Origin of the sequence: Pseudomonas sp. R9.37, from assembly GCF_963878885.1 — a bacterium.
Lineage (GTDB): Bacteria > Pseudomonadota > Gammaproteobacteria > Pseudomonadales > Pseudomonadaceae > Aquipseudomonas.
In genome coordinates this window covers 567,470-624,027 of record NZ_CAWNZA010000011.1, presented here as the reverse complement: position 1 = coordinate 624,027, position 56,558 = coordinate 567,470, and the positions used below count along the sequence as shown (strand labels likewise).

Genomic DNA, 56,558 nt, shown 5'->3' with positions numbered 1-56,558 from the left:
GATCAAAAGGCTGCCGAATAACCACTGCTGCAGGCGCTGCGCCGAGCGATTGCTGGCCAGCCAGCGGCCGATGCGCGCGCCGGCCAGGGCGTAGCAACAGTCAAACGCGAAGCCCACCGTCACCAGCATCACCCCCAGCCATGCAAACTGCGCCGCCACCGGGCCGGCCTGCGGGTTGACGAATTGCGGCAGCAGCACCGAGCAGAACAGCAGGGCCTTTGGGTTGAGCAGGTTCGTCAGCAGTCCGCGTTGAAAAGCCACGCGCCAGGCATGGGCGGGTGGTGCGCCGTGAGAGGCGTCGAGCGATGGCAGCCTGTTGGCACGCAGGCATTGCACGCCCAGCCATAGCAGGTAGGCCGCACCGCCCAGGCGCACCACGTCGAAGGTCCAGGGCGCCACTTTGAACAACGTCGCCAGCCCCATGCCCGCCAACACCACATGGCATGCCCGGGCGAGGCCCAGGCCGATTGCCGTGGTCAGCGCCAGCGCTTTGCCCTGGCGCGCGCCGGTTTGCAGCAACAGGATCATGTCCGGCCCCGGCAGCAGAAACGCCACCGAAAGTGCCATCAGAAATAACCACAGCTCTGTCATGTTCCACCCCCTTGATGTGTCGGCTAATTCTAGGAGTGAAGGGCAGGGCAGGTGCTTGCGTAGTCAGCTTATAAAGCGTCTATTCTTGGCACTGTCTGCCATTGATTAAGCTAACGGCCATTCATTTATGCCAAATCTGAAACTTGATGCCTTTGACCGCAAGATTCTTGAAGCCCTGCAACGTGATGGGCGCCTGAGTAACGTGCAGCTGGCGGATGAGATCGGCCTGTCTGCCTCACCCTGTTTGCGCCGTGTGAGGCTGCTGGAAGAAGCCGGGGTGATTCGCGGCTATCAAGCCACCCTGGACCGCGATGAAGTGGGCCTGGGCATGATGGTGTTCGTCGGCGTGAAGGTGGAGCGGCACAACGACACCGAGGCCAATGCCTTTCGCGAGGCGGTGACCGCACTGCCCGAGGTGATCTCGGCATTTCTGGTGTCGGGTGAGTCGGATTTTCTGTTGCAGGTGGTGGTGCCGGATTTGCGTGGGTACGAGCGGTTCGTCACCGGCAGCCTGTTGAAGCTGCCGGGGGTGCGGGACATCCGCAGCAACTTTGCGATCCAGACCGTGAAAACCCCAGGCGCCTTGCCATTGGGGCACCTGCCAGGCTGAACACTTGAAAACACCGAAAAACCGCTGTGGGAGCAGGCAAGCCAGCTCCCACAGTTGATCCGCGTTGAGCTTGAGGTGGTATTTCTCAGGTCCACCAGTAGCGAACAAGGTGAAAGAAAATCGGCGCCGCAAAACACACTGAATCCAGCCGGTCCAGCATCCCGCCGTGCCCTTCGATCATATGGCCCCAATCTTTCACGCCTCGGTCGCGCTTGATCGCCGACATCACAATACCGCCGGCAAAGCCGAGCAGGTTGATCAGCAGTGCGATCAAAAACGACTGCCATGGATTAAAGGGCGTGGTCCACCACAGCGCAGCGCCGATCAGGGATGACAGCAGAATCCCGCCGACGAAACCTTCGACGGTTTTGGACGGCGACAGGTTGGGCGCGATCTTGTGTTTGCCGAACAGCTTGCCACACACGTATTGCAGCACGTCCGACAGCTGCACCACGATCACCAGGTAGGCGATCAGCAACAGGTTGCGACCTTCGTAGCCTGGAATGTCGAGGGTCAGCAAGGCCGGGACGAAGGACACGCAGAACACGGCAATCATCAGGCCCCATTGCACCTTCGACGCGCGCTCCAGGAAGTGCGTGCTGTCGCCACCCAGTGAAGCGAGGATCGGCAGCAGCAGGAACACGTACACCGGGATGAAGATCGAGAACAGCCCGTACCAGTCGGAATAGATCAGCAGGTATTGCAGCGGCAGGGCCAGGTAGAACGCGGCCACCAGCGCCGGGTAGTCACTGCGGCGGGTCGGGGTAAGGGTGAGGAATTCGCGCAGGGCGTAGAACGACACTGCGTAGAACAGCAGGATCACCGCACCGGTGCCCAGCCAGAAGGCGATGCCGATCACCACGACCATCACCCACCAGGCGTTGATACGGGCGTTGAGATTGTCGACGACCGCATTTGGCGTACCGCGGGTGCGCAACTTGAGGATCAGGCCGATCAACGAGGCGAGCACCAGGATGGCGCCGATCCCGCCGAACAACATCAGGGTTTGGCTATCCATGTCAGGCATGCTCCGGGGCAAGGGCAAGCAGGGCGTCGCGGGTGCGGGCGAGGAAGGCGGCTTTGTCTTCGTTATCTTCCAGTTGCAGTGGCGCACCGAAGCTGGTGGTGCACAGCAATGGCAGCGGCAGCACGCGCCCCTTGGGCATGACCCGGTTGAGGTTGGCGATCCACACCGGGATCAATTCGGCCTGTGGGTAACTTTTTGCCAGGTGGTACAGGCCGCTTTTGAAGGGCAGCAAGCCGTCCTCGAGATTGCGCGTGCCTTCGGGGAAGATGATCAGCGAGTCGCCACCTTCCAAAGCGGCGAGCATGGGTTGCAGAGGGTTATCCACAGGGTCTTTGCGCTCACGATCGATCAGCACGCCATTAAACACGCGGTTGATGATGTAACGGCGCAGGGCGCTTTTGTTCCAGTAGTCGCTGCCGGCCACCGGACGCGTGAACTTACGCAGGTTTTGCGGCAAGGACGCCCACACCAGCACGAAGTCGCCGTGGCTGCTGTGATTGGCGAAATAGATGCGCTGCACCGGCACCGGCGCGCAACCCAGCCACAGGCTGCGGGCGCCGGTTACGGTGCGGGCCATTGAGGTAATCAGGGTGGCAACCACAGGTTCGAACATGGGGATTCCTTATCCGGCGAAAGGTAGCCAAGGGCTGGCGAGGATCACGGCCAGGGTCAGCAGCATTTGTGCGCCCAGCAGCCAGGCCTGCTTGCGCAGCAGTTTGAGGGCGCCGCGACGGCGTTCGGTCCAGGGCCGGCCGACCCGCTTGGCCGATTGCAGGCCAAGGGTTTGCAGGACCTGGTCGAGGTCGGGGGTGCGCTCGGTGTCGCGAGCGAGCAGGGCGAACAAGTCGGCATCGAAGGCTACGCGCAGTGCCCAGTACTTTTGCAGCAGCCCGAGAACAATCATCCACAGACTGAGCAGCAGGCAGATTGGCGCGACACTCGCCATCAGCAGTTGGGCCAGGCCGAAAAGCACGCCAAGCAGCGTCAGGCCTGTGGATAACTGATCCAGTGAGCGACCACGACGCAGCAGGCTGGCGACCACCTGGAGTTCCATATCAGCGGGCATGGGCTAAACCCTCCAAAGCTTCGCGGTGAGCGGGGTGCAGGACCACTTGGGCCCGCGCTGTACGAATAATAGCCAGGGTCTCGTCCACTGTTGTAGCGCGCCCACTGTGCAGCAGCCAGGCTGCAATCGCGGTGGCGCTGCGTGAGTAACCGAGGGCGCAACACACCAGTAATGGCCCGCTTGCGCGCAGGCGCTCAATGGCTTGAGCAGCTTGCAGGCATTCGGCGGGTGTCGGCGCAATCAGGTCCAGCACGGGGACGCATGCATAAGCGCGGCCCTGTATATTAATCGGCAATTCGGCGCACAGATCGACGATTGCCTTGAATGAACCTTGCTCGCGTGTGGCGGGTATTCGACCGAGCCAAACGTTATCCACAATCAGGTCAGGCTGTGGATGCTTGCGTGTCCACAGGCGTGAGTTGAGCCACGCGGCTGCCAGGTAGGGCGCATACAGCCAGCGCGCGGCAGGCGTCAGCGTGCCGTCGAGCCGTTTTTGAAAGCCCGGTGCGCCGAGTACGAAGTAATTGGCCTTGATCAACCCCAGGGAAACCGCCGGCCATAGCAGCCACAGCCACCAGCCTCCGAGCGTTAACGCAAGAATCACCAATGCCAGGGCGCCCAGGCCATAGCGCGCCCCTAGCCCCCAGCGTTTTCGATCCCGCGTAAGCCGCGCATTCAACAGCGGGCTCGGGTGCTCCAGCGGCCACAGCCACACGCATAACCAGCCGGCGAGGGCGCCTGTGGGTAAGTCGATAAAGTGATGTTGATAAGTGGTCAGCACCGAAATACCGATCAACGCGAACCACCCGTGCACCACCCAGCGCCAAAAGCCCTGGCTGTGGCGCTGGTACATGATCCACAGAATCACCAGCAGCGCGATGTGCAGCGACGGTGCCTGATTGAACGGCTTGTCGAAGCCTGCCAGCACGGCAAACAGCCAGCCAAATACGCCATCCAGCGCCGGCCGTTCAAAGGTGAACCGCAGTGGCCAGATCAGGAAGCAGCTCACGGCAATCACCTGGGCGGTGAGCAGGCGCAACGCGTGTTGTTTCAGTTCATGGCGGCTAGTGGGCAGCAGCAGCGAAAAGCCGTAGAGCAGGTCGATGGACCAGTAGGGCACGATGGTCCAGGCCCAGAACGGCATATGGGTTTCCCAGCCGAACACCAGCGTGCCGACATCGCTGCGCTGGCTGGTGACCCAGGTGGCGAAGCCGTAGGTGCTGAAAAACAGCGGCGCCAACAGCAGCAACCACAGGACCGCAGGTTTTAGTAAACCGGGTTCGCGCATGCTCAGATCTTCTGTGCCAGAGACACAGTGAAAATGCCCCATTCGTCCACACGCTGAGTGATCTTGCGAAAGCCTGCGGCCTCGACGAGTTGGTCCATTTCCGCCTGGCTGCGACGGCGCATCACCCAGGCCTGGCCCTGGCGATGGCTGGTCAGCGCGCGGGCGATCAGTTCCAGCTGCGGGTGCCATGGCTGGCCGGTGTACACCAGATAACCGCCGGGCTCCACGGCTTCAGCAAGGCCGGCCAGCGAACCGCCGACCATGGCGTTATCGGCAAACAATTCGTACAGCCCGGACACCACCGCCAAGGTCGGCTTGGGGTCGAGCGCCGCCAGGTCCGCGCGATCAAACGCATCGCCTTTGACGAACTGCGCGATATCCCCCAGGCCTTTTTCGCGAATCAGCGCGCCACCGTCGCGCACGTTGATATCGCTGTAGTCGCGCAGCAGGATCGACTCCGGCAGCGGCGATACGCCCTGCAAGGCTTCGAGAATGTAGCGGCCGTGGCCCGCAGCGATGTCGACAATGCGCACTTGGCGATCATCGCTGCGCAACTTGGCCATGGCCAGGCGCAGCAGCTCTTCGACATTCAGCTTGCGCTGGCGGATGCCACGCCAGCCGATGGAGTTGAGGTAGTTGGTGTCGATCATCCGCCCCAGCCCGCCTTTGCCGGTGGGCTTGTTGCGGTACACGTAATCCAGTGTGCTGCCGGAATCGAAGCCGGTATCAAAGCCCAGTTTCACCCCGTCCGAGAGGTTCTTGCCCAGGCTCATGCTGGCGCGGGTCATGCGCCAGTACAGGTCGCGCATAGAGTTGCGCGGCAGTGGCGCGGCCAGGGATTCGGACTCGGCGCAGGTGGCGCCCAGCTTGTCGGCGTCGAGCAACGAGGCGCGGTCCAGCGGGTGCGCAAAGTTTTGCAGGATAAAGCGCCTGGCGCTGCTCACGGCCACGGCACGGTCGCGTTCACCGAGGGTGTCGTGGAAGAAGCCGGGCAGGATGTGCAGTTCTTTTTTCAGGCTGCCCAGGCGGTCGAAAAATTGCTGCTGAGGTTTGCGGTGCACCACAAAGTCGGAGCCGGAGATCAGCAGCTGGGTCGGCACCTGGATCGCCTGGGCATCGGCCACCACGCGGTCGGCAGCTTCGTACAGGCCGAGCAGCACATTCACCGAGATCGCCTTGGTGATCAGCGGGTCGCTGTCGTAGGACGCGACACGCTCCGGGTCATGGCTGAGGAACTTGGCCTTGACGTAGCTGTTAACGAAAAAGTTGCCGCGAAATGTGCGCATCAGCGCCAGGCCTGGCCGCGCGAACGGCACGTAGAGCTTGACCTTGAACGCCGGGGAGGCGAGCACCAGTGCGCGGATTTTCGGCGCGTAATCGTGCACCCAGGTGGCCGCGATCACTGCGCCGACGCTTTGAGCGATCACCGCGCAATTGTCTTCTTCGATGCCGTAAGTGGCACCGATGTGGTCACGAAAGGTTTGCACGTCGCGGGCACTGGTGGCGAAGCTTGGGCTGTCGCCGCGCGCGCCGGGCGACTGGCCGTGGCCACGGGCGTCCCAGGCAAAGAAGTCGAAGTGCGGCAGGTCCAGTTCATCGACCAAGTGGGCAATGCGCCCCGAATGCTCGTGGCCGCGATGGAACAGCAGGATCGCCTTGCGCGGCTCATCGCCAAGCGGCGCGGTGGCCGGCCAGTGCCGGTAGAAAAGCTCGACGCCATCGTGGGTACTGAAGCTGTGCTCTTGCTGTTCGCGCATCGCAAATTCCTTATGCAGAAGGGGACGTCGTTTCTTTGAGACCCTGGCGCACGCGGTTGACCAAGGTGTAGGCGAGCAGCGCCGCCACCAGCCACATCACCGCGTTGACCCAACCCGCGCCCAGCCAGCCGAGCGCCACGCCGGTGGCCAGCACACCCAGTACAAATGCGCGATCACTCTTGCCCATTGGGCCGTCGTAGCGCCGCGACGCACCGACCATGGGCCCGAGCACACCGGCGTATTCGCTGAACACCGCCAGCAACGTGACCAGCAGCACTGGCGCCAGGCTCACGCCGGGGATCAGCGCAAAGGGCAGGATCAGCGCGCTGTCGGCGATCACGTCGCACAGTTCATTGAGGTACGCGCCCAGGCGTGACTGCTGGCCGAATTCCCGAGCGAGCATGCCGTCGATGGCATTGAGGGCCATGCGCAGGATCATCCACAACGGGATCAGGGCAAACAGCCAGAGGTGTGGGGCAAAGCCTGCAATGAGCAGGCCGACCAGCAAAGACACCACGCCGGCCAGCACGGTGATCTGGTTGGCCGTGGTGCCGTTGTCGTAGAGGCGCTGCACGAGTGGGCGCAGTAAGTTTTGAAAACGCGGCTTGAGCTGATAGATCGAAATCATGGGAGGTGACGCTTCCTTGTCCGTTTACCCGCGAAAAACTGTTTTGGAGTGTGCCGATTAATCGGCGGCTGCACCAGTGATGGCTCGTGTTTATGGGGGGTTAGTCACGCTCTTGCAGGCGCTGGAGAGTCAATGTGGGAGCGAGCTTGCTCGTGAATGCGGTGGGTCAGTGACAAATGAGCTGGCTGAACCACCGCATTCGCGAGCAAGCCCGCTCCCACAGGGGTTTTGTGTTGTTTTCGAACAAAAATTTCACGCTGCGTGTTATATCGTAACGAATTGTGTACAAACGGGCGTGAGTGGATGCAAGTGGATCTAGAAGCTGACGGCGCTTTGGTTGAAGGCTTGCCGCGTTTTCAGCAGGGGCTGTTTCATGCCCGTCGATTGCGCCAGGCCGGCATCAGCCTGACGGCCCTGGCCGTTTGCGCTTGGGTGCTGGCGTTGTTTGTCGCCCTGTTTGCACCGCTGTCGATCTGGCCGGTGGTGCTGATCAACTGCGCGTCGGCCTTGTTGGTGTTGGTGGCCGGGTTGCAATCGGCGTGGTGGGTCGCCGATTGGCGGGCGCAGGCGCTGGAAGCGCCAACGGTGGAATTGATCGAGCCGCAGCTTGAAGGCACGGGCGGTTACGCGCGGTTTGTCGGACGTTTCGGCAGCAGCCTGCTGGCGCAGATGGGCGCGCCGGTGCTGTGGTTGAGTGGCTGGTCGTTGCTGGCATTGCTGAGCATTGTCGAATTCTGGAACCTGGCACTGCCCGCTGCAGCCGTGGGGCAATCGGCAAGCATTGGCGCCGCGCTGGGGCTGGCGTTGGCCTTTGGTTTGCTGGTGTTCGAGCGTCGTCTGGCGCAGGAAACGGCTGCGCAATGGCCGGAAGCCTCACAGCTGGCGCAGTTAAGCCGGGTGGCGATTGCGTGCCTGGTGGTCAGCGCGATCTGCCTGCTGTTTGCCGGCGCGCAATCTGTATGGCCCTTGCGCCTGGCCGTGTTGATCGGCCTGCTGCCGGGGCTGGTCGCCGTGGAGTTTTTGCTCAGGGCCGTACTGTCGCTGTTCAGCCCACGCCAGCCGCGTCTCGAACCACGGTTGATGGCGCAAAGCTTTATTGCCGGTTTGCTGCGTTGGCCGCCACAACCCTTGCAGGCGCTGCAGCATGAGTTGCACAACCGCTTCGGTATCGATTTGCGCCAGATCTGGGCGTTTACCTACATGCGCCGGGCATTCCTGCCGGTGCTGCTGGTGGTATTGGCCGTAGGCTGGGCGCTGACCGGCGTGCACGAAGTGCCCCTGCAAGGCCGTGGGATTTATGAGCGCTTCGGCAAACCGGTGGCGGTGTTCGGCCCTGGCCTGCATGCCGGATTGCCGTGGCCGTTGGGCCGCGTCATCACTGTCGAAAATGGCGTGGTGCATGAACTCGCTACCAGCGTCAGCGAGGCTGCCACACCGGAGCTGGCCGCCGCCGAAGGCCCGGCGCCGTCGATCGCCAACCGGTTGTGGGACGCCAGCCATGTGAATGACAAATCCCAAGTGATCGCCAGCAGCAGCGGCGACAAACAGAGCTTCCAGATCGTCAATATGGACGTGCGGTTCGTCTACCGCATTGGCCTGACCGATCAGGCAGCGCTGGCCGCCACCTATAACAGCGCCGATGTGCCGACGCTGATTCGCAGCACCGCCAGCCGCATTCTGGTGCACGACTTCGCCTCGCGCACGCTCGACGAATTGCTCGGTGAGCAACGCACCCAACTGGCCGACGAAATCGGCCGCTCGGTGCAGGCGGACTTGCAGAAGCTCAACAGCGGCGTGGAGATTCTGGCCACGGTGGTCGAAGCGATTCACCCGCCTGCCGGCGCTGCCAACGCCTACCACGCCGTGCAGGCTGCGCAGATCGGCGCCCAGGCGCTGATCTCCCGCGAACGCGGCGCCGCCAGCGAACAGACCAACCAGGCCTTGCTGCAAGCCAGCACCGCGCGAGATCAGGCCTTGGCCACCGCGCGCGAAGTGAATGCTGGCGCGCAAGCGGCCGACCTGCGGTTCAGCGCCGAACAAAAGGCCTACGCCACCGCCGGCCAGGCATTCGTGCTGGAACAGTACCTGGGCCAACTCAGCCAAGGCTTGGCCCACGCCAAGCTGCTTATTCTGGATCACCGCCTGGGCGCCGATGGCGCACCGACGATTGATCTGCGTTCTTTTACTTTGCCGGCCGACCCTATGGCGCCGCGTAAAGCCGTTCAATAAGGAGTCTGTCTGTTGAGCGCTCATTCTCACGATCATGGTCATCATCATCACGGCCACCACCATCACCATCACGGTGATGAGCAAGCCGCTGGCCCGTTTCCTTGGCGGCGCATGGCCTGGGCGGTGTTGCTGGTGCTGTTTGCGGTGGCGGCCGCCAGCCTGGTGCAGGTGCGTTCCGGCGAAGCCACGGTGATTACGCGGTTCGGTAACCCGTCGCGGGTGCTGCTGGAGCCTGGCCTGGGCTGGCGCTGGCCGGCGCCGTTCGAAGCGGCGATCCCGGTAGACCTGCGCTTGCGCACCACCTCCAGCGGTTTGCAGGACGTGGGCACCCGCGATGGCTTGCGGATTATCGTGCAGGCCTATGTGGCGTGGCAGGTGCAGGGCGATGCCGACAATGTGCAGCGCTTTATGCGCGCGGTGCAGAACCAGCCGGATGAAGCGGCGCGGCAGATTCGCACCTTCGTCGGCTCGGCGCTGGAGACCACTGCGGCCAGCTTTGACCTGTCCAGCCTGGTCAACACCGACGCCAGCCAAGTGCGCATCGCCGATTTTGAGGCACAGTTGCGCCAGCAGATTGATCAACAATTGCTCACCACTTACGGCGTGCGCGTGGCGCAAGTCGGTGTCGAGCGTCTGACCTTGCCGTCGGTCACCCTCACCGCCACCGTTGACCGCATGCGCGCCGAGCGCGAGACCATCGCCACCGAACGCACCGCCGTGGGCAAACGTGAAGCGGCGCAGATTCGCTCCGCCGCCGAACGCGATGCGCGCATCGTGCAGGCCGATGCCACGGTGAAGGCCGCCGATATCGAGGCGCAGTCGCGGGTCGAAGCGGCGCAGATCTATGGCCGTGCCTACGCCGGTAATCCGCAGCTGTACAACCTGCTGCGCTCGCTGGACACCTTGGGCACAGTCGTGACACCGGGCACCAAAATCATCCTGCGCACTGACGCCGCGCCGTTCCGCGCACTGGTGGACGGGCCGAAGGATGTTCAGCCATGAGTGAGCGTGACAGCCCGGACAGCCCATGGATCCAGGCCGGGCGCCTGACCTTCCTGGCGCTGTACGCGGTGACGGTGTTGGCGGCGTTGGCCTGGGCGTTTTCCAATGTGCGCCAGATCGACCCGCAGAACCGCGCCGTGGTGTTGCACTTTGGCGCGCTGGACCGTATTCAAAATGCCGGTCTGTTATTGGCGTGGCCGCAGCCGTTTGAGCAAGTAGTGCTGTTGCCAGCAGCCGACCGTGTGATTGAGCGTCGGGTGGAAAACCTGCTGCGCTCCGACGCGGCGACCCAGGCCGACCGCGTGGCCACGTTTGCCGCGCCGTTGAGCGACGCGCTGGCAGGCTCCGGTTACTTGCTGACCGGCGACGCCGGTGTGGTGCAGCTGGATGTGCGGGTGTTTTACAAGGTCACCGAACCCTACGCGTTCGTGCTGCAGGGCGAGCATGTGCTGCCGGCGCTGGATCGCCTGGTGACGCGCAGCGCCGTGGCGCTGGCGGCGGCGCGCGACCTGGACACCATTCTGGTAGCGCGCCCGGAATTGATCGGCAGCGATAACGGCGCCGCCGAACGCCGTGAGCGGCTGCGCGGCGATCTGGTGCAAGGCATCAATAAACGCTTGGCGGACTTGGCCTCCACCGGTTTGGGGTTGGGCATCGAAGTGACGCGTGTCGACGTGCAATCAAGCCTGCCGGGCCCGGCGGTGAATGCCTTCAACGCAGTGCTGACGGCCAGCCAACAAGCCGATAAAGCCGTGGCCAATGCGCGCACCGACGCGGAAAAACTCACCCAAGCCGCCAATCAGGAGGCCGACCGTGTCGTACAAGTGGCCCACGCCCAAGCCAGCGAGCGCCTGGCCAATGCCCAAGCGCAAACGGCCACCGTCGCCAGCCTGTCCCAGGTCAAAGACCCAGGCCTCATGCTGCGTCTGTACCGCGAGCGCTTGCCGAAGATTCTCGGCCAGGCCGGTTCTGTGACCACGGTCGATCCCAAAGACGACTCCCGCTTGATCATCCAGGGAGCCGAACAATGAGCGCGCCTATGTTGACGTCCGCCGAGCAGCGCAGTGCTGCCCGGCAATTGACCCTGGCCATGTTGGCCCTGGGCTTATTGGTATTGGGGTTGGTGTGGCGCTGGCTGGCGCCGGACCAGAACGGTGTCAGCCAACTGTTGCTCGGCGTCGCCTCTTTGCTGGTGGCCGTGCCGGTGATGCGTTCGGCCTGGTACAGCCTGCGTTACCCGAGCCTGCATGGCATCACCGACCAATTGATCGCCCTGGCGATGATGGGCGCGTGGGCCACGGGCGACTTGCTGACGGCTGCATTGCTGCCGATCATCATGATTTTCGGCCACGTGCTGGAAGAGCGCAGTGTGATTGGCTCCCAGGAAGCGATTCATGTCCTGGGCAAACTGACCCGCAGCCATGCGCGGTTGGTGCAGGCCGATGGCAGCATTGTGGAAGTGGATAACGGCACGCTGAACACCGGCGATATTGTCGAAGTGCGTGCCGGTGATCGCGTGCCGGCCGATGGTGTGGTGCTGTCGGGCCAGGCGAGCTTGGACACGGCGCCGATCACCGGTGAGTCGGTGCCGCTGGAAGCCAGCGTGGGCGTGCAGGTGTTTGGTGGCGCGATCAACCTCGACGGCTTGCTGCGCCTGGAAGTGACGCGCACCGGTAACGAATCGACCCTGGGCAAAGTCATTGCGCTGATGCAGAACGCCGAACGCTCCAAGCCGCCGATCACGCGGCTGCTGGAGCGTTACGCCGGCAGCTATATGGTGCTGGTGTTGCTGCTGGCGGCGGTGACCTGGTTTGTGACCAATGACGCCCAGGCAATGTTGGCCGTGCTGGTAGCGGCGTGCCCGTGTGCCTTGGTGCTGTCGGCACCGGCCACGGCGATTGCCGGGATTGCAGTGGCGGCGCGGCACGGGATTTTGATTCGCAGCTCGGCATTTCTTGAGGAGTTGGCGGACCTGACCTCGCTGGTGGTGGATAAGACCGGCACGCTGACGTTTGGCACTCTGCGTTTGCAGTCCATCGACACCACGGCGCCGGATCGGCAGGTGTTGTTGAATCTTGCCGCCAGCCTGGGCTCGGCCAGCAGCCACCCGGTCAGCCGTGCGTTGGCGGGGCTGGCAACGCAGGAACAAATGCTGGGGCTGACGGATATTCGCGAACGCCAGGGCCTGGGCGTGGTGGCGCAGACCGAGCAGGGCGAAGCAGCCTTGGGGCGCCCGGAGTTGTTCGATCAGCTGGGCATTGTGACCACTCAGGTGCCGAACCACGATGGCCCGATCGCCGGTCTGGCGCTGAACGGCCAGTTCCTCGCCTGGCTGTTGCTCGCCGACAGCGTCAAGCCGGAAGCGCGCCAGGCCCTGCAGGAGCTACGCGACTTGGGCCTGGGCCGCCAGCTGCTGCTGACGGGGGACCGTCAAAGCGTGGCCGACAGCCTGGCGCTGGATGTCGGTATCAGCGACGTCGAAGCCCAGGCACTGCCGGAAGACAAGCTCAACCGCGTGCTTGGGGAAATCGGCAGTGGCTTCCGGCCAATGGTCGTCGGTGATGGCATCAATGACTCGCTGGCGCTCAAGGCGGGCGTGGTGGGTGTGGCAATGGGCGCGGGCGGTGCGGACATCGCGCTGGCGTCGGCGGATGTGGTGTTGATCGGCAGCGACCTGCGGCGCCTGGGCACGTGTGTGCGCTTGAGCCGCCAGTGCCGCCACACGTTGCAGGTCAACGTGATCATCGGGTTGGGCTGGACGCTGGCTATCGTGGTGTTTGCCGCGTTTGGCTGGCTGGGCGCGGCCGGCGCCATGATTGCGGCGGTGTTGCATAACCTCAGCACCCTGCTGGTACTGGGCAACGCCGGGCGTTTGCTGCGGTTTCAGGAGCCACTTTCGAAGCTTGAAGAATAAATTCAGAAATATCTGCATACAGCTGTAACGCCGATAAGGGTCCTCACTCTAGTGGTATGTCGAGACTGAACACTCCGTTCAGACCGGCGCCCCTTCCGATCATGAGGACTCTAAAAATGAACTTCAAATCCGCTGCTGCTGGTGCCGCCCTTGCGATGGCCGCCGCTACCCTGTTTGCTGGTGTTGTGACTCAGGCTCAAGCCGCTGACACGGCTGTGCACTGCTACGGTATCAACGCCTGCAAAGGCCAGAACGACTGCAAAACCAAGGACCATGCTTGCAAAGGTCAGGGTTCTTGCAAAGGCCAGGGTTTCCTCGCCAAGCCCTCCGCTGATGCCTGCATGAAGGCTGGCGGCACCGTCGGCGAGTAACCGGCACCGAGTGCACCCGCAGCGGACGCCCCCCACCGCTGCGGACACTTTGCCTTGGAGCGAATCATGTCCGCGTCCCTTCCAAGTCTGGGTTACGGCCTGGGTTTACGCAGTGAGTACTACCAGCAGATCCTTGAACAATCGCCGGCCGTGGATTGGTTTGAAGTGATCTCCGAGAATTATCTGGTCCAGGGCGGTAAAGCCTTGTACTACCTGGATGCGATAGCCGAGCGCTATCCTTTGGTGATGCACGGTGTGTCCCTGTCCATCGGCGGGCCGCATGCCCTCGATACCGATTACCTGAAACACATCAAACAGCTCGCCGAGCGCATTCAGCCGGCGTGGGTTTCCGATCACCTGTGCTGGAGTCGCGGCAACGCGCATCAGTTGCATGACCTGCTGCCGCTGCCCTACACCGAAGAAAGCCTCTACCACGTGGCCGGCCGCGTGCGCCAAGTGCAAGACGCATTGCAGCGTCCGCTGGTGCTGGAAAACGTTTCCAGCTATGTGCGTTCCAAGGCCGACGAGTTCACCGAGTGGGAATTCCTCAAGGCCCTGGCCCACCTTACCGGCTGCCAGCTGTTGTTGGACGTGAACAATGTGTATGTCAGCTCGCGTAATCACGGCTTCGACGCCTGGACGTTTATCCGCAGCCTGCCGCCTGAAAGCATCCGCCAACTGCACTTGGCCGGGCATATGGATTACGGCGACTACGTGGTCGATACCCATGATCACCCGGTGTGCGATCCGGTGTGGGCGCTGTATCAACAGACGCTGGAGCTGTTGGGGCCGGTGTCGACATTGCTGGAGCGCGATGACCATTTCCCGCCGTTCGAAGAGTTGCTCGCCGAGTTGAGCAAGGCCCGTGAACTGGGCGCCAGCGCGCTGGCCAGGAGGGCGTTATGCGCCTGATCGACTGGCAGTTGGCGTTTGAGCAGCATCTGTTATCCGAAAGCGCGGAAGCCAACAGTGGGTTTGCCGCGACCTTGCTGGGTGGGCCGACTCTGGATGTGGACACGGGCCTGGCGATTTACCACAACGCCTATGTGTCGCGGCTTCAGGAGGTGTTGCGGCATGACTTCGGCGCCATCCGGTATTGGCTGGGGGACGATGAGTTTGCAGTGCTGACAGACGCCTATGTGCGCCGCTATCCGTCGGCCCATTACAGCCTGCGTTGGCTGGGCGAGCGGTTCCCGGCGTTTCTCGTCGAGCATCTGGTAGAGGAGCACAGTGCGCCGCTGGCCGATTTGGCGCGGTTGGAGTGGGCGTTTACCTTGGCATTCGATGCGCCGCCGGGTGAGCCGCTGGGCCTGAATGACATGGCGCAGCTGCCCCCTGAAAACTGGCCGGGTTTGCAGGTAAGCCTGGCGCCTTCGGTGCAACAGGTGCTGTGCCATTTCAATAGCGTGGCGATTTGGCGCGCCTGCAAGGATGAGTCGGATTTCCCTGACAGCCAGGCGCTGGAAGGGGCGCAGATGTGCCTGGTGTGGCGTCACCAGAATGTGTGCCATTACCGCAGCCTTGAGCCGGCTGAAGCCTGCGCACTGGCGGGAATGGTGACCACCGGCTGGAATTTTTCAGAACTGTGTACAGGGTTGGCAGTCACTTATGGAGAGGGTGCGCCACTGCAAGCGGTGACGTGGCTGAAACAGTGGATCCAGGACGGTTTGCTCGAGCATCGAGCCTCATAGTTTAGTGCTATCAATTCGATAGCCTCCTACTTTGTCTTCGGATGGTCTACCCTCACTCCAGACGTCTGAAACAAGGGGGGACTACTCATGCTCGCGCAACTTCCACCGGCCTTACAGAATCTCAAGCTACCGCTGCGTCTTCGACTCTGGGACGGCCACGAATTTAACTTGGGCCCCGAGCCCAGTGTGACGATCGTGGTGAAGGACCCCACAGTCGTTTCCAGCCTGACCCATCCAACGCTGGACTCATTGGGCGAAGCCTTCGTCGAGGGCAGACTGGAGCTGGAAGGCTCCATCAGCGAGGTGATCCGGGTATGTGACGAGCTGAGTCACGCCCTGATTGATGACGACGAGGGGAGTCGTCCGGTGCGCTCGATCCACGACAAGGCCACTGATGCTGCGGCCATTTCCTACCATTACGACCTGTCCAACGAGTTCTACCAGCTGTGGCTGGACCAGGACATGGCGTACTCCTGCGGTTATTTCGAAACCGGCAGCGAATCCATCGATCAGGCCCAACAAGACAAATTTCGCCACCTGTGCCGCAAGTTGCGGCTGCAGCCAGGCGAGTATTTGCTCGACGTCGGCTGTGGGTGGGGTGGGTTGGCGCGTTTTGCGGCGCGCGAGTTCGGCGTCAAAGTGTTTGGGATCACGCTGAGCAAAGAGCAGCTGGCGCTGGCCCGTGAACGGGTCAAGGCCGAGGGGCTGGAAGACCAGGTAGACCTGCAACTGCTCGACTACCGCGACCTGCCGCAGGACGGTCGTTTCGACAAAGTGGTGAGCGTGGGCATGTTTGAGCACGTTGGCCACGCCAACCTGGCGGAGTACTGCAAGGTGCTGTTTGGCGCCGTGCGCGAAGGCGGCCTGGTGATGAACCACGGCATCACCGCCAAGCACACCGACGGTCGCCCCGTGGGCCGTGGCGCCGGCGATTTTATCGAGCGTTATGTGTTCCCCAACGGCGAGTTGCCACACCTGGCGATGATGACGGCGGAAATCAGCGAGGTCGGGCTGGAAGTGGTCGACGTCGAAAGCCTGCGCCTGCATTACGCGCGCACGCTGGACCATTGGAGTGAACGCCTGGAAGACAACTTGGAGGCGGCAGCCAAGATGGTGCCGGAGCAAGCGTTGCGGATCTGGCGGCTGTACCTGGCCGGTTGCGCGTATGCGTTTGCGCGGGGCTGGATCAACCTGCACCAGATATTGGCAGTGAAGCCTCACGCTGATGGCAGCCATGAACTGCCGTGGACGCGGGAAGATATCTACCGCTGAAACTCGGTTATGAAACGCTGAAGATGTAAATGTGGGAGCGGGCTTGCTCGCGAATGCGGTGGTTCAGCCAATTTATTTGGTCCTGATACACCGCATTCGCGAGCAAGCCCGCTCCCACATTTGTTTCTGTGTTGTTTGTTAGAGAATCGGTGAGATCAAACGCGCCACTCGCATGCCCAGCTGTTGCAGGCGACGGGTCTCGCGGCTTTCTTCCTGGCTGACTTCATGCGCCTGTGCGAAGTCGTCCAGCAGCATCTGCTCCACTTGGCTGGCAAACGCTTCATCGACCGTCAGCAACATCACTTCGAAATTCAGCCGGAACGAACGGTTGTCCATGTTCGCACTGCCGATTGCACTGATTTCGCTGTCCACCAGCACCACCTTCTGGTGCAGGAAGCCCGGCTTGTAGCGGAACACGCGCACGCCAGCGCGTACGGCTTCGATGGCGTAGAGGCTGGAGGCGGCGTAGACGATACGGTGATCAGGCCGCGACGGCAGCAGCAGGCGCACATCGACCCCGCGCAAAACCGCCAGGCGCAGGGCGGCGAACACCGCTTCATCGGGCACGAAATACGGGCTGGTGATCCACACGCGCTCGGTCGCCGCATGGATAGCTTCGACGAAAAACAGCGAGCAGGTTTCATACGGATCGGCCGGGCCGCTGGCGAGCAGTTGGCAGAGCACGCCGTCTTCAGGGTATGTATCAGGCAGGATCAGCGGCGGCAGCTCGCGCGCGGCCCAGAACCAGTCTTCGGCGAACGACTCCTGCAGGCACGCCACCACCGGGCCGGTGACCTGCACATGGGTGTCGCGCCACGGCGCCAGTGGCGGCTTTTTGCCCAAGTATTCGTCGCCGACGTTATGCCCGCCGACAAACCCGGTGAGGCCGTCGACCACCACGATTTTGCGGTGGTTGCGGAAGTTGACCTGGAACCGATTGAGCCAGCCGCTGCGGGTGGCGAACGCTTTGACTTTGACCCCGGCGTCGCGCAGCGACTGCACATAACTGTGGGGCAGGGCATGGCTACCGATGCGGTCGTAGAGCACGTGAATATCTAAGCCTTCGGCAGCTTTTTCCTTCAGCAGGGCGTGCAACTGCCTGCCAAGATCGTCGTCATGAATGATAAAAAACTGGAACAGCACCGCCGTCTTAGCCTGGCGAATCGCCGCGAAAATCGCGCTGAACGTGGCATCGCCATTAATCAGCAAGCGCACGTCATTGTTGGCCAGGCACGGCATGCGGCCCAATTTGGGCATGGCGCGCAAAGACGCATAGGCGCTGGAGTTACGCGCCGCCAAGGCTTCTTCGACCCACGGGCGCCAGTTCAGCGCGGTGATGGCGGTGTGCATTTCCTGGTTGGCCTGGCGACGCGCCTGGATGTATGCGTCAAAGGTGCTGCGGCCGAAGATGAGGTAGGGAATCAGCGTCAGGTAAGGCATGAACATCAGCGACAAGGCCCAGGCGATCGAGCCTTGGGCGGTCCTGACAGTCAGCACCGCGTGGATCGCGGCGAGCGTCCCGAGAAAATGCAGCGTGGCAATGAAGTAGGCGAGCAGGTGCGGGCCAAAAAAATCCATGAACGACATCACTCCAGGCAATCAAGTGCCTAACAGACCATGTTCGACGACGAATGTCGCTATTTTATTTGCCGTGCAACACTGGCGCCTTTGCAGCGTCTAACGCCCACAATTACCCAGGAGTTACCCGATGAATGCTCGTCTGCTTGGTTTGGCCATGGTTGTTGGATTGACGCTGCCCGTGGCGGCTCAGGCGCAGATGCTGGCGCCGGGCTTGTGGGAATTGACCACCAGCAATATGAAAGTCGATAACCAGGACTTGCCCGACCTGTCGCTGATCCTCGGTCAGCTCAAGCAACAGATGACGCCCGAACAGCGCGCCATGCTCGAAAAACAGGGCATCACCATGGCCGGCAAAGGCGTGCAGGTTTGCCTGACGCCTGCCCAGGTCGCGTCTGATTCCATTCCCCTGACCGACCCGCAATCGGGCTGCAAACAGCAATTGACCGACAAAACCGGCAACCAGTGGAAATTTCGTTTCAGCTGCCCGAAAGCCCAGGGCACTGGTGTTGCAACCTTCCAGAGCCAGCAGGAATTCACCACCACCGTCAACGGTACGTTCAATGCCACCGGCGTTCAGCAGAAGGGCAGCCTGGACACTCATGCCCAATGGCTGGGCAACGATTGCGGTACGGTCAAACCCCGCGCTTAACGCAGAAAGTGCAGGGGCAGCCCCTGGCAACTGTCGACCACCTGGCCGTTGTGCCACGCCAGGTGGCCGGACACCAGGGTGGTGCTGACGCTGTGGCGAAAGCTGCGCTCGGCGAAGGGCGTCCAGCCGCAGCGCGCGAGAATCGGCTGGCTGCTGACGGGTTTGCCTTCGGGCTCAGGTTTGATCAGCACCAGATCGGCCCAATAGCCCTCGCGTAGATAGCCTCGGTCCGGGATAGCGAACAGGTCGGCCACACGGTGACTGGTCTTTGCCACCAGTGTGGTCAGTGGCAAATGCCCGTCAATCACCAGCTCCAACAACGCCGGCAGCGCGTGCTGCACCAGTGGCAGGCCTGACGGCGCTTGGCGATAGCCCAACTGTTTTTGCGCCCAGGTATGCGGCGCATGATCACTGCCGATCACATCCAGACGATGACTCAGCAAGGCCAGGCGCAGCGCGTCGCGGTCGGCACGGGTCTTGATCGCCGGGTTGCATTTGATCTGGTGGCCGAGGCGATGATAGTCGCGGTCATCGAACAGCAGATGGTGCAGGCAGACCTCGGCGGTGATGCGCTTCTCGGCCAACGGCTTGTCTTCGAACAGGGCCAACTCGCGAGCGCTGGTCAGGTGCAGCACGTGCAGGCGCGTGCCGTGTCGCCGGGCCAGTTCCACCGCAAAAGACGAGGAGCGAAAACAGGCTTCGGCATCCCGGATAAGGGGGTGGGCGACGGCGGGAATGTGCTCGCCGAAGCGTTCACGCAGGCGCTGCTCATTCGCCAGGATGCTCGGCGTGTGCTCGCAGTGGGCGAGGAGGATAGTCGGTACTTCGGCGAACAGCCGCTCGAGAATCCGCGGGTCGTCTACCAGCATATTGCCGGTAGAGGCGCCCATGAACACTTTGACCCCGGCCACTTCACGCGGATCGAGGGCGGCGACGGTGTCGAGGTTGTCGTTGCTTACGCCAAAGTGAAAACCGTAGTTGGCCACCGAGTGCAACGCGGCGCGGCGCTTCTTATCCGCCAGGGCTTCCAGGTTCAGGGTGGCAGGGTGGGTGTTAGGCATGTCCATGAAGCTGGTGATTCCACCGGCCACCGCCGCACGGGATTCGCTGTAGAAACTGCCTTTGTCGGGCGCGCCAGGATCGCGAAAGTGCACCTGGTCGTCGATCATGCCTGGCAGCAGCCATTGACCCTGGGCGTCAATTTCCACCGGCTCGTTATAGCCTTCGAGGCTGGCGGCAATCTTCTCGATGCGGCCATTGGCGACCAGTACATCGGCATCGAACTCCCGGCCCTCATTCACCAGGCGGGCATTGCGAATCAGCAGGCGGCTCATGGTTCAGAACTCGTTTTGCAGGGCTTTGTAACCACGCACCAGGTCGACGTTGGTGCGCGCCACGTCTTCAGAAAACTCCGAGGCGCTGACACTCACCGGCGGGAATTGCGACAAATCGGTGTTCGGGCCGATGCGGGTGGTGGAGGGCACATAGAACGCGGCGGGCAAGTCGCGGCCGTCGACCACCGAGTTGTGGCGCACCACGCAGCCATCGCCGACAGCGCAGTTGAACAGCACGCTGTTGAAGCCGATAAACACGCGGTCGCCGACGGTGCAGGGGCCATGGACGATGGAGCGATGCGCGATGGAGGTAAATTCTCCAATGGTCACCGCCGCGCCGGATTTGGAATGAATGACCACGCCGTCCTGAATGTTCGAATTGGCGCCGATGGTGATCGGGTCCATGTCGCCGGTGGCGTCGACTTCGTCAGCGCGGATCACGGCGTAAGGGCCGACGAAGACGTTCTCGCCGATGATGACCTTGCCGCAGATGATCGCGGTTTTATCCACGTAGGCCGATTCGGCAATCACCGGCAGATCGCCGGAAGGGTTCTTGCGGATCATGCAGAGGGCTCCGTAATGACATGAACGTAGGCGCCGTCGATGGCGTTGTAGAAGCAGGTGGGCCGGCCGGTGTGGCAGGCCGGGCCTTGTTGGTCGACGATCAGCAGCACTGCGTCGCCGTCGCAATCCAGCCGGGCCTCGACCAGTTGTTGCCAGTGGCCGGAGCTTTCACCTTTGCGCCACAGCTGCCCGCGCGAGCGCGACCAATAGCAGACTTGCCCGGTGGCCAGGGTTTCGGTGAGGGCCTGGCGGTTCATCCAGGCCAGCATCAACACCTCGCCGCTGCCGTGTTGCTGGGCGACGGCGGCAATCAGGCCATCGCTGTTCCACGCCACGGCATCGAGCATGGTTTCGAGTGGAAAGCGGCTGCCCATGGCAGCCTCTTCCAGGTCGAGCATGCTCAAGGTCATGGCTTGCTCAGGGCTGCGCACAGGGTGTTGAGGTTGTATTCGAACAGCCCGGTGAAGGTGCTGGCCGGGCCTTGGGCGGCGAGGGCGTCGGAGTACAACGTGCCGCCGATCTGCGCGCCGCTTTCGTCAGCAATCTGCTTGAGCAGGCGTGAGTCTTTGATGTTTTCCATGAACACGGCTTTGACCTTGTCTTTGCGGATCTGGGTGATCAGCGCAGCGACCTCGGCGGCAGACGGTTCGCGTTCAGTCGACAGACCCTGGGGCGCGAGGAACTGAATGCCGTAAGCCTGGCCCAGGTAACCGAAGGCGTCATGCGAGGTGACGATGCGGCGGTTGCCCGGTGGCAGCGCGCCGAACTTGGTCTTGGCCTCGGCCAGCAAGCGGTAGATTTCTTTCAGGTAGGTTTGGCTGTTGCGCTGGTAATCGGCTTTGTTGGCCGGGTCGGCGGCAATCAACGCCTTGGTGATGTTGTTCACATAGATTTCGGCGTTGGCCAGGTTATGCCAGGCGTGCGGGTCGGGGATGGTTTCACCGTCTTCTTCCATGGTGTGAGAGATCACGCCTTTGCTGGCCGTCACGACCGTGGCTTTTGTTTCGGTGCTGGTCACCAGGCGGTCCAGCCAGGGTTCAAAGCCAAGGCCATTCTTGATGATGACCCGGGCCTTGAGCAGCGCCTTGGCGTCTTCCGGCGTGGGTTCGTAGGTATGGGCGTCGGCGTCCGGGCCGACCATGTTGCTGATCTGGATGTGATCGCCACCGATCTGGTGGGTGATGTCATCCAGAATACTGAAGCTGGTAACCACTTGAAGTTTGTCGGCGGCCTGAGCCATCGACAAGGGCAGCAGAAGGCTGAACACCACGAGTAAAGCGCGCATCGGGAAACACCTCATTGGGATGTAAGCAAGGGCGGGCGGCGCAGCAAGCCGTGCACCGGGCCGAAGACCACGGACAGCAAATACCCGCCGCCTGCCACCAGCACGATGGCCGGGCCGCTGGGCAGTGAGTAGTAGAACGACAGCAACAAACCGAACCACACCGACAGGCATCCCAGCACCGCCGATACTGCAATCAACACCGGCAGGCGCCGGCTCCAGAACCGTGAAGCAATCGCCGGCAACATCATCAACCCCACCACCATCAACGCGCCGATGGCCTGGAAACCGATCACCAGGTTCAGCACCACCAAGGTCAGAAATAACCCATGAGCGAGCGGGCCGAGGCGGCTGACGGTTTGCAGGAAGAGCGGGTCTAGGGTGTCCAGCAACAGCGGTTTGTAGATCAGTGCCATGGCGATCAGGCTGAAACCGGAGACCCAGAGCATCCCGGTGAGGGTGGTTTCATCCACGGCCAATGCGGACCCGAACAGCAGGTGCAGCAGGTCCAGGCGTTTGCCTGCGATGCCGAGGATCAGCACGCCGGCGGCGAGGGAGATCGGGTAGATGGCGGCGAGGCTGGCGTCTTCACGCAGGCCCGTGCGGCGGGTGATCCACGCGGATAAACCGGCCATGCTCAGGCCGGCGCCAAGACCGCCGATGGTCAGCGCGGGCAGGCTCAGCCCGGCAAACCAGAAGCCAAGCGCGGCGCCGGGCAGGATGCCGTGAGCCACGGCGTCGCCGATCAGGCTCATCCGTCGCAGGATCAGAAACACACCCAGCGGCGCGGTGCTGCAGGCGAGCACCAGCCCGCCGATGAGTGCGCGGCGCATGAACACGAAGTCGAAGAAAGGCATCCACAGGTGGGCGGCAAAATGCATCAGGCCACCTGCATGTGAGGTTGCGGGCGGATCAGCTCTTTGCTGGGGCCGAACACGCAGCCGGTGCTTTTGATCTGCACCACATGCTGGGTGTGGTGGCGCACGGAGGCCAGGTCGTGACAGACGACGATGATCGTGCGGCCTTGGTCGTGCCAGGCGTGAATGTGTTTCCAGCACAGCGCCTGTCCGTCTTCATCGAGGGCAGCATGGGGTTCGTCGAGCAACAACACCGGCGCTTCGGCGAGGCTCATGCGGGCGAGCAGGGCGCGTTGCAGTTCGCCGCCGGACAAGGCCATCAGCGGGCGATGTTCCAGCCCACTGAGGCACCAGTCCTCCAGGACTGCCTGCAGACGTTCGTTGCGCTGGGGTGGCGTGAGCTGGGTGCCCCAGAAGCCGGCGGCGACCAGCTCTTGCAAACTGATGGGGAACTGGCGATCCAAGTGCTGCTGCTGAGGCAGGAACGAAAGGCCACCACGGCGCGGAACCTCCACACTGACCTTGCCCGCCAGCGGTTTTTGCAAGCCGGCGATCACTTTGAGCAGGCTGCTTTTTCCGGTGCCGTTGGCGCCGATGATGCCGGTGAGGCTGCCTTTTTCCAGGGTCAAATCCAGCGCTGGGGTGAGCGGTTGCCCAGGTGCACCCCAGCGCAAAGCGTTACAGGTGATCATGCAGAGTCTCTCGTCCAGCGGCTTTCAGCCACGGCATCGTGCGCGTGCAGGCTTTCGGCGTGGATCACTTTCAGGTGGAAGGCTTTGACGGCATCCGAGCGTTTCAAGGCGAGGTTGAGGCGGCGTGCGGCGTCTTCACAGAACATCAGGTTCTGCCCGTTGGCCAAGGCGAAGGCTTGTTCGTCCGCACGTTTCACCGCGGTTTGCACGGCGGTGCCGAGCGCAGCTTCGACGTCATCGATCAGCTCGGTGAGCGGCAAGGTGGACTGATTGGCGTCCAACTCAATAGAGAGCTGGGCGCTGCTGCGTTGGCTGTGGGGCGTGGCGACGATGCCGTTAGCGCTGCCGAGCCAGGTGAGTACGTCTTCGTGTTGCAGCGGCGTGCCGGCGAAATCTTGAAGAAATTGCTGTTGAATCAATTGCCTGGCGAGCGCAGCGGAGCAGGGGCAGGTCGAGGAATAAGTAACGTCAATTTTTAGTTCCACGTGGAACATCTGATTTTCCAGACGGGCCTCAATGCACACCGGGTAGCCTTTCCAGCCGGCCAATGGGCTGACCAACGCCGGGCGTTTAAGCAGCAAATCCGTGTGAATTCGTAGGTAGGCGTTCTTAGATAATCCTTCATGACTCTGTAGAAAGCGCTGCAGTACATTACGCAGAAGTGCAGGCGTAATAAGCTGTTGGTCGAGCATTTCCAGGGCCAGGTACAGGCGCGACATATGAATGCCGCGTGCCTCGCCGTCGTCCAGGCTGACGCCGGCATCGGCGGAGGCAGTCAGGCGTTGGCCGTCGATAAGAATGGGCAAGGCGATGCCGCACATGCCTACCCAATCGAGCGGCAAGGCTTGGCGTGAAGCCTGCGCGGCGATATCCGGCAGAGTCAGCGCATTCATGAGCAGGTCCATCGTTGGAAATAAAAAGACATGTTATATTATAACTATTCAGTCGGCGATGATTTTTCTGCTCCAGCCTTTCTTCAGTCATGTCGAGCAGGGACGCTCCTCTATTCGCGGTATATGTCATGCACAGACGTCAGCTTCTCAACCTGCTGCTGGTCAGCCCGCTGTTCACCTTTCCATTGGGGGCTTTTGCCACGCAGATTCGTAATGCGCGCCTGTGGCGCTCCGACGACAAACTGCGGCTGGTGTTCGACCTCAGCGGCCCGGTGCAATACAAGACCTTTTCCCTGACCTCACCGGAGCGCGTGATCATCGACCTGAGCGGCGCCGGGCTCAGCGGTGATTTCTCGCAGTTGGCCTTGAAGAACTGCGGAATCACTTCGATCCGCTCCGGGCATTTTGGAAAAGCCGATACGCGCATCGTGCTGGACCTGGCCGCACCGATGCAGCTCAACAGCTTCTTGTTGCCGCCGCAGGATGGCCAAGGTCATCGCCTGGTACTCGACCTGACCGGCGCCACCCACGCGCCGCGCCAGATCGCCGCGCAGCCGCAGCCTCTGGTGGCGCCGGTGGACAAGGCGCATCCCAAGCGCGACATCATCGTAGTAGTCGATCCCGGCCACGGCGGCAAAGACCCTGGCGCAATCGGTTCCAAGGGCCAGCGCGAAAAGGACGTGGTGCTGTCCATCGCCCAATTGCTGGCCAAACGCTTGAAGCGTGAGAAAGGCTTTGACGTGAAACTGGTGCGCAACGACGACTTCTTCGTACCGCTGCGCAAGCGCGTGGACATCGCCCGTCAGCACAAGGCGGATATGTTCATCTCGGTGCACGCCGACGCCGCGCCACGGCTCACGGCCTCCGGGGCATCGGTGTATGCGTTGTCTGAAGGCGGCGCCACCTCCGCCACGGCGCGCTTCATGGCGCAGCGTGAAAATGGCGCAGACCTGCTGGGCGCCACCACCTTGCTCAATCTCAAGGACAAGGACCCGATGCTGGCCGGGGTGATTCTCGACATGTCGATGAACGCCACCATCGCCTCCAGCCTGCAGCTGGGCAGCTCGGTGCTCGGCAGCCTGCAAAACATCACCACGCTGCACCAGAAGCGCGTGGAGCAGGCAGGGTTTGCGGTGCTCAAGTCACCGGATGTGCCGTCGATCCTGGTCGAGACCGGGTTCATTTCCAACACCCAGGACGCCCAGCGGCTGGTCACCGCGCGCCATCAACAGGCGGTGGCGGATGGGCTTTTCGAAGGCCTGAAAAAGTACTTCGAGAAGAACCCACCGGTGAACAGCTACATGGCGTGGGTTCAGGAGCAGAAGAGCGGCCAGGTCTAACAGCCGGTAATGCGGCTGCACGTGAACTTCGCGCTGGTGCCGCCTGAACTGGAAAACCGGTTGATGGTGGTCCAGCCCACGCGGCGCGTGTAGCCGACCCACGCCTCACCGTCGGACGCCAACCCGGTAAAGAACGTCAACTGCCCGTAGCGGCTGTTGGTCTGTGCCCAGTAGCGTTTTCCGATCACCTCGAAACCGCGCAAATACGTGGTGCCGCCGGCAGTCGCCACGCTGTAGGCATTCCCCAGCGGATCCACGCAAGCCAGCAGGTTGGCGCTGCGCACGCAGGTAGCCGACAGGCTCGGCGTTTGTGCGCAGGCCGGGCCTGCCACTGCCAACAACAGGGCGCACACCAGGTATCTCATAAAGTTTCTCGGGGACCGGAACGGGCTCAAGCATTGCGCCCTTCGTCGTGACGAGCAAGGGGGATTGGCTTAATTGTATTGTTATACTATAACATGTAAACACAGCCTGACCCGTGAACCGCTCTCCATGACTGAACAAGACCTTCTTGCCCTATCGCCCAACGATTACATGAATGAAGCCCAGCAAGGTTTCTTCCGCGAGCTGCTGCTGGGCCAGCGTTCTGAACTGCAAGCACGCATCGACGCTGAGTTCCTGATGCTGCGTGAGCAGGAAGCCAACAGCGACCCCGCCGATGTGGGCAGCGCCGAAGAACAGCGCCAATGGCAACTGCGCCTGCTGGAACGCGAAAAAAAGCTGCTGGACAAGATCGACGACGCTCTTGAACTGCTGGCCCGTGGTGAATACGGCTGGTGCCGTGAAACCGGCGACCCCATTGGCCTGAAACGCCTGCTGCTGCGCCCCACAGCGACCCTGAGTATCGAAGCCAAAGAACGTGAAGAGCTGCGCGAACGCCATCAACGGGCGATTTGACCGGCCAACCCTGATGAGGAACACCTGATGCCCAATCGTCTCCCCGTTACCGTGTTATCCGGCTTTCTCGGCGCCGGTAAAAGCACGCTGCTCAACTACGTCCTGCGCAACCGCGACAACCTGCGGGTGGCGGTGATCGTCAACGACATGAGCGAAATCAACATCGACGGCAGCGAGGTGCAGCGCGACGTCACCCTCAACCGCTCCGAAGAAAAACTGGTGGAGATGAGCAACGGCTGCATCTGCTGCACCTTGCGTGAAGACTTGCTGGAAGAAGTCGGAAAACTCGCCAAGGAAGGTCGGTTCGATTACCTGTTGATCGAATCCACCGGCATTTCCGAACCGTTACCCGTGGCCGAAACCTTCACCTTCCGCGACGAAAACGAGCAAAGCCTGGCCGATATTGCGCGTCTGGACACTATGGTCACCGTGGTCGACGGCATGAATTTCCTGCTCGACTACCAGGCTGCCGAAAGCCTGGCCTCACGTGGTGAAACCCTGGGAGAGGAGGACGAACGCTCAATCACCGACCTGCTGATCGAGCAGATCGAATTCGCTGACGTAATCCTGATCAGCAAGATCGACCTGATCAGCAGCCGTGAGCGCGAGGAACTGATGGCGATTCTCGAACGCCTCAACGCTCAGGCCGAAATTATCCCGATGGTCATGGGCGAAGTGCCGCTGAACAAAATCCTCAACACCGGTCGCTTCGACTTCGAGCGCGCCGCCCAAGCGCCAGGTTGGTTACAGGAACTGCGCGGTGAACATGTGCCGGAAACCGAAGAGTATGGCATCGCCTCCACGGCTTATCGCGCGCGCCGGCCGTTTCATCCTCAGCGTTTTTTCGACTTTATCGACCGCCCGTGGGTGAACGGCAAACTGCTGCGCTCCAAAGGCTTTTTCTGGCTGGCCAGCAAGCATCAGGATGCAGGCAGTTGGTCCCAGGCTGGCGGGCTGATGCGCCATGGTTTTGCCGGGCGCTGGTGGCGTTTTGTGCCGAAAAGCCAATGGCCGCAGGATGAAGAAAGCGTAGCGGCGATCATGACCAACTGGCAGCTGAGTACCGGTGATTGCCGTCAGGAATTAGTGTTCATCGGGCAAAATATCGACTTCAACCAGATGCGCGCCGAACTGGACGCCTGCCTGCTCACCGATGAAGAAATGGCCGCTGGCGTCGAAGGTTGGCGCCTGCTGGCTGATCCTTTTGGCCCCTGGTTCGAGCAGGTAGCCTGATGCTGGCCCCGGTTATTCCATTGCGCCCCGTGATCCGCCAAACGTGCGGTGAAACGCCGCTGGCGCTGGCTGACATCCTGGAAGACGGGGTGAACCTGGCGGTTTGGCAACGCCAGTTGCCTCTGCACATCGCTGAGTTTGGAGCCTTGCTGGTTGCGCTGAACGAGCCGCTGGCCGACTCCTTTGTCATCGAGCTCAATGCCGAAGACGCGGTGCCGAACTTGCAGGGTTTGGCGTCCGGTTACCGAGATCTTGAAGGCTACGAGGGCTTTATTGCTGATGTGTCTTGGTTGGTCAGCGCGTTTGCCTGCTTGCTGGGCGCCAAGCGCATTGGCGTGCGCTTGCGGCTGCTGGACAAGGCCATGTGCCCGCGTTTTCACGTTGACCATGTGCCGGTGCGACTGATCACCACCTACGCCGGCATTGGTAGCCAGTGGTTGCGCGAAGGCGTTATGGACCGCCGCAAACTGGCCCAGTCGGACGCGGAACCCACCGAGCGCATCGAGCAGATCCTCTGTGGCGAAGTCGCCATGCTCAAGGGCACTCAATGGCATGGCAACGAAGCTCACGGCTTGATTCATCGCTCGCCTGCACTCAAGGCTGATGAGCGGCGGTTGATCCTGACGCTGGATTGGCTCGCATAACCGGGTAGGATCAAGCTCTCTACACGGTCTGAATGATGCTACTGATGCTGCAGAATATTCCCACGCACGTGATTGCCGGGCCGTTGGGCGCCGGCAAGACCAGCCTGATCAAATACCTGCTCGCCCAACGCCCGGCCAACGAGCGCTGGGCCGTGTTGATCAACGAGTTCGGGCAGATCGGTCTGGACGCTGCCTTGCTCACTCAGGATGACGACGGCATTGCTTTGGGCGAGGTGGCAGGCGGCTGCCTGTGTTGTGTGAATGGTGCACCGTTCCAGGTAGGCCTGGGCCGCCTGCTGCGTAAGGCCAAGCCTGATCGGCTGTTTATCGAGCCCTCCGGGCTGGGCCATCCGGCGCAGCTACTCAAACAACTGCGCCAGGCGCCGTGGCAACAGGTGCTCGCCGTTCAGCCGTGCGTGCTGGTGCTGGATGCCCAGGCGCTGGCGGCGGGTAAACCCTTGCCTGATGCGCAACGCGAGACGCTGGCCAGTGCCGGGCTGTTGGTGTTGAACAAGGATGAGGCGCTGGATGCCGCGCAGCGCCAGGCCATTGAACAGCAATTACCCGATTGCCCGCTTTACTGGACGCGCCAGGCGCACGTGCCGCTCGACCTGTTGCCCGGCTTGGATGCGAAAGGCCGCACTGCTGTGGATAACGTCGAAGTGCCCCAAGGCTTGGCGCAGATACCGGCGATCTGGACCGATCCGACGCTGCCAATCTGCCTCAGCCAGGCTCAAGAAGACGGCTGGAGCATCGGCTGGCGCTGGCATCCTGGCCAGCGCTTGGACACCGTGCGCTTGCACGGCTGGCTGACAAATCTGGTGTGGCGGCGCGCCAAACTGGTTATCCACAGCCCTGAAGGATGGCTCAGCGCCAACGCTGTGGATAACGGCGCACTTCTCTGGCAACCGAGCGAATGGCGCCGTGACTCACGTATTGAATTGATCTTCAGCCAGCCACAGGACGTGGCCGCATTGCAGGACGCTTTAGCCGCCTGCCGTCAGTGACGGTTCTTGCTGGCGTGGTCCTGGCGCCATTGGCTCAGCTCGATCACTTCAGCGCTGGGCAGCGGCGTTTTGATCTCGAACGGGTAGGGCGCCAGTTCGATCTGCGCGCTGTGAGCGCCAAACTGAGTGATCGTCCCGGGATGGCGGGCTTCGCCGGTTACGGTGAACTCAAAGTTATAGATGCGCGCCAGACGCCGCCGGCCCTTGGCATCCTTCACAAAACCGATGCGTTTCAACGCCACCGCGCCATCGAGCAGCTCGATATCGAGCTTGGCGCAATGCTGCTTGACCCGCTCCAGCGCCCGCTCGCGCAGGCCGTGGTTGTGCCAGACCCAGGCGGCGCCGGTCGCCAGCAGCATCAACACAAAGATGTTTCCCAGGGTCAGCATGCGATGAACTCCAACAAAGTGAGAGCAGCTTAACTGTGTCTCTGGTCTGTCGTACAGGCCGTGTTTAGTCGCATACTGCGCGGCCAGAATTTCAATGGCTTTACGGAAATCTCCCGCATGAAACGCACACCTCATCTGCTTGCGATCCAGTCTCATGTGGTTTTTGGCCACGCCGGAAACAGCGCCGCCGTGTTCCCCATGCAGCGGGTCGGGGTGAATGTCTGGCCGCTCAACACGGTGCAGTTCTCCAATCACACTCAGTATGGACAGTGGGCGGGCGAAGTGTTGGCGCCGCAGCAAATTCCGGCGCTGGTGGAAGGGATTGCCGCAATCGGCGAGTTGGGTAACTGCGATGCCGTGCTGTCTGGCTACCTCGGCAGTGCGGCCCAGGGCCGTGCGATTTTGACGGGCGTGGCGCGCATCAAGGCCATCAACCCCAAGGCCTTGTACTTGTGCGACCCGGTAATGGGCCACCCGGAAAAGGGTTGCATCGTGCCCCAGGAAGTCAGCGATTTCCTGTTGGACGAAGCGGCAGCGATGGCGGACTTCCTTTGCCCCAACCAACTGGAGCTGGACAGCTTTGCCGGGCGCAAGCCGCAATCGCTATTCGATTGCCTGGGCATGGCCAAGGCGCTGCTGGCGCGCGGGCCCAAGGCCGTGCTGGTCAAGCACCTGGATTATCCGGGCAAGCTGCCGGATGGTTTTGAGATGCTGTTGGTGACTGCCGATGGCAGCTGGCACTTGCGTCGGCCACTGCTGGCGTTCCCGCGTCAGCCGGTGGGCGTGGGCGACCTGACGTCGGGGCTGTTCCTGGCGCGAGTGCTGCTCGGTGACAGCCTGTTGGCAGCCTTCGAATTCACGGCCGCCGCGGTGCATGAAGTGCTGCTGGAAACCCAGGCCTGCGCCAGCTACGAGCTGGAACTGGTCCGCGCCCAAGACCGCATCGCCCATCCTCGCGTGCGCTTCGAAGCCACCCCGATCGGTCTGTAACCCAACAAAACCCCACGTGGCAGCGGGCTTGCCCGCGATAGCGGTGGGTCAGCCAGTACATGCACTACTGACAGAGCGCTATCGCGGGCAAGCGCGTTCCCACATTTTGGTCGGGTTTACAGCTGGGGTCTTACGGCCCGTCTGCCTTGATTTCCTGATAGCGCTTTTCCAGCTCCTGGCGAATCTGCCGGCGCTGCTGCGCCTGCACGAACCGGCGCTTGTCTTCGCTGTTGTGCGGCTGCAGTGGCGGCACGGCGGCGGGTTTGCGCTGGTCGTCCACGGCCACCATGGTGAAGAAGCAGCTGTTGGTATGGCGCACCGAGCGCTCGCGGATGTTCTCGGTCACCACCTTGATGCCCACTTCCATCGACGTATTGCCGGTGTAGTTGACCGAGGCGAGAAAGGTCACCAGCTCGCCGACATGGATCGGTTCGCGAAAAATCACCTGGTCCACCGACAAGGTCACTACATAGCGACCGGCATAACGGCTCGCACAGGCGTAGGCCACTTCGTCGAGGTACTTGAGCAGGGTGCCGCCGTGAACATTGCCTGAGAAGTTGGCCATGTCAGGGGTCATCAGTACCGTCATCGACAGCTGGGCGTTTCCGGGTTCCATAGCACACTCACGGGTTGTAGGCATCGGTTGGGGTGGCACCTCTGCGGGTGCTGAAATCTTTGCAGCGCCATCCCTAACGGGACGCCGGTGGGCGGCTTGCCGTCACGCCTGCACCGATCTGTTTCCATATATTGCACCGGCTTTCTGCCGGAAGTCGCGGTGTTAACCTTCAAAAGCCCGTCTCAGGGCATTTCTTACGATTAAGGCCGACTTTTCCTTCCGCATATTGCGACCGTTCATAGGTGCCGGTGGAAGTGGGAAAAGCGCCAGTACCCTCAAGGAGCCCCTCGCCATGCACGCCATCAGTTTTATCCAGGATCTGGCTGTGATCATGCTGGTGGCAGGGGTTGTCACCATCCTGTTTCACCGCCTCAAGCAACCGGTGGTGCTGGGGTATATCGTCGCCGGATTCATCATCGGCCCTCACACGCCACCGTTTGGCCTGATCCACGACGAAGACACCATCAAGACCCTCGCCGAGCTGGGGGTGATCTTCCTGATGTTCTGCCTGGGCCTGGAGTTCAGCCTGCGCAAGCTGTTCAAGGTCGGCGCCACGGCGTTTATCGCCGCATTCCTCGAAATCATCCTGATGATCTGGATCGGCTACGAAATCGGCCGCTGGTTCGATTGGAACACCATGGACTCGCTGTTCCTCGGCGCCATCCTGGCGATCTCCTCGACCACCATCATCGTCAAGGCACTCAACGACCTGAAGATGAAAAACCAGCGCTTTGCCCAGCTGATTTTCGGCGTGCTGATCGTGGAAGACATCCTCGGTATCGGCATCATTGCCTTGCTGTCGAGCATCGCGGTCAGCGGCACGGTCAGCTCCGGCGAGGTGTTTTCCACCGTCGGCAAACTCTCGCTGTTCATGATCGTCGCGCTGGTCATCGGCATACTGCTGGTGCCGCGCCTGCTGGCCTATGTGGCCAAGTTCGACAGTAACGAGATGCTGCTGATCACTGTGCTCGGCCTGTGTTTCGGCTTCTGCCTGCTGGTGGTGAAGCTCGAATACAGCATGGTGCTGGGCGCGTTCCTGATCGGCGCGATCATGGCCGAGTCCCGTCAGTTGATTAAGATCGAACGCCTGATCGAGCCGGTTCGCGACATGTTCAGCGCGATCTTCTTTGTCGCGATTGGCTTGATGATCGACCCACAAATCCTGCTGCAATACGCTTGGCCCATCGCGGTAATCACCGTGGCGGTGGTGCTGGGCAAAATGTTGTCCTGCGGCCTGGGGGCGTTTATCGCCGGCAATGACGGCCGCACCTCACTGCGCGTGGGCATGGGGCTGTCACAGATTGGGGAGTTTTCCTTCATCATCGCCGCATTGGGGATGACCTTGCAGGTGACCAGCGACTTCCTCTACCCGGTGGCCGTGGCGGTGTCGGCGATTACCACGCTGCTCACGCCGTACCTGATTCGCGGCGCCGACCCGTTATCGTTGAAGATTGCGGCGGTGATGCCCAAGCGCATGAGCCGGGTGTTCGGTATGTATGGCGAATGGTTGCGCAGCATCCAGCCTCAGGGCGAGGGCGCAATGCTGGCGTCGATGATTCGCAAGATCATCCTGCAAGTGGGGGTAAACCTGGCGTTGGTGGTGGCGATCTTCTTCGCCGGCGGCTTTTTTGCGGCGCGCATCGGTGGGTATCTGGAAGGCTGGATCAGTGATCCAAGCTGGGAAAAGGCGTTGATCTGGGGCGGGGCGTTGTTGTTGTCGCTGCCGTTTTTGATTGCGGCGTATCGCAAGCTCAAGGCGCTGTCGATGTTGCTGGCAGAGATGAGCGTCAAGCCGGAAATGGCCGGAAGGCATACCCAGCGCGTACGACGAGTGATCGCTGAATTGATCCCCATCCTGTCGCTGCTGGTGATTTTCCTGCTGCTGGCAGCCTTGTCGGCCAGTATCTTGCCAACCAACAAGTTGCTGGTGCTGATCGCCGTGGTGGCAGCAGCGGTGGCGGCGGTGCTGTGGCGGTGGTTCATCCGCGTGCATACGCGGATGCAGGTTGCCTTGCTGGAGACCCTGGATAACCACAAGGACACGCCGGAGCACTAAGCCGAGCGGCGCATTCTTGTGGCGAGCGAGCCTGCTCGCGCTAGGCTGCGCAGCCGCCCTGAAAACAGTCACCTCGCCATCTGGAAAGCGCATCACCCTGGTTGGGGCTACTGCGCAGCCCAACGGGAGCAAGCGCCCTCGCCACAAAAGCTTTGTGGAATCAGCTTTCCAGCCAGACGTCCCGCGCCCAGTGCCACACCGATTCCCAAGTTTCTTCGGTAACCAGTTCTTCTTCGCCGGACCACAGCACCACGGTGCCGTCTTCTTCGACGCAGTAGTAGTCGTCGCCGTCCTGGCAGATCGGGATCATGCTGCGGTCAACACCGGCATCCCAGGCGTTGGCGGCCACGTCCGGCAGGTAGGTGTGGGACTGCGGATCGGTAACCGTCACCGGCTCCAGGCTGCCATACACCACGTCGCTGACGGTGAGCAGGAATTCGCGGAAGACAAACGGGATGTCGATGAACAGTTGTTCTTCGATTTCTACAATTTGGTCTTCGTCAGGCAGTTCCAGAGGAACCGGGACCGGTTCGTTGGCTTCACGCAATTGTTCGATGATTTCTTCCACGGCCGGGATCCTCTTGCTAGTTGGCGCGGTTAATAGGGCGTTTTATACAGTAGCTCGCTATAAGTGCAACCGCGAAATAGAAAACCCCGGAACATGTCCGGGGTTTTTATTACCAAGTGCTCAAGCGTGCGGTTATCAGCCGTTCTGGCGGATACCGGCGACCAGCCAAGGCTGGTTGTCGCCTTGGGCGCGCTCCATGTTCCAGCTTTCGCTGAACACTTCGCCCTGGTCGAAACGCGAGGTCTTCGACACGCCGCTGAAGGTCAGGGTGGCGATGGTCTTGTCGGCGCGATCATCCACACCTTCCAGTTGTACGCGCAGGTCGTCGATGTAGGTCGACTGGAAACCGTCGCCCAGGTCGGCACGTTCGCGCTTGAGGAACTCCAGCAGTTGTGGGGTCACGAACTCGGAGATCTTGTCCATTTCGTTGGCGTCCCAGTGCTGTTGCAGGGACTGGAAGTGGCTGCGGGCCGCTTCGACGAAACGCTCTTCGTTGAACCAGGCCGGTGCATTGATCACCGGACGAGCGGTGGCAGGCGCTGGCGAACCACCAAAGATCGAACCTGTGGTTGGTTTTTGCTCGAAGACTTCACGCTGCATCGGCGCGCCGGCTGGAGCCATGTGCTCCTGCTGCTTGCGGCGACGGGCGGCGATGAAGCGGAAGATCAAGAAGGCGATAACCGCCATGATCAGGATGTCGAAGATCTGCATGCCCTGGAAGCCGCCGCCCATGAACATGGATGCGAGCAGGCCACCGGCGGCGATACCGGCCAGAGGGCCTAACCAGCGCGAAGCACCGCCGGCCTTGGCAGCCGCGCCAGCAGCACCGGCTGCACCGGCGGTTGCTGCAGCACCGCCGGCACCGGCGGAAGGAGCCATTTGGCTGGTCTGGTGAGTCGGTGCCGAGCCCATGCTTTTGCCGCCACCGAAGCGCTTGGCGTTGGCGTCGAGGCTCATCGTCAGGCCGATGCACAACGCCATGGCGATGCTAAGAAAACGTTTCATAAAGGGAATTCCCATTTGTGGATTGCACGCGCGCCATGTTGCACAGGTGTCGTGACAGTGGCTAGCGGCATAATGTTTCGGGCTTTTACGTAAGACCAATTCCGAAGGGTCTGTAGGACTAGTTACAGATATTGGCCCGAGCAGGCGAAAAACAAGGGAGGGGCATGATTCTTCACATTGCAGGCGCCCGGCCAGCCGGGCGCCTAACAGGGAGCATGCAGTGTTTCAGATCGCTTCGAGCTTGGCGTAGCCCATCATCAGCCACTTGCTGCCTTCGGCGAAATTCACCTGCACCCGTGCCTGGGCGCCAGCGCCTTCGAAGTTGAGGATCACGCCTTCGCCGAACACCGAATGCCTGACCTGCTGGCCAAGGCTGAACTGGGTTTCCGGAATCTCGGAACCGGCAAACAGGGTGCTGGAGCTCTGCTGCTGGCCGCCGCCGAACGGGCGGCTGACGCTGTTGGACAGGCGCACTTCCTGGATCAGTCCCTTCGGCACTTCACGTACGAAACGCGACACCTTGTTGTAGGTCTCGCTGCCGTACAGGCGTCGGGTTTCGGCGTAGGTCATCACCAGGTTCTGCATGGCACGGGTGATGCCCACGTAAGCCAGGCGGCGTTCTTCCTCAAGCCGGCCGGGCTCTTCCAGGCTCATCTTGTGCGGGAACAGGCCTTCTTCCATGCCCACCAGGAACACATACGGGAATTCCAGGCCCTTGGCGCTGTGCAAGGTCATCAGCTGGATGCTGTCTTCATGCTCATCGGCCTGGGTATCACCGGCTTCCAGCGACGCATGCCCGAGGAAGGCGGCAAGCGGCGTCAGCTCTTCATCTTCATCAGTGTTTTCAAACGCGCGGGCGGCGCTGACCAGTTCTTCAAGGTTTTCTACCCGCGCCTGGCCCTTCTCGCCTTTTTCCGCTTCGTGATAGGCGATCAGGCCCGATTGCTCAATCACGGTCTGGGTCATCAAATGCAGCGGCATTTCCGCGCATTTGGCGGCGAGGTTCTCGATCAGCTCGACGAACACTCCCAAGGCACCGGCAGCGCGGCCGGTCAGGCCCTTATTGGCGATCAGCAAGCGCATGGCTTCCCACATCGACACATCAGCGTGGCGCGCGTGGTCGCGGATGGCCTCGACGGTTTTCTCGCCGATGCCACGCGCCGGAACATTGATCACCCGCTCCAGCGCCGCATCGTTACCACGGCCCTCGAGCAAGCGCAGGTACGCCATGGCGTTCTTGATTTCCGCACGCTCGAAGAAGCGCTGGCCGCCATAGATGCGGTACGGAATACGTTCGCGCAGCAGGGCTTCTTCCAATACCCGCGATTGGGCGTTGGAGCGGTACAAGATGGCGATATCGTTACGCGCCAGCCCGGTTTTCAACGCGCTTTCGATGGTTTCCACTACGTAACGCGCTTCATCGTGCTCATTGAACGCGGCGTACAGGTTGATTGCTTCGCCTTCGCCGCCGTCGGTCCACAGCTCTTTGCCCATGCGCCCGGTGTTATTGGCGATCAGTGCGTTGGCAGCCTTGAGGATGCCGGCGGTGGAGCGGTAATTCTGCTCCAGACGGATAGTGATCGCGTCCGGGAAGTCGTCGGAGTACTGGTAGATGTTCTCGATTTTCGCGCCACGCCAGCCGTAGATCGACTGGTCGTCATCGCCCACCACCATCAGGCTGTCGCCGCCTTTGGCCAGCAAGCGCAACCAGGCGTACTGCACGGCGTTGGTGTCCTGGAACTCGTCCACCAGGATATGCCGGAAGCGCTTCTGGTAATGCGCCAGCAAGCCTGGGTTGTCGCGCCACAGGTCGAGGGCGCGCAGCAGCAGCTCGGAGAAGTCGATCACGCCGGCACGCACGCAGGCGGCCTCGTAGGCTTCATAAATGCTGCGCATGGTGGCCAGGAACAAATCGCCGCTGGCCTGAATATGTTGCGGGCGCAGGCCTTCGTCTTTCTGGCCGTTGATAAACCATTGCGCCTGGCGCGCGGGCCAGCGCTGTTCGTCCAGGCCCAGCTCACGGATCACGCGCTTGACCAGGCGCTGCTGGTCATCACTGTCGAGGATCTGGAAAGTCTGGCTCAGTCCCGCTTCCTGCCAATGCGCCCGCAACAAACGGTGGGCCAGGCCGTGGAAGGTGCCTACCCACATGCCGGCCGGGCTGATGCCCATCAACTGCTCGATGCGGTGGCGCATCTCGGCAGCAGCCTTGTTGGTGAAGGTCACCGACAGGATGGAATGCGGGGACGCGTTTTCAACCTGGATCAACCAGGCGATACGGTGCACCAGCACTCGGGTTTTACCGGAGCCAGCACCGGCCAGGACCAACTGACGGCCAACGGGGGCTGCTACGGCCTGGCGTTGGGCATCGTTGAGGGAGTTCAGCAAAAGGGAGAGATCATCGCGCATCGGCGCATTCTAGGGTGCCCGGGGGAGTGGGGCAAATCCCAATGCCGGGTGGTCACTCGAAAACCTCAGGAGTGTTTCGAGCCGCACAAACATTCTGGCGGGGCTGATGACCGGTCGGTCATAGGCCACAGCCCGCGCAGCATCTCGCTCAAGCTGTCTGGCCCCGAGTTTTGCGGCGGTTTATCGTGCGGTTTTTATGACTTGGAGCAGTTTGGCCCAAGCGCTTGCTTGTGTATGCTCCGTGCACGTTTCGGGCTCACCATTATAAGAACACTGCCTATGACTCTCAGTCCCGACCTGTTCGGCCCCTCGGCGGCGCCTGTGCACGTCATCCGTAAATATTACGCAACCGAGATGGCGGTCGAACGCACTCGCCTGCTCTACCAAGGTTCATTGCTGCCGACTTTATTGATGTTGGTGAACGGCCTGGTCTGCGCCTGGTTGCTGTGGAACCCCAAGCAATATCTGTTGGACAGCGTGTGGCTGGTCTGGCTGCTCGCCCTGGTGGCCTTGCGCGTCATTCAAGTGGCGGCGTTCGATTCGGCCATGCCCAGCCGCCAGGCCCAGCCGATCTGGCGGCGCATGTTCATGCTCGGCTCGGCGGTCAGTGGCCTGACGTTAGCCACCGCCGCCATTGCGCTGGTGCCGGCGGACAGCTTCATGCAGCAGGCCTGGGTGTTCGGCCTGATCGGCGCGGCAACGCTGTCGGCCAGCGTGGCCTATGCCGTGAGCCTGCCTGCGTTCCTGTCCTTTGCCGTGCCGTGTCTGGTGCCGGCCATCCTTTATCTGTTTTGGAACGGCACGGCGCAACAGCAAGGTTGGGGCGTGCTTGGCCTGATCCTGCTGGGCTCTCTGAGCCTGGTGGCGTGGCAGGTCAACCGCCTGATCCAGCGTGGCCTGCTGCGACGCTTTCAGAACCAGGCGCTGATCGAGCATTTACAGCAGGCGCAGCAGCGCAGCGAGCAGTTGAATCAGGAATTGGTGCGCGAAGTCGAGCAGCGCCGCCAGGTCGAACAGGACCTGCGCGAGGCCCAGATCGGTCTGCAAGACCGCGTGGCGCAACGCAATCAGGAACTGGACGCCGCCAGCCTGGCCCTGAACAAAAGTGAAGCGCGCCTGGCCATGGCGCTGCAGGCCAGCGAACTGGGGCTGTGGGACTGGAACCTGCAGACCGATGAAGTCCATCACACTCAGCTCAAAGAGTTGTTCGGCCTGGAGCCCGAGTACGTCACAGCAATGCTCAGCCACCTCAAGCCGCGCCTGCACCCCGACGACTTGCCGCTGCTCAAGCGCGCACTGGTGGAGCATCTCAAAGGCCGCACCGAGGATTACCAGGTTGAATACCGCGTGCGCCACGGCGACGGTCACTGGGTCTGGATCGAAGACCGCGGCCGCGCCGTGGAGCGCTCCCCCAGTGGGCGGGTAACGCGCATGCTCGGCACCCGCCGCGACATCAGCGCCGGCAAGGCCCTGGAAGAACAGCAACGGCTGGCCTCGACCGTGTTCGAGGCGGCCAGCGAAGGCATCGTGATTCTTGACCCGAACTATGCGCTGATCGCCGTCAATCAGGCTTTCAGCCGTGTCACCGGCTTTGAAATCGACGACATGCTCGGCCGCAACGTCGTGGAACTGCCCAGCAGCCGTGACGCGCGTCGCCACTTTCCGGTGATTCGCCAGGCCCTGCTCAGCCACGGTACCTGGCAGGGCGAACTGGTTGAAACGCGCAAGAATGGCGAACTGTACCCGCAATGGCTGCAGCTGAACGTGGTGCGCGATGTTCGCGGAAATGTCAGCCACATTGTGGGCTTCTTCGCCGATCTGTCGGCGCGGCGTGAGTCCGAAGAGCGCATGCGCTACCTCACGCACTATGACGAGTTGACGGGCCTGGCCAACCGTTCACTGTTCCGCGAGCGACTGCGCGAAGCCCATGCGCGTGTGCGTCAGGGCGGGCGTAGCCTGGCGTTGCTGCATATCAACCTCGACCGCTTCAAGCTGCTGAACGACAGCCTGGGCCATGAAGTCGCCGACCAGCTGTTACAGAAAATGGCCCGTCGTCTGATCAGCGCGTTGCCCGAGGCTGACACCATTGCGCGTCTGTCCGGCGATGAGTTCGCCGTGCTGTTCGACGCCTACGGCAACCTGTCGAGCCTGGCGCGAGTGGCCACGCGGCTCCTGGCGAAGCTGCGGGTGCCGGTGACGGTAGACGGGCATGAGTTGGTGGTCAGTGCCTCAATGGGTGTCAGCCTGTTGCCGGATAATGCGCGGGAAATTTCCGCGTTGGTCAGTCAGTCCAACATGGCCATGCAACATGCCAAGCACTTGGGCGGCAACAACTTCCAGTTCTACACCGACAGCCTGCAAGCCAGCACGCTTGAGCGTTTGCAGCTGGAGAACCACTTGCGCAAAGCCATCGACGAGCGCCAGCTCACGGTGTTCTATCAGCCCAAACTGTGCCTGGCCACCGGCAAGCTGAATGCCGCCGAGGCGCTGATTCGCTGGGAGCATCCGCAGTGGGGCATGGTGCCGCCGGGGGACTTTATTGGCCTGGCCGAAGAAACAGGCCTGATCGTGCCGCTGGGCGAATTCGTCTTGCGCCAGGCCTGTTGGCAAGCGTGCGAATGGCAGCGCCAGGGGTTGGCGCCGATTCGGGTGTCGGTGAACCTTTCCGTGCACCAGTTGCGCCAGGGCAAGTTGGTCAGCCTGGTGCGCCAAGTGCTCGAAGAAACCGGCCTTGACCCGCAATACCTCGAATTGGAACTGACCGAGAGCCAACTGCTCGACAGCGTCGAGCACATCATTGCCACCTTCCAGCAACTGCGCGACCTGGGCGTGAAGCTGGCCATTGACGACTTTGGCACCGGCTACTCGTCCCTCAGCTACCTCAAGCGCATCCCCGTGGATTACGTGAAGATCGATCAGACGTTCATCCGCGGCCTGGGCCAGGGCCGCGAGGACGCCGCGATTACGCGTGCAATCATTGCCATGGCCCATGGGCTGGCGCTCAAGGTGGTGGCCGAAGGTGTGGAAGATCAGCAGCAGCTGGATTTCCTGCGAGGGGAGCGCTGTGACGAAGTGCAGGGCTATCTGATCAGTCGGCCGGTGGAGGCCGAGGCGCTGGCAGATTTGTTACGGAAAAATGCAGACTTTCCTTAAAGACGGCCAGGCCGCCTGTGTGGCTACACGGCGGCTGCCCGCTGATTCAAAGGGCATCAGGGCGATTTAGTGATGCATCGGACGGGCAAAACGGCAATTCTTGTAGTATAACTACAAGCTTGCTACATCCCTGGCGCCTGCCAATAACAAGAGTCCTGCCCTTTGAACCTGTTGCAACATATCGCCCAGTCGCGCCACCTGTTACGCAAATCGGAACTCAAGGTTGCCGATCACGTGCTGCTTGACCCTGCGGCCGTGATGCACAGTTCCATGGCCGATCTGGCCCACAGCGTGGGCATCAGTGAGCCGACCATCGTACGTTTTTGCCGTGCCATTGGTTGCTCCGGGTTTCAGGACCTGAAGCTCAAGCTGGCCCAGAGCCTGGCGGCGGGTGCGAGCTTTGGGCAGTTTGCGATTCACGAAGACGATTCCGTCGCCGACTACAGCCTGAAAATCTTCGACACCACCTTGCACACCCTGATGGAAGTGCGAGAAAAACTCGACCCAGTGGAATTGCAGAAGGCCGTGACCGCAATGTCCCAGGCCCAGCGCGTCGAATTTTACGGCTTCGGTGCGTCGGGCGCCGTTGCTGCCGACGCCCAGCACAAATTCTTCCGCCTGCTGCTCACTGCAGCGGCTTACAGCGATCCGCACATGCAGGCGATGTCGGCGGTCACGCTGAAGCCCACGGATGTGGCGATATGCATCTCCCAGTCCGGCCGCTCAAAAGACCTGCTGATCACCGCCAACCTGGTGCGTGAAAGCGGCGCGACGCTGATCACGCTGTGCCCAAGCCAGACGCCATTGGCGGAACTGTCGACGGTAAACCTGGCGATCGACGTGCACGAAGACACCGAAATCTACACCCCGCTGACCTCGCGCATCGCCCACCTGGTGGTGATCGACGTGCTGGCGATGGGCGTGGCCATGGCGCGCGGCCCGAGCCTGGTCAACCACCTCAAGAGCGTGAAGCGCAGCTTGCGCAGCCTGCGTCTCTCGCCAAAATCGGTCAAAGCCCTCGACGACTGATTCAAGGTCGCACCCCGTCAAATGTGAGAGCTGGCTTGCCGGCGATAGCGTCACCTCGGTTTAACTGAAAACCTGCGGTGCCTGCATCGCAGGCAAGCCAGCTCCCACAGGCAATCTCCTTCAATATTCGGAATATTCATCGTCCTGTAACCCCCACGCCGCCAAACCGTCATCCGCCGCGCCCATCCTGAACTCCCCGTACTCGCATTGGGAGACTCAACATGGCCCGGCAATACGAAGACAGCAGCACCGTCAAAACCCGTCGTCAGCAAGAAGACCAGCGCCGCATGGCGTTTCGTCGCGCAATCGAAGACCGTTGCGAAGAGCGCCAATTGCTCCAGAGCATCACGGACTACCCGGAACTCCATTGGCAGGCACCCGCGGCTGCCCAGCGAAGCGCTCAGCCAACGCGCTGATCTGCACCCGTTCGCTGCGGATAAAGCCCAGGAACGCATGGGCCACCGGTGACAGGCGCTTGGCCTTGGCCTGCACCAGGCACCAACTGCGGTACAGCGGCAGTTCTTCCACCGGCAGCTCCTTGAGCCCGCCGGTGGCCAGCTCCAGGTTGACCGCGTGGCGCGTCAGCAACGCCACGCCCAACCCTGCGTTCACGCACTCACGCTGCGCCTCGGCCGAAGCCACTTCCACCGTCTGGGTGAAGTGCACGCGTTTTTCCTTGAAGTACTCCTCGCAGGCCAGTCGCGTGCCGGAGCCCGGCTCGCGCACCAGCAGCGTGTACGGTTCCAGGTCCTGCAAACGCAGCGCGCCTTGCAGGCTCAAGGGATGGTCGAGCGGCGCCACGGCGACAATCGGGTTGTTCAGAAACGGCAGAAACTCCAGGCCCATGTCCTGGGGCACCATGGACATGATCACCAGGTCATCACGGTTGTCTGAAAGCCTTCGAATCACCTGGGCACGATTGACGACTGTCAGGTGCAATTGCACCTCCGGATGCTGGCGCTTGAAGGCGGCAAACAGGTGCGGCACGAAGTACTTGGCACTCGATTCGATCGCCAGCTTCAGCTGGCCCTGCAGCGAGCCCTGCATGTCCGACAGCTGCATATCGAGGTTTTCCAGGCGCCCGAAAATATCCCGGCTGGCGCGTTGCAAGGCTTCGGCGGCCTCGGTCATGTAGAGCTTTTTGCCGACGTAATCGAACAGCGGCTGGCCGATCAGCTCTTCCAGCTGACGAATTTGTAGGCTTACGGCTGGTTGTGTGAGGGACATTTCCTCGGCGGCACGGCTGTAGGAGCGCAAATCACAGACTTCGTTGAAAATCTGCAACTGACGTAATGTCATACGCATCAATGACTTACGCATTATTTATATCCTCTCGCCCCAGGCCGTACGGCCAACTATAAGTGTTTACTTATACACAACCCAATAATTATTGATTTTTGTTAATCCTCCGTTGCGCCTAGTGTGTGTCTCGCGACTGTCATGAAACATTTGGTCACGCGCCGACTCGGATCCAACCGGTCGAAGACGCAGCAAACGGCTCAAGGGAATTTCCAAGTGATAAAAAAGATCCTGATCGCCAACCGTGGTGAGATTGCCGTACGAATCGTGCGTGCCTGCGCCGAGATGGGCATTCGCTCGGTCGCGGTTTACTCGGACGCCGACCGCCACGCGTTGCACGTCAAACGTGCCGACGAAGCCCACAGCATTGGTGCCGAGCCTCTGGCCGGCTACCTGAACCCGCGCAAACTGGTGAACCTGGCCGTGGAAACCGGCTGTGATGCGCTGCACCCCGGCTACGGTTTCCTGTCGGAAAACGCCGAGTTGGCAGACATCTGCGCCGAACGCGGGATCAAATTCATCGGTCCGTCGGCCGAAGTGATTCGCCGCATGGGCGACAAGACCGAAGCGCGCCGCAGCATGATCAAGGCCGGTGTGCCGGTGACGCCCGGCACCGAAGGCAACGTCGCCGACATCGCCGAAGCCCTCACCGAAGGCGACCGCATTGGTTACCCGGTGATGCTCAAGGCCACCTCCGGTGGTGGCGGTCGTGGTATCCGCCGCTGCAACAGCCGCGAAGAACTCGAACAAGCCTTCCCCCGCGTGATTTCCGAAGCCACCAAGGCCTTCGGTTCGGCGGAAGTGTTCCTGGAAAAATGCATCGTCAATCCCAAGCACATCGAGGCGCAAATCCTTGGTGACAGCTTTGGCAACGTGGTGCACCTGTTCGAGCGTGATTGCTCGATTCAGCGCCGCAACCAGAAGCTCATCGAAATTGCTCCAAGCCCGCAGCTCACCCCGGAACAGCGCGCCTACATCGGCGACCTGTCGGTGCGTGCCGCCAAGGCCGTGGGTTACGAGAACGCCGGCACCGTGGAGTTTCTGCTCGCCGAGGGCGAGGTGTACTTCATGGAGATGAACACCCGGGTGCAGGTTGAGCACACCATCACCGAAGAAATCACTGGCATCGACATTGTGCGTGAGCAGATCCGCATCGCCTCGGGCCTGCCGCTGTCGGTGAAACAGGAAGACATCCAGCACCGTGGTTTCGCGTTGCAGTTCCGCATCAACGCCGAAGACCCGAAGAACAACTTCCTGCCCAGCTTCGGCAAGATCACCCGTTACTACGCGCCCGGCGGTCCTGGCGTGCGCACCGACACGGCGATCTACACCGGCTACACCATCCCTCCGTTTTACGACTCCATGTGCCTGAAACTGGTGGTGTGGGCGTTGACCTGGGAAGAGGCCATGGACCGTGGCCTGCGTGCCCTGGACGACATGCGCCTGCAAGGCGTGAAGACCACCGCCGCCTACTACCAGGAAATCCTGCGCAACCCGGAATTCCGCAGCGGCCAGTTCAACACCAGTTTCGTGGAAAGCCACCCTGAGCTGACCAACTACTCGATCAAGCGCAAACCCGAAGAGCTGGCCCTGGCCATCGCCGCCGCCATCGCCGCCCACGCAGGCCTGTGAGGAATATTCCAATGACTAAAAAGATCTTCGTAACCGACACCATCCTGCGCGACGCCCACCAATCGTTGCTGGCGACCCGCATGCGCACCGACGACATGCTGCCGATCTGCGACAAGCTCGACAAAGTCGGCTACTGGTCGCTGGAAGTCTGGGGCGGCGCGACCTTCGACGCCTGTGTACGTTTTCTCAAAGAAGACCCGTGGGAGCGCCTGCGCAAACTGCGCGCTGCGTTGCCCAACACGCGCCTGCAAATGCTGCTGCGCGGCCAGAACCTGTTGGGCTACCGCCACTACAGCGACGACGTGGTCAGAGCCTTCGTCGCCAAGGCTGCCGTGAATGGCATCGACGTGTTCCGCATCTTCGACGCCATGAACGACGTGCGTAACCTGCGCGTGGCCATCGAGGCGGTGAAAGCCGCCGGCAAGCATGCCCAGGGCACCATCGCCTACACCACCAGCCCGGTGCACACCATCGACGCGTTTGTGGCCCAGGCCAAGCAAATGGAAGCCATGGGCTGCGACTCGGTCGCCATCAAAGACATGGCCGGCCTGCTGACGCCGTACGCCACGGGCGAGCTGGTCAAGGCACTCAAAGCCGAGCAGAGCCTGCCGATCTTTATCCACTCTCACGACACGGCGGGTTTGGCCGCGATGTGCCAACTCAAGGCCATCGAGAACGGTGCCGATCACATCGACACCGCCATCTCCAGCTTCGCCTGGGGCACCAGCCACCCAGGCACCGAGTCGATGGTTGCCGCCCTCAAAGGCAGCGAATTCGACACCGGCCTCGACCTGGAACTGCTGCAGGAAATCGGCCTGTATTTCTACGCCGTGCGTAAGAAATACCACCAGTTCGAAAGCGAATTCACCGCCGTCGACACCCGCGTACAAGTCAATCAGGTGCCGGGCGGGATGATTTCCAACCTGGCCAACCAGTTGAAAGAGCAGGGCGCGCTCAACCGCATGAGCGAAGTGCTGGCCGAAATCCCGCGTGTGCGTGAAGACCTCGGTTTCCCGCCGCTGGTGACTCCGACCTCGCAGATCGTCGGCACCCAGGCGTTCTTCAACGTGCTGGCCGGCGAGCGTTACAAGACCATCACCAATGAAGTGAAGCTCTACCTGCAAGGCGGCTACGGCAAAGCGCCGGGCACGGTGAATGAAAAACTGCGCCGCCAGGCCATCGGCAGCGAAGAAGTGATCGACCACCGCCCGGCCGACCTGCTCAAGCCGGAAATGACCAAGCTGCGCGGCGAAATCGGCGCGTTGGCCAAGTCCGAAGAAGACGTGCTGACCTACGCGATGTTCCCGGACATCGGGCGCAAGTTCCTTGAGGAGCGTGATGCCGGCACCTTGAGCCCGGAAGTGTTGTTGCCGATTCCTGAGGCCGGCGGCGTAGCGCGTGCCGGTGGCGAAGGCGTGCCGACCGAGTTCGTGATCGACGTGCACGGCGAAAGCTACCGCGTTGACATCACCGGTGTCGGCGTCAAGGCCGAAGGCAAGCGCCACTTCTACCTGTCCATCGATGGCATGCCCGAAGAAGTGGTGTTCGAACCGCTCAACGAGTTCGTCAGCAGCGGCGGCAGCAAGCGCAAGCACGCGACCGAGCCGGGCCATGTCAGCACGGCGATGCCGGGCAATATCGTCGACGTACTGGTCAAGGAAGGCGACGTGGTCAAAGCCGGCCAGGCCGTGCTGATTACCGAAGCCATGAAGATGGAAACCGAAGTGCAGGCCGCGATTGCAGGCAAAGTTTGCGCCGTTCATGTGGCCAAGGGCGACCGGGTCAACCCTGGCGAAATCCTGATTGAAATCGAAGGCTGAGTCACAGCCTTCAAGACAACCGCTTAATCCTCGGGGGGGCAGGTGCCCCCCTTTTTTTTCGCCTGAAATAAAGCGTGGGTCAAAAGCCCATGGCCCATTGGCCCATCAACCCCTGATGGCGGCTGTTGCTGCCAACGTCAGCGGTGTAGGTCAGGCCCAACGTGTGTTGGGCCGACAGTGCAAGGTCGAGACCGGCGCGCAGGCCCAGGCTGTTGCGGTCCAGGGCGGTGCCTTTGAGGGTGAAGCCGCTGTCGAAATCATCGCGTTTATCCCACGCCGAAGATTGGCGAAGCGTACTGCTGACGTCGCCATAGAGGTGCTGCCAGTGTGTACTCAAGTGGGGGTTGAGGATCATCTGACTGCCCAGGGCATACAGGCTCGACAGGCGCAGGCCGAAGGTGCTGTTCAGGTTCTGCTGGGTTTGTTCGCCGACGTTAAGGGCTGTCACGCCACCTTTTTCGGTGAAGCTGTCGCGGTGATAGCGCTGCCAACCGAGGCCGGCAAAGGGCTCGATGCTGATTGCGGCACCGCCCAGTTGATAGCCCAACTCGGCGAATGCGTTCTGGCTTTGAGCGCTGTACTTGCCCTTGAGTTGGTCGCGCAAGTTGAGGAAGTCGACGTCGACGCTGCGTTTATTTCGCCCATCGTGGTGGCTGTAAATCGCCCCCAGGCGCAGTGCCAGCGGGCCGTCCTGGCGCAAGGCATAGGCGCCCAGGTGCCAGCTTTCCAGTTCGGCCTTGAACCGTTTGGCGTTCAGGTTGCTGCCTGACTTGGCCCCCATTACGCCCAAGCGCCAGGCGGTGTCCACCGACCAGTCGGCGCCGACCATCAGGCCTTGTGTGCGCTGTTGCAAACCGGCGCTGCCGCGGTGGTCGTCGAGCTTGCCGCTGTTGCCCAGGCCGTTGAGCCACACCCGAGCGTCTTCGCGTGTCTGGCCGCTCAGTTCGCGGATCGCCGACAGCAGGTTGGCGTTCAGCTGTTTCAGGCCGTCTTGGGTGGCGGTGCCCAGGTTGGCATGCTGGCTGCCCGCCAATTGCTCAAGCACCGCGCCGACGTTGCCTGGCGCCAGGCTGCCCAGGTAACTGCCCAGGTGCTCGAGTGCGTCCTGTTCGCGCTTGCTCAACGCGCCGGACTCCAACAGTTGATCAATAGCGTAATCAAGCATGATTGCCGCCTGTTTGCCGTTATGGGTGGTGGCATGCTCGACGAGGTAAAACTCATCGGCAGGCGCGGGAGGCGCGCGGTCATGCACGGCGGGCTGATCGCCCAGAGGGATCTCGTTAAGCCAGTCGCTGTCGTGCTCCATGTTCCTCTGCGCCTGTGCAAACGGAGCAGCTGTGACCACCAGCATGAGGGTAAGGGCTATAGCGAACTGTTTTTGTGCAAGTGACATGTAAATCCAGCCTCATGGAATAAGAGGCCGGGAATTTAGCGAGATGACGGGGCGATAACTGTCAGGCTACCGACCCCTGATCCGCGGGAGTTGTCTTTAGTGCTGAGCGATTAAAAACTCATCTGCCATTGGCCGACCAACGCGTGATTGCGGCTGTTGCTGCCGATCTCGCCGGTGTAGCCCAGGCCCAGGCTATGGCGCGCCGACAAGCCTACGTCCAGCCCGGCTTCGAGTAGCAGGCTGTTGCGGTCCAGGGCGCTGCCTTCGACATTGAACGCTGTGCCGCCGGCCAGGAAAGCCTGGCGCGTGCTGCTGTCGACATCGCCGTAAGTGTGCTTCCAGCCGGCGCTGACACGGGGCGTGAGGCTGATGCCGTTGTCCAGTTGGCTCAGGTGCGCCAGGCGCAAACCGAATGTGCTGCTGAAATTGTCCTGGGTCTGACCGTCGACATGCAGCGCGGCGGCGCCGCCTTTTTCGGTGTAGCTGTCACGCTGGTAGCGCTGGTAGCCGAGGTTGGCGAATGGCTCGGCACTCAGGTGGCCGCTGCCCATGGCGTAACCGAGTTCGGCAAAGGCCTGCTGGCTGTTGGCGTCATAGTCGCCTTTGGGGCGGTCGTTGAAACCGTTGAAGGCCACCGTGCGTTTGCTGTCGCCCTGGTGCCCGCTGTAAGCCGCGCCCAGGCGCAAGGCCAGGGGCCCACTCTGGCGCATGGCGTAGACGCCGGCGTGCCAGCTGTCGACGCTGCCGTCCACGCCGGTGGTGTCCAGGTCGGTCTTCGAATAACCGCCCAGCAAACCCACGCGCCAGTCGCTGTCGAGGGCCCAATCGGCCCCCAGCACTGTGCCTTTGGTGCGTTGGGTCAGGCCGTTGCTGCCGTGTTCGCCATCAAGCTTGCCGTAGCTGCCGATGCCCTGCAGCCACAGGCGGCCACGCGCGTTCGGGTCATTGAGGTTGCGCGCATCGCTGGGTATGCCGCTGGCGGCGAGCACTGGGGTGTCGCGCTGATCAAGCCCGACCATCAAGCCCGCGCCGCCGCCCAATTGATGCATCGCCGCAAGCATGCTGTTGCCTACCTGGGCGCTGGCGCCGAGGGTGGCGCCAGTGAGGTTGGCAGTGCTGCTGCCGGCCAATTGCTCGATGGCTGCACCTGCGGTGGCGGTGGTGGTGGAGAGCAAGGCGTTATACAGCGGATTGTGGGTGCCCAGGCCTGCCAGGCTGTTGGCCGCACTGGCGCCGTTGCCGGTAGTGGCGAACTGATTGAAAGCAATGTCGTTACGGGCGTACGTCAGGCCGACTTGGGTAGGGCTGTAATCCAGGCTCGGCGTGAGGAATGCATAGTCGCTGGTGACGGTACCGAATTGCCCCTTGATGCTGCCGGCTTGCAGCACGGTGTAATGGCTCTGCCATGGATACGTGCCGCTGGCAGGGTTGATTGCCAGGGTCGCGCCATTGAGGTTGGCCGTGCCGCCGACCTTGATCGGCGCGCTGCTGCCATCGGCATTCACGCCATAGGCCAGGGTCGAGCCGCTGCCCATGGTCAGGTCGCGGGCGATGGTGGCGGTGCCCAGCGCCGTATTGGTTTGCAGCGTGCCGTTGACCACCAGGCTGCCCACCGAGCCGCCTCCGGCGTAGATGCCGCCGGCATCGACTGTCACGTTACCGGCAATGCCGCCTTGGTTGATCAGTTTGGCACCGCTGAAAATCTCGCCGCCGTCGCTGAAATCGCCGCTGCCGGTGAGGGTCCAGGTGCCTTGCTTCACGGCCAGCCATTCAAAATTGCGGCTGTCACCGAAACTGCCGCCTGCAGCATCATCCAGGCTCAGCCGGTCATAACCGGCGCCGCCATCCACCAGGCCGACAAAGCGGCTGCCATTGAGTAACACCAGCGTGTCATCACCGCCGCCCAGATCCAGAGCCAGGCCATTGCTGCCGCTGATGGTGCCGCCGTTGATCACGGTGTCGGCAAAGTTGCCGACAAACTTCACGCCAAAGCCATTCAGACCCTGAATGACGCCGTGGTTTTCCAGGGTGGTCGCGGCAACGCCCGGGCCGTCGCTACCGTCGTCCACCAGGATCGCGTTGTTGGCGCCGCTGACCAGCGCACCCTTGGCGTTGTACACATAGCCGCCGCCCAGGGCGATGCCTTCGCTGCCGTTGGCAAAACCATTTTTGTCGACACCGCCGGCACCGATGCCCTGGATGATGCCGTAGTTTTCGATATGCGCGATTTTGTCGATGTCCACGCCATCGCCGTCGCCGTCCGGCTGCAACCCGGAGAAGGCGCCGGTGATGGTGCCGTGGTTGATCACTGTGCCGTCGCCGTCGGAGCCAAAGCCCGAGCCGTTGCGGCCAATCACCGTGCCGTAGTTGGTCAGCGACGCACCCAGGTCGGTGGTGATGCCATGGCGACCGCCAGAAATCAGGCCGTAGTTGGTCACCGTCACACCGCTGGCGGAATCGATATCGACGCCGTCGAATTTGTCATCGCGCGAGAACGTGTCGCCGGTGGAGATCTCGCCATAGTTGGTAATGTTTGCGTTGGCGCCGGTCTTCATGCCGTCACTGGTGTCGCCACGAATCAACCCACCGGCGCGGTTGATGATCGTGGTCGTCACGTTGGCGCTGCGGATCGCATCCAGGTCCAGCCCTTGGCCGGTGGCCGAGCGAATGGTGCCACTGTTGTCGATCAACAAACGGCCGCTGGCAAAGTTGCTGTTGATGCGCAGCGCGTCATTGGCGCCCTGGATTACACCGCCCGCGAGGTTGTAGACGCTGTAGTTACGCGCCCCGGTGAGCGTGCCCGAACTGTCGATTGCGCGCCCGCCGGTTGAGACCAGCTTGCCCGCGTTGGTGATCACCACGCCCGCCCCGCTGGTGCCATCCTTGAGCGTGACGGCCACGCCGGAGGTGGTGATGCTGCCCGGCGCCGTGGTGGTCAACGAATCACTGCCGGTCAGGGTTTGCCCCGCGGTGGTGGGCGTGTCGATCAGCACGGTTTTGGTCGGCGCAGGCGCCGCTTCAGCGAGGCTGCTGGCCAATAACGTGATGGCGAGTGCGAGGCGGTGGGGCGACGGGGGCATGGCGGACGACCTTGTTATGGAAACGAGTCGACCTGTATAGCGAAGGGTGATTGCAGGAATGTGTCGGGGAGATGACAGCAGTGGGCCCGCTGCAGATCAACTGCGGCGCGGGCTTGCTGGCGAAAGCGGTGAGTCAGGTATTGCAGGTGTTGACTGGTCTACCGTCTTCGCGAGCAAACTCGCGCCCACATTGGTTGTGTGTTGTGGCTCAGAATCAGGCCCGGCACTCGGCCAGTGTTTTCAGTTGGCCAGAACCCTGCTGGTTCGCCTCGGACAGCCACGCTTCAAACCCCGCGCCAAGGGTTGGCCATTCCGAATCCAGGATCGAATACCACGCTGTATCGCGGTTCTGCCCCTTGACCACCATGTGCTGGCGGAACACGCCTTCAAAGCTGAAGCCCAAGCGCTGCGCCGCGTATTTGGAACGGGCATTGGCGTTGTTGCACTTCCATTCCAGGCGACGGTAGCCCTGCTCAAAAGCGTGATTGGCCAGCAGGTACACCGCTTCGGTGCTTTTGGGCGAGCGTTGCATCGGCGCGCCGAAGGTCACGTGGCCGATCTCGATGCGGCCCTGGGCCGGGACGATGGACATCAGGCTGAGGATGCCCTGTACCTCGCCGCTCTGGCGGTCGATCACGCTGAAGAAATACGGGTCGCTGTGCTGGGCATGGTTGTTGAGCCAGGCATCAAACGCGGCGCGCTCGGGGAAGGGGCCATAAGGCAAATAGTCCCAGAGCTTCGGATCGGCGCCAGGGCCTTCAAGGGCCTGGAACAGGCCATCGCCATGACGCGCGGGGTCGAGTTTTTCCAGGCGGATGAAACGCCCTTCGAGCACGTGAACGGTGGGCGCGGGAACGCCTTTCCAGTCGGCGGGTGAGATAGGCATGCGGATTTCCTCAAAGACCTTTGCGAAATTGGATAAAGCCAGGACGTTCGGCAATACGTTCGTAGAGTTGAATCGCGGTGGCATTGCTCTCGTGGGTCAACCAATGGACCTTGCAGCAACCGTCGGCCTTGGCGGTGGCGTAGACAAACTCGATCAGCTTGCGGCCCACGCCGCTGCCACGTTGGGCCGGCTCCACCAGCAGGTCCTGCAGGTAGCAGGAATTTTCGATGCTCCAGTTGGAGCGGTGATAGATGAAGTTGACCATGCCCACCGCCTTGCCGTCCTGCCAGGCCAGGGCGGAATGGGTCGGCTCACTGGCATCGATCAGGCGCTGCCAGGTGTTTTGGCTGACGGCGCCGGGCAATTGGGTTTCGTAAAACTTCAAGTACGCCTGCCACAGTGGCAGCCAGGCGGCATGGTCGGCTGCGGTGACGGGGCGGATATCGATCTGGCTCATTCTGTGCCTCCTTGAGGGATAAAGCGCGCGAGCGTCTGATCGCGCACATCAATGCTGGCGGCCAAGCCCTCGCGCACGCCGTTGATATCGGCCTGGCTGCGGTTCTGGCTGAGTTTGCGTTTGCCGATCAGGCGCTCGATGGGCAGGGCGAAGCCGACGATGGCCTTGAGCATGCCGTCAATGTAGTCGGCGGGAGCATCGCTGACGCTCCAGGGCTGGGCGCGGTTACCTTCGTGGCGATCGGTCAGCGCCGTGACCACCGCCAGCAAGCGCTCGGCATCGGTAAATACCTCGGCCTTGCCGTACGCATGCACGGCGATGTAATTCCAGGTGGGCACCACTTTGCCGTGCTCGGCCTTGGCCGGGTAAAACGCCGGGCTGATGTAAGCGTCGGCGCCGGCAAAGATCACCAGGGCTTCACTGCCATTTTGCAGGTCGCGCCACTGGGGGTTGGCCTTGGCCATGTGCCCGTAAAGCGTACCGTTCGGGCCTTGATCGGGGTTGAGCAGCAGCGGCAGGTGACTGGCCTGCAGGCCCTGCTCGCCAAAGGTCACCAGCTGCGCCAGGCGAGTGTGCTGGATCAGTTGCTGCAGTTCGGGCAAATCGTCGAGGGCAAAGGCGCGGGGTGTGTACATGGAAATATTCCTTGGCGAATGCCTGCATCCTAGGCAGGCTATTGGTCTGTTGTAAGAGCCAACTGGCACCAATTTCATAGGTCCAATATGTCGCCCATCACACCGCCGCTGTCATTCAACCCCGCTGGGATCGAGCTGGATCGCCGCCTGGGTTTGACGCGCCAGCTGTATGACGCCCTGCGCCAGCGCGTGTTGGACGGGCGACTGGTCAGCGGTACCCGTTTGCCTCCCACACGTGACCTGGCGGCGGCGTTGTCGATTTCCCGCAACAGTGTGGTGCGCGCCTATGACCAGCTGTATGCAGAGGGGTTTATCGAGAGCCGTGTTGGCGACGGCACCTATGTTGCTCAGTTGCCGACAGCGAAAAACTTATCCACAAAAGTATCCACAGGGTTTTCAACAGGCTTATCCCCAGCCTTATCCACAAAATGGGCGGATTTTCCAGAAGATCTGGACCATGAAGTTATCCACAGCACCAGCCTGGCGCGGGTAAAAGCCAACCATCTGTCCCGGCCTCCGTCGGGGCCGCCACGGGCATTTCGCGTGGGTGTGCCTGCCTTTGACCTGTTCCCGTTTGAGGTCTGGGCCAAGCTGAATGGGGCTTTTTGGCGCAAACCCGACCTGGAGCAGCTGTGCTACGGCGACCCGGCGGGTGACGCGCGCCTGCGCGGTCTGATTGCCGCTTATTTGCGCAGTTCAAGGGGCATGCAATGTGCGGCTGAGCAAATTGTGATCACCTGCGGCGCGCAGCAGGCGATCAGCCTTTGTGCACAGTTGCTGGTAGAGCCGGGCGATGGCGTGGCGGTAGAAAATCCGGGCTACCGCGCCGCCGGTCACGCGTTTGCCCTGGCCGGTGGGCACCTGCACGGCGTACCCGTGGACGGCGAGGGCATTGACTGCCAGGTGCTCAATACCCTGAGCGATTGTCGCGTGGCGTATGTCACCCCCTCCCACCAGTACCCGTTGGGCGTGGTCATGAGCCTGGCCCGCCGCCTTGAACTGCTGGCCTGGGCCGAGCGCACGGGCGGTTGGATCATCGAGGATGACTACGACGGCGAGTACCGTTACAGCGGCGCACCCTTGTCGCCCTTGGCCGCGCTGGATCGCACGGGGCGGGTGCTGTATGTGGGCACATTCGGCAAAGTGGCGTTTCCCGCGTTGCGTCTGGGTTACCTGGTGTTGCCGCCGGCCCTGGTGGATGCGTTTGCGCGGCGCCGTGCGGTCGACATACGCCACTCGGAGGTCAGTACCCAGGCGGTGATGGCGGAGTTTATGGCGGCGGGGCACTTTCAGCGGCATATCCGGCGTATGCGACGCGCCGCGCTGAGCCGCCGTGACGCGCTGTTGAGCGGCTGGCCCGGTCAGCTGCAGGGCGTGAGCAGCCTGCCCACTGTCGCGGCAGGCTTGCACCTCACGGTGCGAGTGGACAGCCTCGCCCGCGATCAGCAACTGGTGGCGCAGGCCCACGCCGTGGGTGTCGAGGTCAATGACTTGAGCGCCTATTGGCTGCCGGACTCCAGCACACCTGCCGACCAGCGCGCCGGGCTGGTCTTGGGGTTTGCCGCCGTGCCGCCGGCGAGCATCGCGCAGGCGCTTGGGCGGTTGTACCGCGCCTGGGGTTGTCAGCCGCCACCTTCAGCGCCGGGTTACCGGCAAGGCGGCAGTCTTGAAGAACAGTGACCGCGCCAGCAACGGCCCGATCTCACTGCGGTACACCGCGATGTTGTCGCGGTCATCGGCCTTGGCCAGCGCTTCATACTTGCCGCCCAGGCGCCGCTGCGATTGGGTCTTGAGGTGCGCGGCGGTGTAAGCCTCCTCGGGGCTTGCCAGGTCCTTGTAGTGAAAGTGGGCGTACCACAGCGCATTCGAGTGCTTGGCGTCGAGGATTTCGTACTCCTTCAAATAGCCCTTGTGGCGCCCGGATAGCTTACTGCGTGGGCCTGGCAGCGGTTTGATGATGATCTCGTGTTCGCGGTACAGCAGTTCGACATGGGCCGCGGTCGGTGGGCGCTGCTTGAGCATGTCGAGCCGGGTGCGCAGGCCCTCGGTGTAGAGGCGTTTGATCGCGGCATCGAGGCTGCGGTTGATCAAGGCGGCCGACGGTGAGCCGCTTTCGGTCACGTTGCTGGCGGTCAATGCCTCCTCAATATCCTCGCCGGCCTGCGCCAGCTGCGCGGCGCGGCGGTGAAAACGCTCTTCGATCTCCACGGGCAGGCGTCTTGCCTCGCCGGCCAGGCGCTGGGTGCGCGTGATGAACTGTTCGACATCGTCGAGCAGCGCCTGGGCACTGGCGATGCTGGCGGCCACGTTTCGCGACTGCGCCCGCGCAGTGGGCCGCGCCACCGCACGCTCACGCTCAACCCATACCCCGTCCTTTTTATGAAACAGGGCAATCACCTTGCCGGTCAGTGCTTGCTTGACCTCCACCAACGGGGTCGGTTCTCCCGCTTGTAGCGGGCGTTCTTCGCCGACCACGATGCCCTGGAAGCGGGTCTTGATCACCTTTTTCTGCGGTCTGGGCACAGGCGTCGAAGGGCCGGCAATCGCCGACTCCAGGGCCTTGCGCTCGCGCAGCAGCGTGGTCATTTGCTTGATCGCCCGTTGGGCGAATTCATCGGTGAGCTGCTGCAAGGTCTGCAGGGCCGGGCGATGCACGTCCAGTGGAAAATCGGCCGGCAAATCGGCCAGGCTTTGATCCAGGCCAGTGAACTGGTCTACCAGGCTGTCGAGGACTTCGATTTGTTCATCCAGCGTGGCCAGATTGTCTGGCTGCAAAGCCTCGCACAGGCTCTGCACCGCCAGGTCGGCCCGGTCCACCATCTGCGCGATCGCCGAGCGGGCGGTGTCTTTGCTGGCCGAGGCGGCTTCATTCACGCAAAGGAAGCGCGACAGGGTGATGCGGAAGGCCTTGAGATCATCCAGGGTTATCTTGGGCAGCACCTGTTCGTGGCGCAGCACCAGTTCCGCGCCTTTGACCCCCAGGGTGCGGGCTTCCTTGAAACGTGATTGCAGGTAACCGATGCGCTCGACCATAGCCTCGGTCGACGCGTCGACGGCACGGCAGTCTTCCAGGGCCATCGGGGTGTCTGGCAAGTCCTCTTTGTCCAGGTATTCAGAAACGGTGTGCAGCCCGTCTCTAAAGCGGATCATCTGTTCGGCGGTGGCACTTCGCGCCAGGACCATCTGGTCTTGCAGGTAGCCCAGCATGGCTTCCTGATACGTCGGCACGGTATCGAGGATATTCAGTGATTTGAGCTGGGCGATCGGTACGTCCAATTCTTCCAGGCGCCTGCTGACGTGCGTCAGGTAGGTGGTGCGGGCGTTTGCGCGATCGGTCGGTGGCGCGTTATCGATGGCCTGCTGCAACCCCATCATGTCCTGGCGTCGTCGATCGACCTGCGTGTCGAACGCCGCCAGTTGCTCACGCAGTTCGCGAATTTTCGGCGGTCTCAGGCGCTGGCCTTTCTGTCGCCGGCTGCGCATGCCGCCGCCGCGCAGGCGCAACCGGGTGTCGACAAACCACTGGCCGAGGCGGTTGCCGATCAAGGCCGGGCCTTCGCGGTTTGGGGCCTTGGGGTCGATGATCATCACGGTGTCGTTTTCATCCAGCGCCACTTCGAACCAGCGCTGCGCCACCGGGACGTACCACGCCTGGCCCTTGGGGTAGAGGTGCAGATGGGGGCCGGGCTGGGTGATTATTTCGCCCAGCCCTTCGGGTTTGG

51 protein-coding genes (2 of these 51 running past the window's edge) are annotated in these 56,558 nt (G+C 61.9%); 23 read left to right on the top strand and 28 right to left on the bottom strand.

Annotation, left to right across the window (positions count from 1 at the left end):
- A protein-coding gene (locus tag AACU78_RS09515; RefSeq protein WP_106575957.1) for a LysE family translocator crosses the window boundary here: on the bottom strand, window positions 1-591 show its 5' portion. Its footprint begins 39 nt before the window's first position; the window shows 591 of its 630 coding nt (coding positions 1-591); its start codon is at window positions 589-591; its stop codon lies off the left edge, out of view.
- A 136-nt stretch (window positions 592-727) separates the two neighbouring features.
- On the opposite strand from AACU78_RS09515, the gene AACU78_RS09510 reads away from it, so the two are divergent.
- A complete protein-coding gene (locus AACU78_RS09510; RefSeq protein ID WP_025854407.1) occupies window positions 728-1,201 on the top strand; it encodes an Lrp/AsnC family transcriptional regulator in 474 nt (157 codons plus the stop codon).
- A gap of 85 nt (window positions 1,202-1,286) precedes the next feature.
- Here the strand turns inward: AACU78_RS09510 and AACU78_RS09505 are convergent, their stop codons facing one another.
- Genes AACU78_RS09505 through AACU78_RS09480 form a run of 6 tightly spaced genes read right to left on the bottom strand, consistent with a single transcriptional unit; the run spans window position 1,287 to window position 6,967 of the window.
- Window positions 1,287-2,219: a phosphatidate cytidylyltransferase gene (locus AACU78_RS09505; protein WP_106575956.1), complete on the bottom strand. Its 933-nt coding sequence runs from the start codon at window positions 2,217-2,219 to the stop codon at window positions 1,287-1,289.
- 1 nt (window position 2,220) lies between these two features.
- Window positions 2,221-2,841, bottom strand: a complete 621-nt coding sequence (locus AACU78_RS09500) for a lysophospholipid acyltransferase family protein (protein WP_106575955.1) — start codon at window positions 2,839-2,841, stop codon at window positions 2,221-2,223.
- Between the two features lie 9 nt (window positions 2,842-2,850).
- On the bottom strand, window positions 2,851-3,294 hold the full coding sequence (locus AACU78_RS09495; protein ID WP_106575954.1) for a hypothetical protein: 444 nt from the start codon (window positions 3,292-3,294) through the stop codon (window positions 2,851-2,853).
- Window positions 3,284-4,582, bottom strand: coding sequence for a phosphatase PAP2/dual specificity phosphatase family protein (locus AACU78_RS09490; RefSeq protein ID WP_106575953.1), 1,299 nt, complete (start codon window positions 4,580-4,582; stop codon window positions 3,284-3,286). The genes AACU78_RS09495 and AACU78_RS09490 overlap by 11 nt, the downstream gene beginning before the upstream one ends.
- Before the next feature lie 2 nt (window positions 4,583-4,584).
- Window positions 4,585-6,339 (bottom strand): bifunctional alpha/beta hydrolase/class I SAM-dependent methyltransferase, encoded by a 1,755-nt coding sequence (locus AACU78_RS09485; protein WP_106575952.1) that lies wholly within the window; start codon window positions 6,337-6,339, stop codon window positions 4,585-4,587.
- Between the two features lie 10 nt (window positions 6,340-6,349).
- Window positions 6,350-6,967, bottom strand: a complete 618-nt coding sequence (locus AACU78_RS09480; protein WP_106575951.1) for a CDP-alcohol phosphatidyltransferase family protein — start codon at window positions 6,965-6,967, stop codon at window positions 6,350-6,352.
- Between the two features lie 303 nt (window positions 6,968-7,270).
- Between AACU78_RS09480 and hflK (AACU78_RS09475) the strand changes: the two genes are divergently transcribed.
- The 8 genes from hflK (AACU78_RS09475) (at window position 7,271) to cfaB (ending at window position 16,446) form a co-directional block, all read left to right on the top strand.
- Complete coding sequence (gene hflK / locus AACU78_RS09475; RefSeq protein WP_106575950.1) at window positions 7,271-9,196, top strand: protease modulator HflK; 1,926 nt, start codon at window positions 7,271-7,273, stop codon at window positions 9,194-9,196.
- 12 nt (window positions 9,197-9,208) lie between these two features.
- Window positions 9,209-10,198, top strand: coding sequence for a protease modulator HflC (gene hflC, locus AACU78_RS09470; RefSeq protein ID WP_106575949.1), 990 nt, complete (start codon window positions 9,209-9,211; stop codon window positions 10,196-10,198).
- A complete protein-coding gene (hflK, locus tag AACU78_RS09465) occupies window positions 10,195-11,229 on the top strand; it encodes a protease modulator HflK (protein WP_106575948.1) in 1,035 nt (344 codons plus the stop codon). Before hflC ends, hflK (AACU78_RS09465) begins: the two co-directional genes overlap by 4 nt.
- Window positions 11,226-13,112: a cation-translocating P-type ATPase gene (locus tag AACU78_RS09460; RefSeq protein WP_106575947.1), complete on the top strand. Its 1,887-nt coding sequence runs from the start codon at window positions 11,226-11,228 to the stop codon at window positions 13,110-13,112. Before hflK (AACU78_RS09465) ends, AACU78_RS09460 begins: the two co-directional genes overlap by 4 nt.
- Window positions 13,113-13,228: 116 nt before the next feature.
- Entirely contained in the window at window positions 13,229-13,483 is a 255-nt protein-coding gene (gene bufA2 / locus AACU78_RS09455; protein ID WP_106575946.1) for a BufA2 family periplasmic bufferin-type metallophore, read from the top strand.
- A gap of 66 nt (window positions 13,484-13,549) precedes the next feature.
- Complete coding sequence (gene bufB, locus AACU78_RS09450; protein WP_106575945.1) at window positions 13,550-14,395, top strand: MNIO family bufferin maturase; 846 nt, start codon at window positions 13,550-13,552, stop codon at window positions 14,393-14,395.
- On the top strand, window positions 14,386-15,174 hold the full coding sequence (locus AACU78_RS09445; RefSeq protein ID WP_106575944.1) for an HvfC/BufC N-terminal domain-containing protein: 789 nt from the start codon (window positions 14,386-14,388) through the stop codon (window positions 15,172-15,174). Before bufB ends, AACU78_RS09445 begins: the two co-directional genes overlap by 10 nt.
- Window positions 15,175-15,261: 87 nt before the next feature.
- Window positions 15,262-16,446: a C17 cyclopropane fatty acid synthase CfaB gene (gene cfaB / locus AACU78_RS09440; RefSeq protein ID WP_106575943.1), complete on the top strand. Its 1,185-nt coding sequence runs from the start codon at window positions 15,262-15,264 to the stop codon at window positions 16,444-16,446.
- A gap of 138 nt (window positions 16,447-16,584) precedes the next feature.
- On the opposite strand, the gene cls is transcribed toward cfaB, so the two are convergent.
- On the bottom strand, window positions 16,585-18,024 hold the full coding sequence (cls, locus tag AACU78_RS09435; RefSeq protein ID WP_106576076.1) for a cardiolipin synthase: 1,440 nt from the start codon (window positions 18,022-18,024) through the stop codon (window positions 16,585-16,587).
- Between the two features lie 130 nt (window positions 18,025-18,154).
- Here cls and AACU78_RS09430 point away from each other — a divergent pair, with 130 nt between their 5' ends.
- The gene (locus AACU78_RS09430; protein WP_106575942.1) at window positions 18,155-18,676 is read left to right on the top strand and encodes a DUF3617 domain-containing protein; all 522 of its coding nucleotides are present in this window, start codon (window positions 18,155-18,157) and stop codon (window positions 18,674-18,676) included.
- On the opposite strand, the gene AACU78_RS09425 is transcribed toward AACU78_RS09430, so the two are convergent.
- From AACU78_RS09425 to folE2, 7 genes are read right to left on the bottom strand one after another with little or no spacing between them, the layout of a single operon-like run.
- On the bottom strand, window positions 18,673-20,010 hold the full coding sequence (locus tag AACU78_RS09425) for a dihydroorotase (RefSeq protein ID WP_106575941.1): 1,338 nt from the start codon (window positions 20,008-20,010) through the stop codon (window positions 18,673-18,675). The two genes, AACU78_RS09430 and AACU78_RS09425, sit on opposite strands and share 4 nt — an antisense overlap.
- A gap of 3 nt (window positions 20,011-20,013) precedes the next feature.
- Entirely contained in the window at window positions 20,014-20,574 is a 561-nt protein-coding gene (locus tag AACU78_RS09420; RefSeq protein ID WP_017135756.1) for a gamma carbonic anhydrase family protein, read from the bottom strand.
- A complete protein-coding gene (gene hisI / locus AACU78_RS09415; RefSeq protein ID WP_106575940.1) occupies window positions 20,571-20,984 on the bottom strand; it encodes a phosphoribosyl-AMP cyclohydrolase in 414 nt (137 codons plus the stop codon). The genes AACU78_RS09420 and hisI overlap by 4 nt, the downstream gene beginning before the upstream one ends.
- Window positions 20,981-21,859 carry a metal ABC transporter substrate-binding protein gene (locus AACU78_RS09410; RefSeq protein WP_106575939.1) on the bottom strand — a complete coding sequence of 293 codons (879 nt, stop codon included), beginning with the start codon at window positions 21,857-21,859 and terminating at the stop codon, window positions 20,981-20,983. Before AACU78_RS09410 ends, hisI begins: the two co-directional genes overlap by 4 nt.
- A gap of 11 nt (window positions 21,860-21,870) precedes the next feature.
- Entirely contained in the window at window positions 21,871-22,737 is an 867-nt protein-coding gene (locus AACU78_RS09405) for a metal ABC transporter permease (RefSeq protein WP_106575938.1), read from the bottom strand.
- The gene (locus AACU78_RS09400; protein WP_106575937.1) at window positions 22,737-23,405 is read right to left on the bottom strand and encodes a metal ABC transporter ATP-binding protein; all 669 of its coding nucleotides are present in this window, start codon (window positions 23,403-23,405) and stop codon (window positions 22,737-22,739) included. The genes AACU78_RS09405 and AACU78_RS09400 overlap by 1 nt, the downstream gene beginning before the upstream one ends.
- Window positions 23,402-24,298 (bottom strand): GTP cyclohydrolase FolE2, encoded by an 897-nt coding sequence (gene folE2 / locus AACU78_RS09395; RefSeq protein ID WP_106575936.1) that lies wholly within the window; start codon window positions 24,296-24,298, stop codon window positions 23,402-23,404. Before folE2 ends, AACU78_RS09400 begins: the two co-directional genes overlap by 4 nt.
- Before the next feature lie 128 nt (window positions 24,299-24,426).
- Here folE2 and AACU78_RS09390 point away from each other — a divergent pair, with 128 nt between their 5' ends.
- On the top strand, window positions 24,427-25,638 hold the full coding sequence (locus AACU78_RS09390) for an N-acetylmuramoyl-L-alanine amidase (RefSeq protein ID WP_106575935.1): 1,212 nt from the start codon (window positions 24,427-24,429) through the stop codon (window positions 25,636-25,638).
- On the opposite strand, the gene AACU78_RS09385 is transcribed toward AACU78_RS09390, so the two are convergent.
- Complete coding sequence (locus AACU78_RS09385) at window positions 25,635-26,003, bottom strand: glutamine synthetase (protein ID WP_106575934.1); 369 nt, start codon at window positions 26,001-26,003, stop codon at window positions 25,635-25,637. The genes AACU78_RS09390 and AACU78_RS09385 overlap by 4 nt on opposite strands.
- Before the next feature lie 127 nt (window positions 26,004-26,130).
- Between AACU78_RS09385 and dksA the strand changes: the two genes are divergently transcribed.
- Genes dksA through AACU78_RS09365 form a run of 4 tightly spaced genes read left to right on the top strand, consistent with a single transcriptional unit; the run spans window position 26,131 to window position 29,419 of the window.
- On the top strand, window positions 26,131-26,535 hold the full coding sequence (gene dksA, locus AACU78_RS09380; RefSeq protein WP_106575933.1) for an RNA polymerase-binding protein DksA: 405 nt from the start codon (window positions 26,131-26,133) through the stop codon (window positions 26,533-26,535).
- Between the two features lie 27 nt (window positions 26,536-26,562).
- Window positions 26,563-27,768, top strand: a complete 1,206-nt coding sequence (gene zigA, locus AACU78_RS09375) for a zinc metallochaperone GTPase ZigA (RefSeq protein WP_106575932.1) — start codon at window positions 26,563-26,565, stop codon at window positions 27,766-27,768.
- A complete protein-coding gene (locus AACU78_RS09370) occupies window positions 27,768-28,412 on the top strand; it encodes a DUF1826 domain-containing protein (RefSeq protein ID WP_106575931.1) in 645 nt (214 codons plus the stop codon). Before zigA ends, AACU78_RS09370 begins: the two co-directional genes overlap by 1 nt.
- A gap of 44 nt (window positions 28,413-28,456) precedes the next feature.
- Entirely contained in the window at window positions 28,457-29,419 is a 963-nt protein-coding gene (locus AACU78_RS09365; RefSeq protein ID WP_106575930.1) for a CobW family GTP-binding protein, read from the top strand.
- Here AACU78_RS09365 and AACU78_RS09360 read toward each other — a convergent pair.
- Window positions 29,413-29,808: a DUF3301 domain-containing protein gene (locus AACU78_RS09360; RefSeq protein ID WP_106575929.1), complete on the bottom strand. Its 396-nt coding sequence runs from the start codon at window positions 29,806-29,808 to the stop codon at window positions 29,413-29,415. The genes AACU78_RS09365 and AACU78_RS09360 overlap by 7 nt on opposite strands.
- A gap of 117 nt (window positions 29,809-29,925) precedes the next feature.
- On the opposite strand from AACU78_RS09360, the gene pdxY reads away from it, so the two are divergent.
- On the top strand, window positions 29,926-30,798 hold the full coding sequence (gene pdxY, locus AACU78_RS09355; RefSeq protein WP_106575928.1) for a pyridoxal kinase PdxY: 873 nt from the start codon (window positions 29,926-29,928) through the stop codon (window positions 30,796-30,798).
- A gap of 130 nt (window positions 30,799-30,928) precedes the next feature.
- Here the strand turns inward: pdxY and AACU78_RS09350 are convergent, their stop codons facing one another.
- Window positions 30,929-31,414 (bottom strand): acyl-CoA thioesterase, encoded by a 486-nt coding sequence (locus tag AACU78_RS09350; RefSeq protein ID WP_076013223.1) that lies wholly within the window; start codon window positions 31,412-31,414, stop codon window positions 30,929-30,931.
- A gap of 292 nt (window positions 31,415-31,706) precedes the next feature.
- On the opposite strand from AACU78_RS09350, the gene AACU78_RS09345 reads away from it, so the two are divergent.
- Window positions 31,707-33,470, top strand: a complete 1,764-nt coding sequence (locus tag AACU78_RS09345; protein WP_106575927.1) for a cation:proton antiporter — start codon at window positions 31,707-31,709, stop codon at window positions 33,468-33,470.
- A 160-nt stretch (window positions 33,471-33,630) separates the two neighbouring features.
- On the opposite strand, the gene AACU78_RS09340 is transcribed toward AACU78_RS09345, so the two are convergent.
- The 3 genes from AACU78_RS09340 to uvrD form a co-directional block, all read right to left on the bottom strand.
- Window positions 33,631-34,038 (bottom strand): SMI1/KNR4 family protein, encoded by a 408-nt coding sequence (locus tag AACU78_RS09340; RefSeq protein ID WP_017135771.1) that lies wholly within the window; start codon window positions 34,036-34,038, stop codon window positions 33,631-33,633.
- 135 nt (window positions 34,039-34,173) lie between these two features.
- Window positions 34,174-35,043 (bottom strand): Tim44 domain-containing protein, encoded by an 870-nt coding sequence (locus tag AACU78_RS09335; RefSeq protein ID WP_106575926.1) that lies wholly within the window; start codon window positions 35,041-35,043, stop codon window positions 34,174-34,176.
- 225 nt (window positions 35,044-35,268) lie between these two features.
- A complete protein-coding gene (gene uvrD / locus AACU78_RS09330; protein ID WP_106575925.1) occupies window positions 35,269-37,452 on the bottom strand; it encodes a DNA helicase II in 2,184 nt (727 codons plus the stop codon).
- A 279-nt stretch (window positions 37,453-37,731) separates the two neighbouring features.
- Between uvrD and AACU78_RS09325 the strand changes: the two genes are divergently transcribed.
- The 3 genes from AACU78_RS09325 (at window position 37,732) to AACU78_RS09315 (ending at window position 42,050) form a co-directional block, all read left to right on the top strand.
- The gene (locus AACU78_RS09325) at window positions 37,732-40,605 is read left to right on the top strand and encodes a GGDEF domain-containing phosphodiesterase (RefSeq protein WP_106575924.1); all 2,874 of its coding nucleotides are present in this window, start codon (window positions 37,732-37,734) and stop codon (window positions 40,603-40,605) included.
- Between the two features lie 162 nt (window positions 40,606-40,767).
- Entirely contained in the window at window positions 40,768-41,634 is an 867-nt protein-coding gene (gene hexR / locus AACU78_RS09320) for a transcriptional regulator HexR (RefSeq protein WP_010168370.1), read from the top strand.
- A gap of 221 nt (window positions 41,635-41,855) precedes the next feature.
- On the top strand, window positions 41,856-42,050 hold the full coding sequence (locus AACU78_RS09315; protein WP_106575923.1) for a PA3496 family putative envelope integrity protein: 195 nt from the start codon (window positions 41,856-41,858) through the stop codon (window positions 42,048-42,050).
- Here AACU78_RS09315 and AACU78_RS09310 read toward each other — a convergent pair.
- The gene (locus AACU78_RS09310) at window positions 41,980-42,954 is read right to left on the bottom strand and encodes a LysR family transcriptional regulator (protein ID WP_106575922.1); all 975 of its coding nucleotides are present in this window, start codon (window positions 42,952-42,954) and stop codon (window positions 41,980-41,982) included. The genes AACU78_RS09315 and AACU78_RS09310 overlap by 71 nt on opposite strands.
- Window positions 42,955-43,149: 195 nt before the next feature.
- On the opposite strand from AACU78_RS09310, the gene AACU78_RS09305 reads away from it, so the two are divergent.
- Window positions 43,150-44,565 (top strand): acetyl-CoA carboxylase biotin carboxylase subunit, encoded by a 1,416-nt coding sequence (locus AACU78_RS09305; protein WP_003213442.1) that lies wholly within the window; start codon window positions 43,150-43,152, stop codon window positions 44,563-44,565.
- An 11-nt stretch (window positions 44,566-44,576) separates the two neighbouring features.
- Window positions 44,577-46,385: a sodium-extruding oxaloacetate decarboxylase subunit alpha gene (gene oadA, locus AACU78_RS09300; protein ID WP_106575921.1), complete on the top strand. Its 1,809-nt coding sequence runs from the start codon at window positions 44,577-44,579 to the stop codon at window positions 46,383-46,385.
- A gap of 79 nt (window positions 46,386-46,464) precedes the next feature.
- Here oadA and AACU78_RS09295 read toward each other — a convergent pair whose 3' ends face one another.
- From AACU78_RS09295 to AACU78_RS09275, 5 genes are all read right to left on the bottom strand, one after another.
- Entirely contained in the window at window positions 46,465-47,691 is a 1,227-nt protein-coding gene (locus tag AACU78_RS09295; RefSeq protein WP_371924107.1) for an autotransporter outer membrane beta-barrel domain-containing protein, read from the bottom strand.
- A gap of 197 nt (window positions 47,692-47,888) precedes the next feature.
- Window positions 47,889-50,858, bottom strand: a complete 2,970-nt coding sequence (locus AACU78_RS09290; RefSeq protein WP_106575919.1) for an autotransporter outer membrane beta-barrel domain-containing protein — start codon at window positions 50,856-50,858, stop codon at window positions 47,889-47,891.
- Between the two features lie 214 nt (window positions 50,859-51,072).
- Complete coding sequence (locus AACU78_RS09285) at window positions 51,073-51,744, bottom strand: GNAT family N-acetyltransferase (protein ID WP_106575918.1); 672 nt, start codon at window positions 51,742-51,744, stop codon at window positions 51,073-51,075.
- Between the two features lie 10 nt (window positions 51,745-51,754).
- Window positions 51,755-52,201 (bottom strand): GNAT family N-acetyltransferase, encoded by a 447-nt coding sequence (locus AACU78_RS09280; RefSeq protein WP_106575917.1) that lies wholly within the window; start codon window positions 52,199-52,201, stop codon window positions 51,755-51,757.
- A complete protein-coding gene (locus AACU78_RS09275) occupies window positions 52,198-52,836 on the bottom strand; it encodes an FMN-binding negative transcriptional regulator (RefSeq protein WP_106575916.1) in 639 nt (212 codons plus the stop codon). Before AACU78_RS09275 ends, AACU78_RS09280 begins: the two co-directional genes overlap by 4 nt.
- An 87-nt stretch (window positions 52,837-52,923) precedes the next feature.
- On the opposite strand from AACU78_RS09275, the gene pdxR reads away from it, so the two are divergent.
- A complete protein-coding gene (pdxR, locus tag AACU78_RS09270) occupies window positions 52,924-54,516 on the top strand; it encodes a MocR-like pyridoxine biosynthesis transcription factor PdxR (protein WP_106575915.1) in 1,593 nt (530 codons plus the stop codon).
- On the opposite strand, the gene AACU78_RS09265 is transcribed toward pdxR, so the two are convergent.
- Window positions 54,472-56,558 carry the final stretch of a dermonecrotic toxin domain-containing protein gene (locus AACU78_RS09265; protein WP_106575914.1) on the bottom strand. The gene runs 2,506 nt beyond the window's last position, so only the last 2,087 of its 4,593 coding nucleotides appear in the window; its start codon lies beyond the right edge, outside the window; the stop codon is at window positions 54,472-54,474. The two genes, pdxR and AACU78_RS09265, sit on opposite strands and share 45 nt — an antisense overlap.

Excerpts from the sequence above, each read along its gene's own strand:
- AACU78_RS09315 (WP_106575923.1), top strand. The coding sequence starts at position 41,856 with ATGGCCCGGCAATACGAAGACAGCAGCACCGTCAAAACCCGTCGTCAG.
- AACU78_RS09325 (WP_106575924.1), top strand. The coding sequence starts at position 37,732 with ATGACTCTCAGTCCCGACCTGTTCGGCCCCTCGGCGGCGCCTGTGCAC.
- AACU78_RS09385 (WP_106575934.1), bottom strand. The coding sequence starts at position 26,003 with ATGAGATACCTGGTGTGCGCCCTGTTGTTGGCAGTGGCAGGCCCGGCC.
- bufB (WP_106575945.1), top strand. The coding sequence starts at position 13,550 with ATGTCCGCGTCCCTTCCAAGTCTGGGTTACGGCCTGGGTTTACGCAGT.
- folE2 (WP_106575936.1), bottom strand. The coding sequence starts at position 24,298 with ATGAATGCGCTGACTCTGCCGGATATCGCCGCGCAGGCTTCACGCCAA.
- dksA (WP_106575933.1), top strand. The coding sequence starts at position 26,131 with ATGACTGAACAAGACCTTCTTGCCCTATCGCCCAACGATTACATGAAT.
- AACU78_RS09290 (WP_106575919.1), bottom strand. The coding sequence starts at position 50,858 with ATGCCCCCGTCGCCCCACCGCCTCGCACTCGCCATCACGTTATTGGCC.
- AACU78_RS09295 (WP_371924107.1), bottom strand. The coding sequence starts at position 47,691 with ATGGAGCACGACAGCGACTGGCTTAACGAGATCCCTCTGGGCGATCAG.
- AACU78_RS09335 (WP_106575926.1), bottom strand. The coding sequence starts at position 35,043 with ATGAAACGTTTTCTTAGCATCGCCATGGCGTTGTGCATCGGCCTGACG.
- bufA2 (WP_106575946.1), top strand. The coding sequence starts at position 13,229 with ATGAACTTCAAATCCGCTGCTGCTGGTGCCGCCCTTGCGATGGCCGCC.
- pdxY (WP_106575928.1), top strand. The coding sequence starts at position 29,926 with ATGAAACGCACACCTCATCTGCTTGCGATCCAGTCTCATGTGGTTTTT.
- AACU78_RS09500 (WP_106575955.1), bottom strand. The coding sequence starts at position 2,841 with ATGTTCGAACCTGTGGTTGCCACCCTGATTACCTCAATGGCCCGCACC.
- AACU78_RS09490 (WP_106575953.1), bottom strand. The coding sequence starts at position 4,582 with ATGCGCGAACCCGGTTTACTAAAACCTGCGGTCCTGTGGTTGCTGCTG.
- cls (WP_106576076.1), bottom strand. The coding sequence starts at position 18,024 with ATGGATTTTTTTGGCCCGCACCTGCTCGCCTACTTCATTGCCACGCTG.
- AACU78_RS09400 (WP_106575937.1), bottom strand. The coding sequence starts at position 23,405 with ATGATCACCTGTAACGCTTTGCGCTGGGGTGCACCTGGGCAACCGCTC.
- AACU78_RS09405 (WP_106575938.1), bottom strand. The coding sequence starts at position 22,737 with ATGCATTTTGCCGCCCACCTGTGGATGCCTTTCTTCGACTTCGTGTTC.
- AACU78_RS09390 (WP_106575935.1), top strand. The coding sequence starts at position 24,427 with ATGCACAGACGTCAGCTTCTCAACCTGCTGCTGGTCAGCCCGCTGTTC.
- AACU78_RS09370 (WP_106575931.1), top strand. The coding sequence starts at position 27,768 with ATGCTGGCCCCGGTTATTCCATTGCGCCCCGTGATCCGCCAAACGTGC.
- AACU78_RS09360 (WP_106575929.1), bottom strand. The coding sequence starts at position 29,808 with ATGCTGACCCTGGGAAACATCTTTGTGTTGATGCTGCTGGCGACCGGC.
- AACU78_RS09345 (WP_106575927.1), top strand. The coding sequence starts at position 31,707 with ATGCACGCCATCAGTTTTATCCAGGATCTGGCTGTGATCATGCTGGTG.
- AACU78_RS09310 (WP_106575922.1), bottom strand. The coding sequence starts at position 42,954 with ATGCGTAAGTCATTGATGCGTATGACATTACGTCAGTTGCAGATTTTC.
- AACU78_RS09425 (WP_106575941.1), bottom strand. The coding sequence starts at position 20,010 with ATGAGCCGCCTGCTGATTCGCAATGCCCGCCTGGTGAATGAGGGCCGG.
- hflK (WP_106575948.1), top strand. The coding sequence starts at position 10,195 with ATGAGTGAGCGTGACAGCCCGGACAGCCCATGGATCCAGGCCGGGCGC.
- AACU78_RS09410 (WP_106575939.1), bottom strand. The coding sequence starts at position 21,859 with ATGCGCGCTTTACTCGTGGTGTTCAGCCTTCTGCTGCCCTTGTCGATG.
- AACU78_RS09430 (WP_106575942.1), top strand. The coding sequence starts at position 18,155 with ATGAATGCTCGTCTGCTTGGTTTGGCCATGGTTGTTGGATTGACGCTG.
- AACU78_RS09480 (WP_106575951.1), bottom strand. The coding sequence starts at position 6,967 with ATGATTTCGATCTATCAGCTCAAGCCGCGTTTTCAAAACTTACTGCGC.
- hflK (WP_106575950.1), top strand. The coding sequence starts at position 7,271 with ATGCAAGTGGATCTAGAAGCTGACGGCGCTTTGGTTGAAGGCTTGCCG.
- AACU78_RS09365 (WP_106575930.1), top strand. The coding sequence starts at position 28,457 with ATGCTGCAGAATATTCCCACGCACGTGATTGCCGGGCCGTTGGGCGCC.
- AACU78_RS09445 (WP_106575944.1), top strand. The coding sequence starts at position 14,386 with ATGCGCCTGATCGACTGGCAGTTGGCGTTTGAGCAGCATCTGTTATCC.
- AACU78_RS09280 (WP_106575917.1), bottom strand. The coding sequence starts at position 52,201 with ATGAGCCAGATCGATATCCGCCCCGTCACCGCAGCCGACCATGCCGCC.
- AACU78_RS09460 (WP_106575947.1), top strand. The coding sequence starts at position 11,226 with ATGAGCGCGCCTATGTTGACGTCCGCCGAGCAGCGCAGTGCTGCCCGG.
- hisI (WP_106575940.1), bottom strand. The coding sequence starts at position 20,984 with ATGACCTTGAGCATGCTCGACCTGGAAGAGGCTGCCATGGGCAGCCGC.
- AACU78_RS09495 (WP_106575954.1), bottom strand. The coding sequence starts at position 3,294 with ATGCCCGCTGATATGGAACTCCAGGTGGTCGCCAGCCTGCTGCGTCGT.
- AACU78_RS09505 (WP_106575956.1), bottom strand. The coding sequence starts at position 2,219 with ATGGATAGCCAAACCCTGATGTTGTTCGGCGGGATCGGCGCCATCCTG.
- pdxR (WP_106575915.1), top strand. The coding sequence starts at position 52,924 with ATGTCGCCCATCACACCGCCGCTGTCATTCAACCCCGCTGGGATCGAG.
- cfaB (WP_106575943.1), top strand. The coding sequence starts at position 15,262 with ATGCTCGCGCAACTTCCACCGGCCTTACAGAATCTCAAGCTACCGCTG.
- zigA (WP_106575932.1), top strand. The coding sequence starts at position 26,563 with ATGCCCAATCGTCTCCCCGTTACCGTGTTATCCGGCTTTCTCGGCGCC.
- AACU78_RS09285 (WP_106575918.1), bottom strand. The coding sequence starts at position 51,744 with ATGCCTATCTCACCCGCCGACTGGAAAGGCGTTCCCGCGCCCACCGTT.
- AACU78_RS09350 (WP_076013223.1), bottom strand. The coding sequence starts at position 31,414 with ATGGAACCCGGAAACGCCCAGCTGTCGATGACGGTACTGATGACCCCT.
- oadA (WP_106575921.1), top strand. The coding sequence starts at position 44,577 with ATGACTAAAAAGATCTTCGTAACCGACACCATCCTGCGCGACGCCCAC.
- AACU78_RS09485 (WP_106575952.1), bottom strand. The coding sequence starts at position 6,339 with ATGCGCGAACAGCAAGAGCACAGCTTCAGTACCCACGATGGCGTCGAG.
- uvrD (WP_106575925.1), bottom strand. The coding sequence starts at position 37,452 with ATGCGCGATGATCTCTCCCTTTTGCTGAACTCCCTCAACGATGCCCAA.
- AACU78_RS09420 (WP_017135756.1), bottom strand. The coding sequence starts at position 20,574 with ATGATCCGCAAGAACCCTTCCGGCGATCTGCCGGTGATTGCCGAATCG.
- AACU78_RS09275 (WP_106575916.1), bottom strand. The coding sequence starts at position 52,836 with ATGTACACACCCCGCGCCTTTGCCCTCGACGATTTGCCCGAACTGCAG.